Annotated in this window: 48 protein-coding genes, 1 tRNA gene and 1 pseudogene (1 of these 50 running past the window's edge); 23 read left to right on the top strand and 27 right to left on the bottom strand. The window is 42.8% G+C overall.

Annotated elements, in window-relative coordinates:
- On the bottom strand, nucleotides 1–341 hold the start of the coding sequence (gene tssM, locus EI162_RS01345; protein WP_192522634.1) for a type VI secretion system membrane subunit TssM. Its footprint begins 3,712 nt before the window's first position; only the first 341 of its 4,053 coding nucleotides appear in the window; it begins with the start codon at nucleotides 339–341; the stop codon falls past the left edge of the window.
- Between the two features lie 66 nt (nucleotides 342–407).
- Nucleotides 408–2,165, bottom strand: coding sequence for a hypothetical protein (locus tag EI162_RS01340; protein WP_192522633.1), 1,758 nt, complete (start codon nucleotides 2,163–2,165; stop codon nucleotides 408–410).
- A gap of 413 nt (nucleotides 2,166–2,578) precedes the next feature.
- On the opposite strand from EI162_RS01340, the gene EI162_RS01335 reads away from it, so the two are divergent.
- The 4 genes from EI162_RS01335 (at nucleotide 2,579) to icmH (ending at nucleotide 6,613) form a co-directional block, all read left to right on the top strand.
- Complete coding sequence (locus tag EI162_RS01335; RefSeq protein ID WP_225735220.1) at nucleotides 2,579–3,643, top strand: M15 family metallopeptidase; 1,065 nt, start codon at nucleotides 2,579–2,581, stop codon at nucleotides 3,641–3,643.
- A gap of 42 nt (nucleotides 3,644–3,685) precedes the next feature.
- Nucleotides 3,686–4,360: a hypothetical protein gene (locus EI162_RS01330; RefSeq protein WP_192522632.1), complete on the top strand. Its 675-nt coding sequence runs from the start codon at nucleotides 3,686–3,688 to the stop codon at nucleotides 4,358–4,360.
- A gap of 9 nt (nucleotides 4,361–4,369) precedes the next feature.
- A complete protein-coding gene (gene tssK / locus EI162_RS01325) occupies nucleotides 4,370–5,716 on the top strand; it encodes a type VI secretion system baseplate subunit TssK (protein WP_192522631.1) in 1,347 nt (448 codons plus the stop codon).
- Between the two features lie 84 nt (nucleotides 5,717–5,800).
- Nucleotides 5,801–6,613 (top strand): type IVB secretion system protein IcmH/DotU, encoded by an 813-nt coding sequence (icmH, locus tag EI162_RS01320; protein ID WP_192522630.1) that lies wholly within the window; start codon nucleotides 5,801–5,803, stop codon nucleotides 6,611–6,613.
- A gap of 371 nt (nucleotides 6,614–6,984) precedes the next feature.
- On the opposite strand, the gene EI162_RS01315 is transcribed toward icmH, so the two are convergent.
- Both EI162_RS01315 and EI162_RS01310 read right to left on the bottom strand, forming a co-directional pair.
- Nucleotides 6,985–7,060 (bottom strand) — tRNA-Asn (locus EI162_RS01315).
- A 258-nt stretch (nucleotides 7,061–7,318) separates the two neighbouring features.
- Nucleotides 7,319–8,521 carry a pyridoxal phosphate-dependent aminotransferase gene (locus EI162_RS01310; RefSeq protein ID WP_192522629.1) on the bottom strand — a complete coding sequence of 401 codons (1,203 nt, stop codon included), beginning with the start codon at nucleotides 8,519–8,521 and terminating at the stop codon, nucleotides 7,319–7,321.
- A gap of 493 nt (nucleotides 8,522–9,014) precedes the next feature.
- Between EI162_RS01310 and EI162_RS01305 the strand changes: the two genes are divergently transcribed.
- From EI162_RS01305 to EI162_RS01275, 7 genes and pseudogenes are all read left to right on the top strand, one after another.
- Nucleotides 9,015–9,761 (top strand): SDR family NAD(P)-dependent oxidoreductase, encoded by a 747-nt coding sequence (locus EI162_RS01305; protein ID WP_192522628.1) that lies wholly within the window; start codon nucleotides 9,015–9,017, stop codon nucleotides 9,759–9,761.
- A gap of 57 nt (nucleotides 9,762–9,818) precedes the next feature.
- The gene (locus EI162_RS01300) at nucleotides 9,819–11,519 is read left to right on the top strand and encodes an NAD(P)/FAD-dependent oxidoreductase (RefSeq protein WP_192522627.1); all 1,701 of its coding nucleotides are present in this window, start codon (nucleotides 9,819–9,821) and stop codon (nucleotides 11,517–11,519) included.
- A gap of 31 nt (nucleotides 11,520–11,550) precedes the next feature.
- A complete protein-coding gene (locus EI162_RS01295) occupies nucleotides 11,551–12,576 on the top strand; it encodes a DUF1365 domain-containing protein (protein WP_192522626.1) in 1,026 nt (341 codons plus the stop codon).
- A gap of 76 nt (nucleotides 12,577–12,652) precedes the next feature.
- A complete protein-coding gene (locus EI162_RS01290) occupies nucleotides 12,653–14,038 on the top strand; it encodes an SAM-dependent methyltransferase (protein WP_192522625.1) in 1,386 nt (461 codons plus the stop codon).
- Between the two features lie 96 nt (nucleotides 14,039–14,134).
- Nucleotides 14,135–14,545, top strand: coding sequence for a DUF2177 family protein (locus EI162_RS01285; RefSeq protein WP_192522624.1), 411 nt, complete (start codon nucleotides 14,135–14,137; stop codon nucleotides 14,543–14,545).
- 138 nt (nucleotides 14,546–14,683) lie between these two features.
- Nucleotides 14,684–15,187: pseudogene (locus EI162_RS01280) on the top strand (acyl-CoA thioesterase); the annotation flags it as partial.
- 303 nt (nucleotides 15,188–15,490) lie between these two features.
- A complete protein-coding gene (locus EI162_RS01275; protein ID WP_192522623.1) occupies nucleotides 15,491–16,627 on the top strand; it encodes a cation diffusion facilitator family transporter in 1,137 nt (378 codons plus the stop codon).
- Nucleotides 16,628–16,778: 151 nt separating this feature from the next.
- Here the strand turns inward: EI162_RS01275 and dps are convergent, their stop codons facing one another.
- Nucleotides 16,779–17,261: a DNA starvation/stationary phase protection protein Dps gene (dps, locus tag EI162_RS01270; RefSeq protein WP_192522622.1), complete on the bottom strand. Its 483-nt coding sequence runs from the start codon at nucleotides 17,259–17,261 to the stop codon at nucleotides 16,779–16,781.
- Nucleotides 17,262–17,642: 381 nt separating this feature from the next.
- Here dps and uvrB point away from each other — a divergent pair, with 381 nt between their 5' ends.
- Nucleotides 17,643–19,754 (top strand): excinuclease ABC subunit UvrB, encoded by a 2,112-nt coding sequence (gene uvrB, locus EI162_RS01265; protein ID WP_192522621.1) that lies wholly within the window; start codon nucleotides 17,643–17,645, stop codon nucleotides 19,752–19,754.
- A gap of 529 nt (nucleotides 19,755–20,283) precedes the next feature.
- Nucleotides 20,284–20,661: a hypothetical protein gene (locus tag EI162_RS01260; protein ID WP_192522620.1), complete on the top strand. Its 378-nt coding sequence runs from the start codon at nucleotides 20,284–20,286 to the stop codon at nucleotides 20,659–20,661.
- Between the two features lie 162 nt (nucleotides 20,662–20,823).
- Here EI162_RS01260 and EI162_RS01255 read toward each other — a convergent pair whose 3' ends face one another.
- Both EI162_RS01255 and EI162_RS01250 read right to left on the bottom strand, forming a co-directional pair.
- The gene (locus EI162_RS01255) at nucleotides 20,824–21,213 is read right to left on the bottom strand and encodes a hypothetical protein (RefSeq protein ID WP_192522619.1); all 390 of its coding nucleotides are present in this window, start codon (nucleotides 21,211–21,213) and stop codon (nucleotides 20,824–20,826) included.
- Nucleotides 21,214–21,507: 294 nt separating this feature from the next.
- Complete coding sequence (locus tag EI162_RS01250) at nucleotides 21,508–22,023, bottom strand: hypothetical protein (protein ID WP_192522618.1); 516 nt, start codon at nucleotides 22,021–22,023, stop codon at nucleotides 21,508–21,510.
- Nucleotides 22,024–22,317: 294 nt separating this feature from the next.
- On the opposite strand from EI162_RS01250, the gene recJ reads away from it, so the two are divergent.
- Nucleotides 22,318–24,132 (top strand): single-stranded-DNA-specific exonuclease RecJ, encoded by a 1,815-nt coding sequence (gene recJ, locus EI162_RS01245; RefSeq protein ID WP_192522617.1) that lies wholly within the window; start codon nucleotides 22,318–22,320, stop codon nucleotides 24,130–24,132.
- Between the two features lie 135 nt (nucleotides 24,133–24,267).
- Here the strand turns inward: recJ and EI162_RS01240 are convergent, their stop codons facing one another.
- The 7 genes from EI162_RS01240 to EI162_RS01210 form a co-directional block, all read right to left on the bottom strand.
- Entirely contained in the window at nucleotides 24,268–25,116 is an 849-nt protein-coding gene (locus EI162_RS01240) for a trimeric intracellular cation channel family protein (protein ID WP_225736883.1), read from the bottom strand.
- 50 nt (nucleotides 25,117–25,166) lie between these two features.
- Nucleotides 25,167–25,802 (bottom strand): trimeric intracellular cation channel family protein, encoded by a 636-nt coding sequence (locus EI162_RS01235; RefSeq protein WP_192522616.1) that lies wholly within the window; start codon nucleotides 25,800–25,802, stop codon nucleotides 25,167–25,169.
- Between the two features lie 15 nt (nucleotides 25,803–25,817).
- Entirely contained in the window at nucleotides 25,818–26,993 is a 1,176-nt protein-coding gene (locus EI162_RS01230; RefSeq protein WP_192522615.1) for a multidrug resistance efflux transporter family protein, read from the bottom strand.
- Nucleotides 26,994–27,090: 97 nt separating this feature from the next.
- A complete protein-coding gene (queE, locus tag EI162_RS01225; RefSeq protein WP_192522614.1) occupies nucleotides 27,091–27,837 on the bottom strand; it encodes a 7-carboxy-7-deazaguanine synthase QueE in 747 nt (248 codons plus the stop codon).
- 272 nt (nucleotides 27,838–28,109) lie between these two features.
- Entirely contained in the window at nucleotides 28,110–28,931 is an 822-nt protein-coding gene (gene dapD, locus EI162_RS01220) for a 2,3,4,5-tetrahydropyridine-2,6-dicarboxylate N-succinyltransferase (RefSeq protein WP_192522613.1), read from the bottom strand.
- 168 nt (nucleotides 28,932–29,099) lie between these two features.
- Nucleotides 29,100–30,041: an alpha/beta hydrolase gene (locus tag EI162_RS01215; protein ID WP_192522612.1), complete on the bottom strand. Its 942-nt coding sequence runs from the start codon at nucleotides 30,039–30,041 to the stop codon at nucleotides 29,100–29,102.
- Between the two features lie 189 nt (nucleotides 30,042–30,230).
- A complete protein-coding gene (locus tag EI162_RS01210) occupies nucleotides 30,231–31,997 on the bottom strand; it encodes an amidohydrolase (protein ID WP_192522611.1) in 1,767 nt (588 codons plus the stop codon).
- Nucleotides 31,998–32,209: 212 nt separating this feature from the next.
- Here EI162_RS01210 and EI162_RS01205 point away from each other — a divergent pair, with 212 nt between their 5' ends.
- The 4 genes from EI162_RS01205 to EI162_RS01190 all read left to right on the top strand — a co-directional run bounded on the left by EI162_RS01205 (nucleotide 32,210) and on the right by EI162_RS01190 (nucleotide 36,105).
- The gene (locus EI162_RS01205; RefSeq protein WP_192522610.1) at nucleotides 32,210–33,505 is read left to right on the top strand and encodes an FAD-dependent oxidoreductase; all 1,296 of its coding nucleotides are present in this window, start codon (nucleotides 32,210–32,212) and stop codon (nucleotides 33,503–33,505) included.
- A 143-nt stretch (nucleotides 33,506–33,648) separates the two neighbouring features.
- Nucleotides 33,649–34,623 carry an arsenosugar biosynthesis radical SAM (seleno)protein ArsS gene (gene arsS, locus EI162_RS01200; protein WP_192522609.1) on the top strand — a complete coding sequence of 325 codons (975 nt, stop codon included), beginning with the start codon at nucleotides 33,649–33,651 and terminating at the stop codon, nucleotides 34,621–34,623.
- Nucleotide 34,624: 1 nt separating this feature from the next.
- A complete protein-coding gene (locus EI162_RS01195) occupies nucleotides 34,625–35,347 on the top strand; it encodes a TIGR04283 family arsenosugar biosynthesis glycosyltransferase (protein ID WP_192522608.1) in 723 nt (240 codons plus the stop codon).
- 116 nt (nucleotides 35,348–35,463) lie between these two features.
- Nucleotides 35,464–36,105, top strand: coding sequence for a TIGR04282 family arsenosugar biosynthesis glycosyltransferase (locus tag EI162_RS01190; RefSeq protein WP_192522607.1), 642 nt, complete (start codon nucleotides 35,464–35,466; stop codon nucleotides 36,103–36,105).
- A gap of 60 nt (nucleotides 36,106–36,165) precedes the next feature.
- On the opposite strand, the gene mtnP is transcribed toward EI162_RS01190, so the two are convergent.
- From mtnP to EI162_RS01170, 4 genes are all read right to left on the bottom strand, one after another.
- Complete coding sequence (mtnP, locus tag EI162_RS01185) at nucleotides 36,166–37,059, bottom strand: S-methyl-5'-thioadenosine phosphorylase (protein WP_192522606.1); 894 nt, start codon at nucleotides 37,057–37,059, stop codon at nucleotides 36,166–36,168.
- Nucleotides 37,060–37,132: 73 nt separating this feature from the next.
- Nucleotides 37,133–37,606 (bottom strand): GFA family protein, encoded by a 474-nt coding sequence (locus tag EI162_RS01180; protein ID WP_192522605.1) that lies wholly within the window; start codon nucleotides 37,604–37,606, stop codon nucleotides 37,133–37,135.
- A gap of 508 nt (nucleotides 37,607–38,114) precedes the next feature.
- Nucleotides 38,115–39,158 carry a lipoyl synthase gene (lipA, locus tag EI162_RS01175; RefSeq protein WP_192522604.1) on the bottom strand — a complete coding sequence of 348 codons (1,044 nt, stop codon included), beginning with the start codon at nucleotides 39,156–39,158 and terminating at the stop codon, nucleotides 38,115–38,117.
- A gap of 162 nt (nucleotides 39,159–39,320) precedes the next feature.
- Nucleotides 39,321–39,716, bottom strand: coding sequence for a carboxymuconolactone decarboxylase family protein (locus EI162_RS01170; RefSeq protein ID WP_192522603.1), 396 nt, complete (start codon nucleotides 39,714–39,716; stop codon nucleotides 39,321–39,323).
- Nucleotides 39,717–40,139: 423 nt separating this feature from the next.
- On the opposite strand from EI162_RS01170, the gene acnB reads away from it, so the two are divergent.
- The 3 genes from acnB (at nucleotide 40,140) to EI162_RS01155 (ending at nucleotide 45,252) form a co-directional block, all read left to right on the top strand.
- Nucleotides 40,140–42,743 (top strand): bifunctional aconitate hydratase 2/2-methylisocitrate dehydratase, encoded by a 2,604-nt coding sequence (gene acnB / locus EI162_RS01165; RefSeq protein ID WP_192522602.1) that lies wholly within the window; start codon nucleotides 40,140–40,142, stop codon nucleotides 42,741–42,743.
- Between the two features lie 275 nt (nucleotides 42,744–43,018).
- Nucleotides 43,019–44,116 (top strand): hypothetical protein, encoded by a 1,098-nt coding sequence (locus EI162_RS01160; protein WP_192522601.1) that lies wholly within the window; start codon nucleotides 43,019–43,021, stop codon nucleotides 44,114–44,116.
- Nucleotides 44,117–44,220: 104 nt separating this feature from the next.
- Nucleotides 44,221–45,252 carry a sporulation protein gene (locus tag EI162_RS01155; RefSeq protein ID WP_192522600.1) on the top strand — a complete coding sequence of 344 codons (1,032 nt, stop codon included), beginning with the start codon at nucleotides 44,221–44,223 and terminating at the stop codon, nucleotides 45,250–45,252.
- A gap of 49 nt (nucleotides 45,253–45,301) precedes the next feature.
- Here EI162_RS01155 and EI162_RS01150 read toward each other — a convergent pair whose 3' ends face one another.
- Entirely contained in the window at nucleotides 45,302–46,099 is a 798-nt protein-coding gene (locus EI162_RS01150) for an enoyl-CoA hydratase/isomerase family protein (RefSeq protein WP_192522599.1), read from the bottom strand.
- Nucleotides 46,100–46,443: 344 nt separating this feature from the next.
- On the opposite strand from EI162_RS01150, the gene EI162_RS01145 reads away from it, so the two are divergent.
- Nucleotides 46,444–47,256 carry an alpha/beta fold hydrolase gene (locus EI162_RS01145; RefSeq protein WP_192522598.1) on the top strand — a complete coding sequence of 271 codons (813 nt, stop codon included), beginning with the start codon at nucleotides 46,444–46,446 and terminating at the stop codon, nucleotides 47,254–47,256.
- Between the two features lie 122 nt (nucleotides 47,257–47,378).
- Here the strand turns inward: EI162_RS01145 and EI162_RS01140 are convergent, their stop codons facing one another.
- The 5 genes from EI162_RS01140 to EI162_RS01120 form a co-directional block, all read right to left on the bottom strand.
- On the bottom strand, nucleotides 47,379–48,443 hold the full coding sequence (locus EI162_RS01140) for an HpcH/HpaI aldolase/citrate lyase family protein (protein ID WP_192522597.1): 1,065 nt from the start codon (nucleotides 48,441–48,443) through the stop codon (nucleotides 47,379–47,381).
- Between the two features lie 81 nt (nucleotides 48,444–48,524).
- Nucleotides 48,525–49,694, bottom strand: a complete 1,170-nt coding sequence (locus EI162_RS01135) for a cysteine protease StiP domain-containing protein (RefSeq protein WP_192522596.1) — start codon at nucleotides 49,692–49,694, stop codon at nucleotides 48,525–48,527.
- Between the two features lie 95 nt (nucleotides 49,695–49,789).
- A complete protein-coding gene (locus tag EI162_RS01130) occupies nucleotides 49,790–50,611 on the bottom strand; it encodes an HAD hydrolase family protein (protein WP_192522595.1) in 822 nt (273 codons plus the stop codon).
- A 42-nt stretch (nucleotides 50,612–50,653) separates the two neighbouring features.
- Nucleotides 50,654–51,940, bottom strand: coding sequence for a phosphoribosyltransferase domain-containing protein (locus EI162_RS01125; protein WP_192522594.1), 1,287 nt, complete (start codon nucleotides 51,938–51,940; stop codon nucleotides 50,654–50,656).
- 118 nt (nucleotides 51,941–52,058) lie between these two features.
- Nucleotides 52,059–53,204 carry an ATP-grasp domain-containing protein gene (locus EI162_RS01120; protein ID WP_192522593.1) on the bottom strand — a complete coding sequence of 382 codons (1,146 nt, stop codon included), beginning with the start codon at nucleotides 53,202–53,204 and terminating at the stop codon, nucleotides 52,059–52,061.
- Nucleotides 53,205–53,520: 316 nt separating this feature from the next.
- On the opposite strand from EI162_RS01120, the gene EI162_RS01115 reads away from it, so the two are divergent.
- Nucleotides 53,521–54,759, top strand: coding sequence for a TerD family protein (locus EI162_RS01115; RefSeq protein WP_192522592.1), 1,239 nt, complete (start codon nucleotides 53,521–53,523; stop codon nucleotides 54,757–54,759).
- A 271-nt stretch (nucleotides 54,760–55,030) separates the two neighbouring features.
- On the opposite strand, the gene EI162_RS01110 is transcribed toward EI162_RS01115, so the two are convergent.
- The 3 genes from EI162_RS01110 to EI162_RS01100 all read right to left on the bottom strand — a co-directional run bounded on the left by EI162_RS01110 (nucleotide 55,031) and on the right by EI162_RS01100 (nucleotide 57,300).
- Complete coding sequence (locus EI162_RS01110; protein ID WP_192522591.1) at nucleotides 55,031–55,639, bottom strand: TerD family protein; 609 nt, start codon at nucleotides 55,637–55,639, stop codon at nucleotides 55,031–55,033.
- A 91-nt stretch (nucleotides 55,640–55,730) separates the two neighbouring features.
- On the bottom strand, nucleotides 55,731–56,483 hold the full coding sequence (locus tag EI162_RS01105) for a TIGR00266 family protein (RefSeq protein ID WP_192522590.1): 753 nt from the start codon (nucleotides 56,481–56,483) through the stop codon (nucleotides 55,731–55,733).
- Between the two features lie 241 nt (nucleotides 56,484–56,724).
- Nucleotides 56,725–57,300 carry a TerD family protein gene (locus tag EI162_RS01100; protein ID WP_192522589.1) on the bottom strand — a complete coding sequence of 192 codons (576 nt, stop codon included), beginning with the start codon at nucleotides 57,298–57,300 and terminating at the stop codon, nucleotides 56,725–56,727.
- Nucleotides 57,301–57,671 lie beyond the last annotated feature (371 nt).

Here is a 57,671-nt window from a genome sequence, read left to right as displayed (position 1 = left end):
ATCTTTGATTTGCGAATGGTTTTAATGGCATCTTGCATTTGCTGTCGTAGCGCTTGCACCTCTTGGGCGTTTTCATCTTTTGCTAGGTGCGTGCTATCTTCACTTGGGCTCTCATTGTCATTATCTTCGACCAAATTTGCCAGCTCATCTGAAGCAGCCTTGCGTTTTTTCCACAGATAATAGGTCAGCAGCCCCAACACCGTGCATGTGATTAAAATGCCAACAATAATAAAAAAGGTTTTGATGCTCACATAGTCATACAAAAAGACCAGAGCGACTATGATACCCAATGCTAATAATACCCTTGGGTTGTAGATAAGATGAAAAAACCTTGAAAACATGCGTGCTACCTAGTGTGGTCTTAAGATAATAAAGCGAGTATTTACAACGATAAAGAGTTGTCAAAGCTATGATTCAGGCGTCTGAGAAAAGTCTGCTAACCAAAGCATAGAGCAGTGCTTATGTTGGGTAACTAAAAATATCTCATCTGACTCTTGTTGATTTTTTTCTGCCATATTAACAAACAGTGATAAGCTGATAAATGGTGTTAACCAATTATTTAATGGCATATAATGCCCTAAATGATGTTCATTTACTAGAGCGCCTTTTGCTATAAATGCTTCGAGAAAGTTCATATACGTTGATAGGTCATAAGGTTGTTTTAATGGATTAATGTCTGAAATAGTGGTAATACTCATATCTGCTAGAGAGACATTAGTCTTGTTATTAGTTTTGTCTTTGATGTCAGACGATTCTTTTTTTGGTTTTGTTGTCGGTTTATCAGTGGTTTTTAGCGCGGTCGTATCGGTCGGTGACAGTGAGAGGTTATTGTTTATCAATAGATTTTTGATAGCCGTTAGGTGTTGGAAATAGCTGCGTTTATTGTTGTTTTTAACGTCACTATCTTTAGGACTTGGGGCGCAAATCTCAGTCAATAAAATACTGGCACTGGAATCGATATTGAGTACATCTTGAGCCGCTTGATTAGAAAACACCAACAGCGCACCAGCTTCGGTAGGAATGACATTAGAAGCAGAGCTTGAGTACATATGAGCATCTAACCATTCTTCATTTATCTGTGAGTCAGCAATGAGCATTAAGCAAAGCTCAGGGGCGGATGACTGAGACAATGGAATCAGATGTCGGTTAATAAACTTGCTAGGTTCATGAATGCCATGACTACCATCAAGCTCAACGTTATCTTCTATACTATCTTCTACGTTATTTTTTATAGTAGCGTCATCAGTCGAGATGACTTCAATAGAGAGTAGTGCTTCAGGAATACCGTAGGTCGCTAGTTGCTCTTTGATGGCTGCAATAAGTAACGCTGAGTCGGCGCTGGCAGGGAGGCACAAATAAATGGGTAGCTTGGCGAGCGATGTACCTGCAGAGACAGAAAGCGTGTCATCGTTGCTTGAGTCATTGGCTGACTCATTATCTGGTTGGCTGTTTTCTTCACTGGCGCTAGCTAAATAATGCTGCTGCCACTCAGGATGGACATCAATGGCTGAGTTGGGTTGGGTATTGTTATTTTTATGGTACTGATGGAAGTGCTCGGCGAGGATATACAATATCTCATCGCTTGACGCAAGCTGCTCATAAACCAATGAGCATAAGCGTAAAGTTACATCATTTAACGCTGGCATGTGCTCTGTATGCGTATCTTCGTTATCATCAAAATCCGAGTCTGCTAAAGAATCATCATAAAGGTAAGCATAGGGTAAGGAGGCAGCATCGGTGAGTCTGGCGATGGGTTTGGTCAGTATTGGCAGCCCATCCATATCCATCAGATCTTCGCTTAATACTGTCAGGTCTTCATCGTTGTCTACCACATCAGACCAGCTATTCCCCTCGGGCAAACAAACACGGCTATAGATAAACAACTGATAAGTATCAGGCAGTTTGACGGGGGCTTTTTTATCAGATTTTGCCCCAGTGCTATCTAACGCTTCTCTTTCTTGGCTGTTTAATCTTTTTTGCCACCACAACAGCATCATGATAACGCCAACAAATAATAGGGGGATAGCAACAAACCACAGTAACAAACCGGACGAGGTAAGCTGTCGAGCATTGTCTTTAAAGTACATCCAGACCAAAATCAGGTAAGCCACTAAGAGCATCACGACAACAAAGCGGCCATAAGACAGTATTTTTTTTGCGCCCACTTATTTAAACCTCTTGTTTGTTTGGTTTTTTATTGTATTTATGACTATGTTTACAAAATTTATAGGCAGTATTCTATGGCATTTACAAGGTTCTTTCTACTAAATTTAATGACTTTATTTTACTAATATTATTTTACTAAGATCGTATTCAACAATAAGTAGAAATGATAATTTTATATTTTTTTAATAAATAGCTGAACTAATAAGGTCTATCACGTTATTAAGTCAATATTAATAATAAATCGTTCGTATAAAGCCCGTCAGCATTAATAAAACCAAGGCAGGAGAATAAGAAAATAGCATAATTAAGTCGGCTTTATTTCCAACGAAGATGTTTTATCTATATAATACTGACAAAATAGTAATTACCAACGCCTGTTTGTCTTTTTTCGTCGTTTTGGTTTTATCGTCTTATGATGTATGTGATCGTTTCTTTCTTTACGTTGCTATCGATTATGATGATTGTCATGCTCTTTGATCGGCAGCTGTGCGCGCGATTATTGGGCAAGATTGCGATCTATTTTCAACGATTATTCAGCCCCAGAACTAAGCATTCATTACCCAAGCATTCATCAACAGAACCACCTAAGCAGCCATTTAGTTATCGTATCAAGCAGTTTGGGCGGTTTATTGCAAAAATAGATGTTTCGCGACTCCCAGTGATATCGGCATTATCACTGTTGATTATCATGGCGACGGCTGGGCTGTGTTATGCCTTGATTACTAGTCATTCACTTGAGGTGTATCATGCAAAAGATACGCGGCCCAGCACTACAAGCGCACAAATCAGCCAGCTGTTAATAGGAGAGCGCCTGAGACCGCCGCCAGCGCCGCCTGAGGCGTTGTTCGCTGAGTTAGAGGCCGAAGTTGCAAGCTATCAGGCCGATAAAGCGGAGGAAGGCTATTGGCCTGAAAATCAAACGAATGTGCCTCAAGCTGGCAGACCGCTGATGCTGCCTGAGCCTGACTTGTCTGAGCTAAATACGCAAGATCACAGTACGGGTTATTCGGGTGATATGCTGGCCTCACATCTAAATAATGGCCATATCAATATCAAAAATGCTGACCGTAATTGGAAAAAAATGAACTCAGAGTTTGTTCAACGGCTGTTGACTGTGTATAAAGTAATGAGTGATCAGTATGGCTATGACATGGTGCTTTTAGAAGGCTATCGTAGCCCAGCAAGGCAAGCAAGGCTGCTCAGAAAAGGCTCTCACGTAACCAAGGCGGGGTCGTATAAAAGCTATCATCAGTTTGGTTTGGCAGGTGATAGTGCCTTTATTAGAAATGGTAAGATTGTCATCAGTGAAAAGGATCCTTGGGCGATGCGAGGCTATAAATTATATGGTAAAGTAGCCAAATCTGCTGGACTTGTGTGGGGTGGTGATTGGCGTATGATGGATCTTGGCCATGTCGAGCTGCGTAAAAAAGGGGTGCTTGGTCGCCCAGAAATGGCAGAGATTTTGACCAGTCAATAATGACAATAAGATTTAAGGTAAATTTAAAATATGGACAGATGTATGACATTGCCGATGGCATTAATAGCCACTGGTTGTTTGCTAAGCGGTGTGCTCGCTGGATGTAGCACTGATAAATTGAGCAAATCAAATGACAAGGTGTCGGCACTGGCAGGCGAATCTCCTATTGGAAATGCCATGAGTAATATCGTTGGTAGTGGCAAAAACAGTGCCGATTTGCAAAGCTTGAAAGCGCAGTTAGAGCAGCAGCAACAGCAGCTTGCGACCATGAGTGCCGAGCAGCAAGCACTACAAGAAAAACTAACGCGTCAGCAGATAACACTCCATATTAAACCCGCTGCCAACGCTAATGCTGGACGTGCCAAACTAGGGACAGCAAGCACCGCTTATATTGCGTTCTTAGAAGAAGAAAGTGAGTTCAGTGATATTGAAGAATTGGCTGCCAAAGAAGTCAGTGTGATTCCAAATCGTGATTCCAGTCTGACGGTAAATATTCCGCAAGATGCACGTTTTATCGCCATTAAAGTGGGATTAAGATATACCAAAAAGCGCTCACAGTTTCTTATTCCACTTGCCAGTCTCAATTTTGATACGCCATTTACGCTGAATATAGGTGCATGCGATGTCAGTATTACTGAGGGTATCGACCCGGCGCTGGTGCCTACATTTAGTACCAAACTTAAATATTATCAGCAGCCACTAGTCAGCTGTTCGTAGGAGATTGTCTTGAGCAAACATAGAGTATTGTGGGGCGAAGGGCTGTTTTTGCGTCCTCAGCATTTTCAGATTCAAGACACTTATCATGACTCGCAGCGAGCATTAAGTATGATGCTGGCGCACCCTTATGCTTATGGGGTATCTGAGGTTCAGATCGATGAGCAATTATTAGAAAGTCATTTATTAAGTTTTCAGAGTATTTATGCAGTATTGCCCGATGGTACAATATACCAAGCACCTCGCACCGATGCATTGCCAAAAGCAGTTACCTTAGATACTCAAGATAATGGTGATGAGATTTTTGTATTTTTAAGCTTAGAAATTGTTCATGGTGGTGGCAGTAATATTCAGACGGATCACAGTGATAATCCAGCGCGCTATGTCAAAGGTGCTGTTGAGGCGCAAGACCTATATAGTCAAGCCGCTGAAGCGGTCATCGATGTGATTAAGCTGTCGCCAAGTCTGCAATTAAGCCATTCTGCGCAAGTGCCCAGTCAAGATACGGTGTCTTTATTGATCGCTAAGCTCGTGCGTACCACCCAAGGCGTTTATCAAGTCGATAATGATTATATCGTCCCGAGTGTGCATATTACCAGTAACGCTGCGCTCGTTGGGCAAGTCTATCGTTTGATGACCATGATTAATACCAAGTCCACCTCATTGTATGACCATCATCGTCAATCTAACAATGACTTGTTAGAGTTTCGCTCTTCAGATATTGCGTCTTTTTGGCTGCTGCATACGCTGAATACCGCATACTCTCAGATCAGCCATTTATATAATAATGCCAAACTACACCCAGAACGGCTTTATGAGGCGCTATTAAATGTTGCCAGTCAGTTGGCTACTTTTAGCTCATTATATAAAGTAGGGGATTTGCCTTCTTATCATCATGACAATGCCAACGAATCGTTTGTCGGTATTATCTCGATCATACGTGAGCTGCTCAATACGGTGATTGCCAGCAACTTTATCTCAATTCCATTACGTCAGACCAAACCGTCTTACTACACAGGTGATCTCAGTAGTGACAAAATCACGCGCGGCTCACAGCTGTATCTGTCTGTTAGCTCATCGCTACCGATGCACGAGTTAATCGACATCGTGCCACGGCGCTTCAAGGTTGCGACCCCTGACTCAGTAGAAAAACGTGTTCTCTCTGCGCTGCCAGGCTCTCCTGTTTCGCACGTCACCCAAGTACCTAGCGCGATACCGGTAAGACCAGGCTTTAGCTACTTTACCATCGAGCCAGTAGGTGAGCTGTATGACGAGATGCTAAAGTCTGAATCTATTTGTATTTATGTGCCAAATGGCTTTGATGATTTAAAAATTGAGCTGATGGCCATCGTACAGTAGTTATGCCGCGTCTCTAGTGGTGCTAAGGTTGAAAGATCAATAGACACTAAATAGTATTTGAAACAATAAGCATTAGGAACAATCATGTCAGGGAATAATTCAGTGGGCTCTGCGCCCTCACTATTGGATTCGGGTGAGGTAGCATCAAAAGTCTCAGCAGCGGGACTGGATAAACGTATCAGCAGCCAGTCGCTGGTCGATATTATGTATGACGGCTTTTATTTGGTATTCCTGCTGCGTAATCATTATTTTAGTAGTGAGCCGCGTAGTTTTCGGCAAAAGATATACGCATTTTTGGACAAGTTCGAAGTTGATGCTCGCAAAAAAGGTTTTTTGTCAGAAGACATTCATGAGGCAAAATACGCTTACTGTGCGCTGATTGATGAGACCATCATGACCACGCAGGACCCAGAGTTTCAAACCCTAAAAGATGCTTGGGAGATGAATCCTTTGCAACTGGATTTGTTTGGTTCGCAAATCGCGGGCAATGAGTTCTTTGAGCGTTTAGATGGTTTGCGTGAGCAAGGAGAGAAGCGCCTACCTGCTTTAGAGGTGTATCATTATGCGATGCTGCTCGGCTTTCAAGGTAAGTATCGTTTAGAAGCACCAGAGAAAATTCGCTATCTTATCTCGCGTTTGGGCGATGAGATTGAGCATCTACGCGGCAATAAAAACGCGTTCTCACCGTTTTGGGCAATTCCTGACCAAATCAAGCACACGCTTACTAGCGAGACGCCATTATGGGTTATCCTTGCCGTCATGGCAGTGTTATTGACCGTGATATTTACCACCATGTGGCAGTTTACCAATAGCTTTTCAAATGAGCAGCTCTCGGCATACGACAATGTTATTCAGGAAAACAAAGAGCAAGCGCATATTTCAATATTTTTACCCTAGCGTTTGCTGATAACCATACCGCGAATCCACTTGCAAAAGAATACCGTGCTGCTGGGATGCTTGTTTTTAAACATATAATTAAAATACTTTAAAAACGCTACGATACTGCTGGTATAGTTTTTTTGTAGCCTCTGTCTGCGTAGGCACAGCAAGCTAGAAAAAACGGTACCTGCAGTGCGTGATGTATCGATTTTACTTTTCACTGACTATAGGTTCCGCAGCTTCTGTTTGCATAGACACCGCCAGCCAAAAAAATCCATTCCAAACGAAAAAAAACAGCAGCCATAAAAAAACCCCCATCAAAGTGATGAGGGTCTTGGCAAATGCCATAATTGAATTAAATATAATTCAAAAAATTTACAACTAAAATGTGGCTCTCCAACCTGGGCTCGAACCAGGGACACACGGATTAACAGTCCGTTGCTCTACCAACTGAGCTATTGGAGAATAAGCTATAAGCGTTTAAAACCTTATAACGAGCCTTAGAAGTCTCTAACGAGTTCTTGCTAAGTGGGGCGTATTCTAGCAAAGATAAAAAATACGTCAAGCCTTTTTTGCATAATTAGTAAAGATTATTGTATTAATAGCACAATCCGAGGTTTTTCACCAAAATTTAGCAATGGCGAGGTGAATAAAAAAACGCCCACATAAATATTATGGAGCGTCTTGTTATAGAGAGGTTGTTTAGAATGATTTTTTAAAGACTTATTCAGCCACGTCCAAATCAGCAACCGCCTTTTCGATACGTGACAAAGCATCTTTTAGTGTGGCTTCATCAGTAGCGTAAGAGATACGCATATAGCCGCCAAGACCGAATGCATCACCCGGTACAACAGCCACGCCAACCTTATCGAGCAACCATTCCGAGAACTCAGTACAGGATGATAAACCCGCCGCTTTAATTAAAGGTTTGATGTCAGGATAAACATAAAACGCGCCATCAGGACGCAGGCAAGTAATCCCTTTAATCGCATTTAAACCATCAACGACCAAATCACAACGCTTTTCAAAAGCTTCTACCATAGGCTCGAGTACGCTTTGGTCGCCATCGATAGCGGCTTCTGCTGCGACTTGGCTGATAGACGTGGGGCATGAAGTGGACTGCGATTGTATTTTTTTCATCGCTCCGATCAATTTGGCAGGGCCACCCGCATAACCGATACGCCAACCGGTCATCGCGTAGGCCTTAGAGACGCCATTCAAAATAATGGCGCGGTCTTTCAGCTCAGGCGCTGCATTCAAGATATTATAGAATTTATCACCTGTCCAGCGAATGTGCTCGTACATATCATCTGAGGCAACATAGATTTTTGGATGTTTTTTCAACACTTCAGCGATAGCTGTTAGCTCATCTAAGGTATAGATCATGCCAGTTGGATTCGATGGGCTATTCAGTACCAACATTTTGGTTTTATCGGTGATAGCGGCTTCTAATTGCTCGGCAGTGATTTTGAAGTCTTGCTCAGCTGGGCATTTGACGATGACTGGCACGCCTTCTGCGATTTTGACCATGTCAGGGTAGCTGACCCAATAAGGTGCTGGAATGATAACTTCATCACCTGAGTTGATAAAGGCTTGGGCAAGGTTAAAGAATGATTGTTTACCGCCGACCGATACTAAAACCTCATTTGGCTCATAGCTGATGTCATTGTCGCGTTTGAACTTTTTAATGATGGCTTTTTTGAGTTCTGGTGTGCCATCGACAGCGGTGTATTTGGTAAAACCATCATTAATGGCATCAATAGCCGCTTTTTTGATGTGTTCTGGTGTATCAAAATCAGGTTCGCCAGCGCCCAAACCGATGATATCTTTACCTGCTGCTTTTAGCTCTGTGGCTTTATTGGTAATCGCTAGCGTAGGAGATGGTTTGATGTTATTGACGCGGTCAGACAGTTGCAGTTCGCTCATGAGAAATCCTTTCTTATGGAGTGGGGTGGGTAAAATATAATATTCGCTATATAGCGTTTAGATGTTATCAGAATGTGTATCAGACAGTTTAAAAACAGTTCAGGCAGATTGAAAACCTGCCACTTTAAACTTTTTTAGAGATAATTGACGCTCAACCAAAAGCGCTTTTGGCTTTATTGTAGCATGCAGCTATTACGCTGTCTTATAGGGCTCGTAAATTATAGAGCTCGTAATTTAAAATAACGAGAGAAACAGCCGTTCTATGCGCGCTATGACCAAATATTGAGCAGTTTGAAACACTGGCTGATTGCGAAACCACAACAATAGGCTGATAATCTTGCGCTATGATTGTTTAGATTTTATAAATAAAACGGATGCTACGTTAATTAAATGCAGTCAATGCAAATAGTTAAATAAAAACAATAATCAAGATTTAAATATGAGATAAATTGTAAATTCAATAAAATTAAAAATAACTAAAAGGACGTTTATCATGACAGATTCTACCAGAAAATTAAACATTCTCATTACTGGAGCGACGTCTGGTATTGGCAAGCAGTTAGCAAAAGACTATCTCCTCGAAGGCCAGCATGTTTATGTCGTTGGCCGTGATGATGATGCATTGGCTGAACTTAAATCATTGGGCGCAGAAACCATTGACTTAGACCTCATGGATCGAGATAAAGTCATTGAGGCTTTTGATAAGATAAATGACGTTGATTTGGCGATTTGCGGTGCTGGCATGTGTGAGTATCTGGATATGCCAAACTTTGATAGTGCGGCATTTATGAAAGTCATGTCAGTAAATATGGGCACGTTATCGCACGCTATCGAAGGAGTATTACCAAAGCTCATCGTCTCGAAGGGTCGCTTGGTCGGTATCGGCTCGGCGTCTGCTTATGTGCCGTTTGCTCGTGCCGAAGCCTATGGCAGCTCAAAAGCCGCCATTCATTATTTAATGAAAACCCTACAGATTAGCCTTGCACCGCACGGTGTATCGGTCAGCTTAGTCGTTCCTGGTTTTGTTGAAACGCCAATGACCAAACAAAACGACTTTCCGATGCCGTTTTTACAAACCCCAGAACAGGCAAGTCAAGCCATTCGTCATGGTATTGAACACGGTCATGAGGTGATTGAATTTCCCAAAAAACTGACCTTACCATTAAAAGCGCTAGGGACGTTACCAGATTTAATCTGGCAACAGGTCAGTGAAAAAATAAATAAAAATAGCCAATCGTGATAGTTCCGAAAATAGAGTAAAGAATAGCGCTTTAAAAAAACAATAAGGAACGCCTTTATGTCGTTTATCCGCCGTAAACGTAAAAATGCAAAAACCGCCTCTACTGAGGCTAGTAGTGTGTCAAGAAAGCCTAGCGTTGTCCAAGAGAAAAAGCGTATTGCCATTATCGGTTCAGGCGTTTCGGGTTTAACTTGTGCGCATTATTTGGTCAAGCAACATGAGGTGACGGTGTTTGAAGCCAATGATTATATTGGCGGTCATGTAAACACCATCGACGTGACATTACAAGATGGTAAAAAGGCGAAACCTAGTAAAGTAGAGAGAAGTGCGATAGATACTGGCTTTATCGTCTTCAATGAGCGCACCTATCCCAACTTTTTTCGTCTGCTTTATGAGCTGCAAGTACCTTTTCAAGCAACAGACATGAGTTTTTCGGTAAAAAATACCGCGCGTCATTTTGAATACAATGGTCATACGCTCAATACTTTATTGTCGCAGCGAAAGAATGTGCTCAACCCAAAGTTTTGGCAATTTATCAAAGATATCCTACAGTTCAATAAGCATATCAAGCAGCTACGCCAGGATTATGAAGAGACTCGTGCGCAAGGACAAGATATCAGCAAATTCACTGAGCAAACACTGGGTAGTTATCTCAGCAAACAAAGCTACAGTACGCTTTTTATGGATAACTATCTGCTGCCAATGGTTTCTGCTATTTGGTCAACCAGCCTACGCGAGGTAGAAGATTTTCCATTGGTATTTTTTGCCCAGTTCTTTGATAACCATGGCTTGCTCGATGTGGTCAATCGCCCGCAATGGTTCACGATTCAGGGCGGCTCAAAACAGTATGTGAATAAACTGGTCACTCGATTTGTTAAAGCTGGCGGCAAGATAAAGGTAAATTGCCCAGTGCAGTCGGTTACTCGTAACGCCGCACAGGATAAAGACAAAGTGATACTAACGCTTCAGGATACAAACAATATCAACGGTGAGGTTGAAAGCCTTATATTTGATGAAGTTGTTTTTGCTTGCCATGCAGATACCGCGTTGAAGATTTTACAAGATGCCGGTTATGATGAAACTGAGGTGCTAAGTCATTTCCGCTTTACCAAAAATACCGCATTATTGCATACCGATAGCAGCGTTTTGCCCAAAAAGCCATTGGCATGGGCCAGTTGGAATTACCTGATAGAGGATAAAGGTTCTATTAAGAGCTCTACTAAAAATGCTAAAGAGCAGCAAACCGCAGTAAAGCCAGTATTGACCTATCATATGAATATCTTGCAACGCTTGACCAAAAAGCATAACTATTTGGTGACGCTTAATCACAAGGTGGATGAGAATCAAATTATTAAGCAGATTGATTATAGCCACCCTGTTTTTGATAAGGCAATGATCGATGCCCAAAGTAAATGGTCAAATATTTTGGGTAATGGTCTGCACACCCATTTTTGCGGCGCGTATTGGTTCAATGGCTTTCATGAAGATGGTGTACGCAGCGGCCTACGTGTTTGTCAGGCATTAGGCCATGACATTGATATAAAAGATGAGGTTGAACCAAGCCATCTGCCTGATGTCGATAGTACACATACGCCATTTCGCTATAGAGATTTGCCAGTTAAAGCAGATACCAAGCCGCGCAAAATCAATAAACGCAAGGTCACGACGGCCACTACTAATCAGGAGCTGGTTGAGTACGTTGAGAATTTACAGTCTGCTGTTAACGATAACGAAACATATAAGGATTACGAACCATAGAAAAAGCGCGGTTTATTTGGGTGTAAAACCAATGAGCACTAAAGTAAATAATGAGGAGAAAGCTGTGTCTACTGAAGACGGTTTATCTGACAGTTGCTTACCCCATCAGCTATTTCATGGGACAACATGGCACAGTCGCCTGCTACCAAGTGTGCATAAATTTGCTTATCCATATCGTTATTGGGGCATCAGTATCAGCGCGTTGGCAGCGGGGCAGGTACTTCCTGAGGTAGGTATAGCCATTTTTGGTAAGGCTAATTTTGTTAAAAATAGATGGTTAAAAGAGCTACCGTTATTCTCAGCGAAGAAAAAAGCTTTGCAGCAATTCTGTCCTGATGATTATTTACAAGGACTAAATTCACAAGGGTTAAATTCACAAAGGCGAAATGTACAACAACCAAATAGCCTAAGTAATAATGAAAACGACGATAGCCGTTTAAATCCTATCCAAGCACTTAGTCATCGTTTGAACCAAGCATTTACTGAACAAACAGGTAGTGAGCCAACAGGCGATATCATTGGCATGGTTGTGTGCCGCAATGCAGGTATTTATTTTAGCCCCGTTAATTTTTATTTGGGTTTTGATAAGCAGCAGACGCCGACTCATTTATTGGCTGAGGTGTCTAATACGCCATGGGATAAGCGGCATTATTATGGGTTTTTATTAGCAGGGGAGAGCACTGAGTTCTGTCACGATAAAGACTTCCATGTCTCACCCTTTAATCCGATTGACCAGCTATATCGTTGGCAAGTTAAGATAAAAAGCCAGCCAGATAACGGCTTGCAAGTTCGTATTGCTATCGATATCAGTGATGAGCGCGGTAAGGTGTTAAAAACAGGGGTAAAAATGTCAGGCGTCCCAATGACTGCGACTATGATTCGCAACAGCCTACGTAAAAACCCATTGATGAATGTGACTTCGTTAACGCGTATTTATTGGCATGCTTTTAAGCTTTATGCGATTAAAAAAGTACCCTACATTAATTATGATGAAAAGCTAGCCGATAGCCAGCAGCAAGCTGATAAAAAACCTGATGTTGAAAAAACTGAACACTAAATCACAAAAATTTAAGCACCTAAGTTTAAGCACCTAAGATTGAAATACATGCCATTTAAACAAGGATAAGAAGACGATGTCAGTACGACCGACCGATAGAGCGCCCGCTTCAACACTAGCCAAGGTGACTACTAGCATCAGCCAAACGATCAATGAAAGCGCTATCTTACAACCTGTCAGTGATGGGATCAATCAAGTCGCAAGAAAGCTGATATTTCGTGCTTTAAACCATATTCAGTTTGGTAGCCTGACTATAATCGAAGCGTTTGGCGAGCAAGTGCCTAAAACAAATAGCTTTGGAAGCGTGTCTACTACTAGCACCGCAAGCAGTTCAGCAGTAGGCCGCCATTCGTTAAATGTCACTTTGATGATTCATGATAGTGCTGTTTATCGTCAGTTGCTACTTGGGGGCTCTATTGCTCTGGCAGACAGCTATATCAGTGGTGAATGGGATACGGATGATTTGACTGGCTTGATTCGGTTGGCGGCGCGTAACTTGGCGGTACTTAATAAGCTTGAGAGCCGTTTTGCGGGGGTGAGTAAGGCGTTTGAAAAAGCCAAGCACCAACTGCGTAAAAATGATAAATCTGGATCTAAGTCCAATATCTTAGCGCATTATGATTTGGGCAATGATATGTATCAGCGTTTTTTAGACGATACCATGATGTACTCATCAGCAGTTTATAAAAATACTGAAGCAACATTGGCTGAAGCGCAGCAGCATAAATTGGCGCTCATTTGTCAGCGGTTGCAACTCTCTGCTGATGATCATGTCATCGAAATCGGTACAGGTTGGGGTGGTTTTGCGATTTATGCCGCCACACATTATGGCTGTCAAATAACGACAACAACTATCTCGGATGCCCAATACGAAGAGGCGCAGAGTCGTGTTAAAGCGGCAGGTTTATCAGATAAAATAACCTTGCTGAAACAAGATTATCGCGAGCTGACAGGACAGTATGACAAATTGGTCAGTATCGAGATGATTGAGGCGGTTGGGCATGAGTATTTGCCGACTTTTTTTGCTAAATGTAATAGTCTCCTAAAGCCCACGGGGTTGATGGTATTGCAAGCGATTACTTTTAATGACCAAAACTACCAAGATTATATAAATTCGGTTGATTTTATTCAAACGCACATCTTTCCTGGTGGTTGCTTACTGTCCAATCAAGAACTAAACAATCAGTTTACTGAGCAGACCGATATGGTTATTAAGCAGCTACATGATTACGGTTTTGACTACGCGCATACGCTGCGGGATTGGCGTGCTGCCTTTATGGGGCAGCGCGAAGAGATAGTCGCGCTTGGTTATGATGAGACGTTTATCCGCTTGTGGGATTTTTACTTCTGTTACTGCGAAGGTGGGTTTTTGGAGCGGACGATTGGTGTGGTGCAATTGACAGCGGTGAAGCCAGATAATATTGATATCATGCATTTCTCTGACTTGCCATTGGCAATTTAATTATTGTAGATAACCACTTCATTGAGTCGTTAAATTGAGCCAAACATCTACATCGCTGTGCCGAATGTTTAGCGACCATTATAAAAGGATATTATTATGGGTTATGTATTTATTTATATTGCAGCCGTTGCCATATTTTTAGGTATTGATGCAGTTTGGCTCAAGACTATGACCGGTCTTTTTTATGAAAAACGTATCGGACATTTGCTTGCCGATGAGCCTAACATGATTGCCGCTGGCGTGTTTTATATGTTTTATCTACTGGTGCTGTGTATCATTATTCTCTATCCACAAATCAAAGCCAACGCTTCACTGGGTCATATTTTCTTGTTGGGTGGTTTGATAGGACTGATGGCTTATGGTACTTATGACTTTACCAGTTTGGCGTTGTATAAAGGCTATACCTTAGATACAGCCTTGGTTGATTTTGTCTGGGGTGGGTTATTAACGGGAACGGTCAGTACAATTGTGGCTTGGCTTGCATACCGTTTTCACTGGTTAAGTTGAGGGTCTGTCGTCTGATAGAACACTCTATATTTACCCCATAAAAACTATTTTTATCGGCTACTTATTTGCGCTATCTCAAAAGCTACTGTATAAATAAGATTCTGAATAAATAGGTTTTTGATAACGGTAAGGAATATTATGTCGCAATACAACACCAGCTCCACAGCTAAAAAAGCACCTTTAAACCATGAGCTATATATGTCGGTGCTAATGACGCCCGATATGGCCAACTTCATTGGTAATGTGCATGGCGGTGATTTGCTAAAGATGCTGGATCAGGTCGCCTATGCTTGTGCCAGCCGGTATAGCGGTAGTTATGTGGTGACGTTATCAGTCGATCAAGTGATGTTTCGTGAGCCAGTTTACGTTGGCGAATTAGTCACTTTTGCGGCAAGTGTCAATTATGTTGGTAAAACCTCGATGGAAGTGGGTATACGTGTCGAGGCAGAAGACGTCCGCGCTCGTACTGTGCGCCATACCAACAGCTGCTATTTTACCATGGTGGCCATTGATGATAACGGCAAACCAACACCAATACCTGAGCTTGAGATTAAAAACCCCATGCAGCAATGCCGCTTTGATGCAGGCCTAGAGCGTAAAAAAATGCGCATGGAAGACTCACATCGCCCCAGTTGTGGCATCGACGAAATGATTAGTGAAGACCTAGGCGGCAAAAATAAAACTGACCATGACACAGCTGACGGATATATGGTTGGAGAGCTGACAACTCATCAATCTAATAGTAAAAAAGATACACTTTAAGAAGAAATTTTGTAATAGTTAAAGCAACCAAAACTTAAACAAAGTCTCACGAAAACCTTACTGATAATAAACGGGTTTTCGACTAAATTTAATGGTTATTAAGATGGGTAAAGACAGTTAACGCTTAAAGTTAAAAAGTTAAATTGTGTTTATCCATTCTATACACTATGGATTGAGACTTACATGAGTTTAAAAAAACCAAAACCCGATTCAAAACCTCAACCCATACCGCGTGGTAGCTATACTCGCGGTACGGGTGGTTCTCAATCTGATATTAGCCTCAGTGCTGTAGTCGATACATCTACTAAAACTCCCCCTCATACGGATCCTACGCCTAACAATAATAGTAAAAAATCTGGTTCACTAATCACTGTGCTGATTGCAGTGGGTGCCAATCTTCTTATTGCCATCGCCAAAACAGTGGCTGCATTTATGACCGGCTCTGCTTCTATGATTGCGGAATCAGCACACTCGTGGGCAGATGCAGGCAACGGCACTTTACTCATTGTGGCAGAAAAGAAAGCCGTCAAACCCGTCAAACCCGCCGATAAAAGCCATCCATTAGGCTATGGCAAAGAGTCGTATGTGTGGTCGATGATTGCCGCCTTTGGTGTCTTTATGGCAGGCTCAGTTGTCTCTATTTATACCGGTATTACTGAATGGAATGCGCCTGAAGCCGAGACTAATTATACCATTGGCTTTATTGTTTTAGCGGTTGCATTTTTGCTTGAAGGCTTCTCTTTGGTGCAAGCTTATCGACAGAGTAAAAAGCAAGGTGAGGCGCTTAATGTCAGTGCTATCGGTTATGTCATTGATACGTCCAATCCAACCTTACGCGGCGTATTTTTTGAGGATTTGGCAGCAGTGATTGGCTTGGTAATAGCGGCAGCAGCGATGGGGATGCATGCTTATACTGGACAGCCGTTTTGGGATGCACTTGGGTCGATTATTGTAGGAATATTGCTAGGTGTGGTTGCAATATTCTTAATCAGTCGTAACCGTGACTTTCTGGTAGGACATAGAGTCTCAGACAAAATGCATTGTTATGTATTAACCGAACTGCTCGATCATCCGGATATCGATAGTGTCTCTTATCTACACTTAGAGTGGGTTGGGCCTAAAAAGATATTTATGGTGGCAGCAGTTGATATTGCTGGTAACCAACAAGAGCAAACGATCGCACAAAAAATCGAAGATATCGAAAACCAGTTCCGTGACAATCCAATATTTCAAGAAGCTATTTTGACGCTGTCAGTGCCCAATGCCGAAGTTCTGCATTTGCCTAATAGCCAAGCCAGTAACACTAATATGATTGGTTAAAAGTAAAAGAGACGCGCTTGTTATAAAGTGCCGCTTCTACCCGCGTAAAAAAAACGGTCGTCTAATTAGACGACCATTTTTTTACTAAACTTTTTTATTTCAAGGCTTTATTGTTTCAAGACTTTTTTATTTCAAGCGATGAGTCATCGTCTTATTTCTTTGGCGCATTGGCACCGATGAACCAAGCATCTTTATCAATAGTGCGGCTCACTTCTGTCAATAGGTCCGCAGTATCTTCGTCACCGGCGTCACCAGCAGTATCGATTCCTTCACGCAATGAAGCTGCAATGGTTTTATAACGATTGGTAAGCTCACGAACGTGCTCATCTACTTTAGTGATATCAGTAGGGTAGGTCTCTAAAATAGAGTCTTCAACGACACGTTTTGAGATACCATTGGCTTTACCGCCGAGGATAACAATGCGTTCAGCGACCGTGTCAAAAGCCTCAGTCAAACGATCATAGGTCTCATCTAATAATTGATGAACGCCAATGAAACCAGTACCTTGTAGATTCCAATGGCATTGTTTACTGTCCATACTTAAATCAATCAGATTGGCTAAATTAGAGTTTAACAAATCTACCATTTTTTTTGCAGTTTCATTATCTATTCCACTCGCGTAACGTTCTCTCATATTTTGCTCCGTTATTTATTAAGTTTATTTTATTGATTTGAATGTTTAACGTGTTGTTATTGGTTTCTTGCTTATGTACTACTTGTTAATTCATGATCAATAATAGCAGCTTAAATCGATGTTGGTAGCATTGAGTGTTAGGCTTTATTGGGTGCTCGTGTAATGACTTTGTTAACCGTGAAAGACTTTGTAATTTTAGCGGATGCTGTGTGCATTTTTTATAACTATTTTAATGTTTTTTATCAAAAGTAAAGTAGGCGTTAGCATATTTAAGAATGCATGTTTCGCCAGTGGTAGGCTAGATAATAACGCTTGATTGTCCTTTAAAAATAGATGGTTAGACCCCACATTGTTATAAACCTTAATAAGAAGAAAGCCATTATGCGAATGCCTGAACCGCGCTCGTCGCGTCAGTTAAACCAATTGGCCACTCAGCTACAGGGTGAAGCTGAAATTAGTGGTGTCAATGCGTCTGGGACGCAAATATCAAGTCGTGCCTTTGAGATGGTCACTGATTTTGAGCCCGCTGGTGATCAGCCGCAAGCAATCGAAAAGCTGGTCAAGGGTATCAACACTGGTATGGACGAGCAGTTGCTATTGGGGGTGACGGGTTCTGGTAAGACCTATACGATGGCAAAGGTCATCTCTGAGTGCCAACGTCCGACTATTATTATGGCGCATAATAAAACCCTAGCTGCCCAGCTATATGGTGAGTTTAAGTCGTTTTTCCCTAATAATGCGGTGGAATACTTCGTCAGTTATTATGATTATTATCAGCCGGAAGCTTATGTGGCTGCTAGTGATACCTTTATTGAAAAAGACAGCGCCATTAACGATCATATTGATCAGATGCGCTTGTCAGCGACGCGTGCACTCCTTGAGCGTCGTGATGCGATTATCGTCGCGTCGGTATCGTGTATCTATGGTTTGGGCGATCCAGAAAGCTATCTTAAAATGCTACTGCATGTCGTCGTTGGTGACAAAATAGACCGTACCGCGACGATTAAGCGTTTGGTCGAAATGCAATATACTCGTAATGAGCTGGACTTTGGGCGCGGTACGTATCGATTACGCGGCGAGCTATTGGATATTTATCCTGCTGAGTCTGAACAGTTGGCGGTACGTGTGCATCTGTTTGATAATGAAGTTGAAAAAATTACGTGGTTTGATCCTTTAACAGGAAAAACGGTGCGTAGCGTGCCGCGTATTACCATTTATCCAAAATCGCATTACGTAACACCGCGTAATAAATTAGAAGCTGCTAGCCATACCATTCGCGCTGAGCTTGAGCCACGCTTGGAGTATTTCCGCGATAATAATAAATTGGTTGAAGCCCAGCGTCTCAAAGAACGTACGCAGTATGACCTTGAGATGATTCAACAGCTCGGCTACTGTAACGGTATCGAAAACTACTCACAGCATCTCTCTGGACGTCCATCGGGGGAAGCGCCGCCGACTTTGTTTGATTATATTCCAGAAGATGCTTTATTGTTCCTCGATGAATCACATGTGACCGTTTCGCAAATTGGGGCGATGTATAAAGGCGATAGATCGCGTAAAGAAAACTTGGTCAATTATGGCTTTCGTCTGCCGAGTGCGATGAATAATCGGCCAATGAAGTTTGAAGAGTGGGAGCGTATCAAGCCAAAGACTATTTATGTTAGTGCCACGCCTGCATTATATGAGCTTGAACACAGCGAGCAAGTGGTCGAGCAAGTGGTGCGTCCAACCGGACTGATTGACCCTGAGATTGAGATTCGTCCAGTATTAACGCAGGTCGATGATGTGCTATCGGAGATTACCAAACGCCGTGAAAAAGATGAGCGCGTATTGATTACCACCTTGACCAAGCGTATGTCAGAAGATTTGACCAGTTATTTGAAAGAGTACGATGTCAAAGTTGCGTACTTGCATTCAGACATTGACACCGTTGAACGCACGCAAATTATCCATGAATTGCGTACTGGCGTGCATGATGTGTTAGTCGGTATTAATCTGTTGCGTGAAGGCTTGGATATGCCTGAGGTGTCATTGGTGGCGATATTTGATGCCGATAAAGAGGGCTTTTTGCGTTCTGAGCGTGCGTTGATTCAGACCATTGGTCGTGCTGCGCGTCACTTGAATGGTAAAGCCATCCTTTATGCCGATCGCATCACCAACAGTATGCAAAAAGCGATTGATGAGACCGATCGCCGCCGCGAAAAGCAAATTGCCTTTAATATCGAGCATAACATCACCCCAAAAGGCGCGCGCCGTAGTATCACTGATAAAATTGATACAGGCGATGACCTTGATGCCAATGATAATCAAGCGATTCCGGTCAAAAGTAATCTGCCCGATGTAGATATCAATATCCTACGTAGTCCTGATTTACTTGCCAAAGAAATCAAGCGTTTAGAAAAGCAAATGCAACAGATGTCACGTGATCTTAAGTTTGAAGAAGCCGCGAAGACTCGTGATAAAGTGTTGGAGTTAAAAGCACATTTGATTTAATGGATAAAGCTAAAGTTTGAAAAAATGAGGACGGGTTACGAGGGTGACTCGTTTTTTTCGTTTAGGGGCTGTATAGAATTCATCTATTAGGACTGCTGATCGCTAAAATAATTCCAGACTAGGCGTAAATCGAAGGTAATGTCGAGACCTTAGCTAGATTTACAACAACGTCTGGGGCGATTTTAGCATCAGTCCGAAGGAACAGGACTATTTTTTGCCACTTCATAGCCAAAACTATCGCGCTTAGAATAACTAAACTTACTATTTTTGGCGTCGAATTGCCTAAAAAATAGTCTCTGTCAGTTCCTTAGCTGAATTCTATACAGCCCCTAGTCTGATGTATAAGGTTGATATAGGCTTTTACCAACCTCAAACGTAGTTTTACATATTCCATCTTAAAAACCAGTTATACATCTTATAGGATAAGCTAATAAAGTAGGCTCTATTAAGTAGGTAAACAAGGCTGAGTAATGGTCGTAGAGTCAGGCATGCTAACGTATTTTATAATTTTAAGGTTGTGACTATAGTTATGTTTGATATCAAATCATTTTTTAAACGAGAAGTAGAAAAAAAGCTCATCAATGTGGATGACTACATTTTTATGCCTGAGCGTGTAGAGATGGAGCTAGAAGGCGGTCTATTAAATTGTGTACTCAATAGCGATGGTCGAGTTGATATTTTTTATACCAAGCAAGGGGTGACAGAGGTCAGCTCAGCATCGCGTAAGCATCCATTTACGGCGTTCGAAACTGAGCTATATCATGGCGTTTATGATGATATTATTCATGATTTAGTCAAAGAGGTAAGTAAAATACTTGATGGTAAATCAACGTACTTTCGCCATAACAAAACATTAGCGCCTACCGCATCTTTAATGTCTAAGCCGCATACTACAAATAAACTGTAAACCAGTTTAGATTAATGCGATTGTAGAAAATACTGCAAGAAATCAATAATAAAGAAGGGTGCGTTATATATAACGCACCCTTCTTTTTTTATTTTACAACTATATTAAATTCAATCAAACCTAAGCGCCACTTAATGAGCCTAATTTTTTACCCCGACTGCTTTATTTAGCGAAATTTGCATAGCAGCTTTGTAGGGATTTGGCGACGACTCTGGTGACCAGCTGTGTGCGATATTGTGCATCTATTGCGGCATTGCCCAGTTCAACGATAGTGACTTGCTGCGGCGCTTGCTCACTAACGCAGCCACAAACATTGTTTTTCACAGCTTCTTGTTGCGTTTCAGTCATCGCCACGCTCGCAACACGCCAAGCATTTTGTTTTTCAATTTGGCTACGGCACTGATTGTCGATGGCAGATTTAAAAACATTCATGCCAATCTCATTTGCAGTACCTATCGCATTGTCTGCATTATTATTCATACCGCCAGTGGTTGTGCATCCAGCTAAAGCAAAAGTGGCAAGCATTATGGTTGAAGCCAAGCGTTTTTTCATAAGTTAGTCCTTTAACGTCTTTATTTATTTTTGAAGTTTATGTTTGGCTATTATTTATCTCATTTTTATCACTATTTTCAAAATGAGAACAGGCTCTAGTCGACAGGTGTTTTTGCCAAACAAGTGGTATATTATCAGTAAAGCCTATCAATGACACCATTAACCATGATTGGCTCAGACTGTATCAGTAAACATAAAAAACCAGCTAAGACAAATATGTTTAGCTGGCTAGTAATAGACGACTGTCTCGAATAAATGGCATTATCTAATATTGAACTCTAATATTGAATGGTTTTAAACATTTTTACCATGCTGTTTGGTTTGAATGTCTTTGGCCAATTTATAGCACTCGTTGATATGGTCAGTGGCGATTTTCTTAAAAATCATATAACCCATAGTTGCCGCGACCAATTGCCCGCCAAGTGGAATAAATTTAGTGACCTGCTTGGCCGCGATACGACCACCGAATCCTTGAACCGTTTTTTTAACGATACCACGTGTCGCCATTAAACCGGCAAAATCAACAGTACGGTCTTTTAGCGCACCCCAATGTACTTCACGTGACTCTAAATCAACAGCGCCTTGACGATCTTTCAACAGCCCAAAGCGTTCACTGATTTCAGGTAACAGCATGGTTAGCATACCGGCATCAACGGCCACATCGAAAAATGGCACAGGAACGATAGCAACACCAGCTGAGAGCTTGGCGCGCTTTTTAACCAGACCCAGACATTCTTTTTTGACTTTTTCGAGGTCTAGATTAGGATCAATAGTGTTGGGTAGTTTTTCAGCGACTGGCGTGGTTTTCATAAAGTTTCCTTATAAGTTAACAAATTTATTAAAAACGATATAACGTCTCAAATATAAATAGGCCAATAGATAGCGAATATCTCAGTTGTTATCTATTTTATGGATTTATAAGCGGCATACAATCATTGCTTTGTAGCAAAATGCAGAAAAATACAGTCGCTATGCACCGTTTTTGTAAATAGCCCGCCTGAATATAAATTATGTCATGCTGAGCCCGTAAGCAATCGATAACCTTATACGGCAGTATTAAAAATTACCATTGTGACCGCTTACCAAAGTCAGTAGAATACTGGCATGCTAAAATTAACCTCCCGTTATACCAGCACTCGCATCGACGAGTTGCCCGCCGCGTTGCAACCGCTTGCCGCCCAATCCTTAACCCTTGCTCGCCTATATGCGGGTCGAGGAATCGTGCAGCCTGATGAGCTTGAAACTCAGCTGTCCGGTTTATTGCCTGCTGAGATGCTACAGGGTGTCACTGAAGCGGTGCGTTTATTGGACGTCGCTATTGATGAAGGGCAACGTATTCTTATCGTTGGTGACTTTGATTGTGATGGGGCGACCAGCACGGCGCTGATGATGCGTGCACTGACAGCGATGGGCGCGGTGGTCGATTTCTTGGTGCCTGACCGCTTTAAATATGGTTATGGTTTGACGCCAGAAATCGTCGAATTGGGTATCGAAACCTATCGACCTGACTTGATTGTCACGGTAGACAATGGCATTTCAAGCCATGAAGGTGTGGCACGCGCGCAAGCCGATGGTATCACCGTCATTATTACAGACCATCACCTCACGACTAAAGAAACGCCACCTGCTGAAGCTGTGGTCAATCCCAATCAGCTTGGTTGCCACTTTACTAGTAAGGCTTTAGTAGGGGTTGGAGTAGCGTTTTATGTCCTCGGTCGATTGGCAAAATTACGCCGTGAAGCAAGCAAGTCTACCGTCCAAGTCAGCCAGTATTTGGATTTGGTGGCACTTGGTACGATTGCTGATGTGGGTGTACTCGATAAAAACAATCGTATTCTCGTACATCATGGACTGGCAGCTATTCGTCAAGGGCGCTGCTCGCTAGGAATATTAGCGTTACTTGAGCAGGCAGGACGCGACCCCAAGCAGTTACATGCGCAAGACTTTGGTTTTGTCTTAGGACCGCGTATCAATGCCGCTGGGCGTATGGATAACATGCGTATAGGTATCGAGTGCTTATTAACGGATGATTGGCCAACCGCACAACGACTGGCGCAAGAGCTTGAGCAGCTTAATCGTACTCGTCGTCATGTCGAAGGCGAGATGCGTACGCAAGCGGATAGTATTGTGCAAGCGCTAGCTACTACTAATACAGATAGTGATAGTGATGAAAGTAGTGAGCTTATTGTCCAGAATAAGCCTGAAAAAAAGATAATTGACGATCGCAATCGTAGCATCGTTTTATATCAAGATGATTGGCATCAAGGCGTTATCGGTATCGTCGCAGGACGTTTAAAAGAAAGCCATTATCTGCCGAGTATCGTCTTTGCCCCAGCAGATACAGAGCGTACTGGTGACGACGATGCGATTAAAGGCTCAGCTCGCTCTATCGCTGGCGTGCATATTCGTGATGCGATTGAACAAGTTGCCGAACAGCACCCTGATTTAATCAGCCATTTTGGTGGTCATGCCATGGCAGCTGGCTTGACTATTAAACGCCGTAACTTTGAGGGTTTTGTGTCAGCATTTAACGAAGTCATGGCACAAATGGATGATGAAGTGTTTGCTGAGCAAAAATTTACCGATGGAGCATTACAAGCGAGTGACTTTAGCTTATGGTTCGCTGAGCATTTAGCCGATGCCAGTATCTGGGGTCATGGCTTTGCGCCACCGATATTTGATGGCGTATTTGAAGTGCTAAGCTTTAAGATATTAAAAGACAAGCACCTTAAGCTGTCGCTGCGTTATCCTGAGGTCCAGTATCCGATTGAGGCCATTCAATTTAATTTTGATAGCAACGCTTGGGACTATCGCGCCGAAAACGTACATATTCTATTTGAGTTAGATATTAATGAATGGAATGGCAAACAAAGTCTGCAATTAATGGTTAAGGATTTGGCGGTTATTACTGAGACCTAAAAGTATTGCTCATGATTATTGATTTAAAAGGGCGTTAATCTTGATGATTGACGCCCTTTTTTTTGATTTTACACGTTGTGTTTACTATCGATTGTAGTACCAATTCAATATAAAAATGCACGCTTACATTCGATCTTAAATATGATTTTTCTTCATCAAACTAATATCTGGAAAATGCCAATCATAGCGTACTGCTAACATGCGGATGACGAAAATAGTAATCATCGTCACGGATTCTTTTATCCAAGGCGTAAAACCCATACCTTCCATGACAAAATATAATATCCCGCCAAGAATCGCTGCGGTCACATAAATCTCGCGCTGCAATACCAATGGAATCTCATTACATAGCATGTCACGAATGACTGTTCCAAACAAAATATTCAACACCCCAAGTAGGATACAAACAGGAATATTTGCGCCCATTTCTTGTGCGACTTGGATGCCGATTAAGGTGAAAATAGCCAGCGCCAAGCCATCAAACAGCTTTAATAAGCCGTCCACATGTCGTGCTTTTGGATTACAAAACATCTGAAAGCCAACTGAAGTGATCGTAATAATAAGTAAGTAGTTCATATTCACCATCCAAAATAGTGGATAGCGATCAAGAATAATATCACGCGCGGTAGGGCCACTGATAGCGGCAATCATTGCCACTAAAATACAGCCAAACACATCAAAGTTCTTATGTTTGGCTAAAATGGTTCCTGAGACACTACAGGCAAAAATACCAAACATCTCAAGCCAAAACATAAACGAGGTTGGCTCAAATCGCGTCACAAACTCGGGCGTTAGAACGAGTGGACTCTGCACCACAGTATCAACAGCTGGACTCACAGAGACAGCAACGCTAGAGGAGGCCATAACGTTTAAAGGTGAGGCGAATAACATGTCAAAAGATTGGCCAAATAAAGTCACACAACAGGCATTTAGCCAGGCATAGACACTGACGCTAATAACATCGACGCTAATAAAACTGATCATAAAGATTCACATAGAAAATGTGCTCAGGCAGCTAAGAGGTTAGGCACCTGTTAATCCACTAAGCGTATGGAGGGAAGATGCCAGTCAAATTTGAGTGCCAACATGCGCACGGTAAAAATGACAAACAGCATTATAAATTCATTAATAACAGTATCAACACCCCAGTGATCGAGCACTAGGTAAGTCAACGATCCTACAATACTGGCGGTAATATAAATCTCACGCTGGAGCAATAAAGGTATTTCATTGCAGATGATATCACGTAGTAACCCACCAATAATGGCAGTCCAAACGGCCATCATCATAGCAATGACTGGTGACATATCTTGTGCCAGCGCGACGTTAAATCCAATAACACTGAAAGCCGCAAGTCCAATGGCATCAAAGAGTTTGAGCGCATTATCAATCTTATGGTACAGATGAAAGAATATCTGTAAAACAAGCGAGGTGACAGTAATCACGATAATATAGTTGAGATCGGTCATCCAAAATAGCGGATGGCGATCAAGTGCCATGTCACGTAGTGTACCGCCACCAATGGCGTTGACCATTGATACCAATATACAGCCTGCAATATCAAAGCCTTTGTGCTGCGCCAGCAAAGTGCCGGCGATAGCGCAAGCAATGACGCCAACCATATCTAAGAGATATAGCAAAATATCAGGAAAGATAAAATTGTTCATCATTGCTATCTGCTAGCCTCAACCATCTTTCGCAAATAATATCAGCCCGAGCATAATCAGCCCGATACCGACCAATCCCAAGGCAGAAGGTACGGCATTATTAAGCAATAATATGCCACCGATTAACGCAAATATCACCTCACTGGCTTGGGTAGAGTCGACCCCAGCCACCTCACTAGAAGTAACCGCTTTTTCACGCGCATATAAGAATATACTCGTCGCTGCCACCCCTGCCAGTATAGCCACTAGCAAGGTGTTAAAGATTTGGGCAGTATCGGGTTGCTCAGGGCGCACTATCACGCCTAAAATAAGCCAAAATGGCAAACTACCGAGGGTCATGAGCCATACTTTATTAAAGGCATTTTGCAGTAGTGTGGTTTCGATAGCAGGAATGCGAGCGATGAGGTTTTGTAAGGCGGATGTCGGCTCAGCTATAGCTGCATTGGTTTCACTGTTAACGTCGTTAGCATTGGTGTTAGCTGTATCATAGCTGGCGGCAGGTAAATCGTAAGCTTCTGATATGAGCGGTTGGCTATGATCGTCGATACTGTTTTTATGAGCAGCATTTTTATGAGCCGCATTTTCTCTCGCCTGTTGTTGCTCGGCGCTATGCTTACGGGAGTTGTGAGACACTTGCCAAACCAGCTGATTACCGATTGGATAACTAAAAGCAGCAACCAGCGCAGGCAGTGCACCATATAGTATCATATCTCTCATTGGTACAGTATTGGCATCAGCTAGAGCAGAAGCACGTAAACCCTCGCTGAGGTTGACCAATACCACCCCAATAAAGACTAGAAAAGCATAAATAATGAACTTTTTGTCGAAGCGTTGCCCAAATGCCAGTAATACCAATAAACTGGTAACCACGGTAAACATAAAGGTCGCGGCGACTACCCAGCCTGCAACATGGTCACCAGCATAACAAATTCCGGTATAAAATACCCCAAAACCGATACTGCCGGTGACACACCAAAAGCCCCAGTGTTGCCGAAAAATAGTCGTCAACTCTTTGATACGACCAAAGCCATGCTGCATGGTGATAATGACGGTAATGATGAGCCACATAAAAATGTAGCGCAGGCTCGCTGACCAAAACCAATGACCACCGGCGTCACTCATGAGCTCATTTAAAATAAAGGTGGAGCTAAAAAATGCGCCCGCCAATAAGCCCAATAAAATTAATTTGACCATCCCTGTGTCCTTACCGTCAGCTTGCGATTTGTTTGTTTCGTTTTTTCAAATGGTTGGTGCAGACTATCTGATTTTTTTATTTTAGAGTTTTGATTGTTTATTTACCCTTGGCATCCGCCCAAATGATTTTGTGCAGTTGCAACTGAAAACGTACCGGTAGGGCATCGGCCAGTATCCATTCAGCCAGTTCACGCGCCAGTACGGGTACATCGGAGATGCTCATCTCTTTACTAGCATCTGCATCGATATCGTCCGCGACATTGAACATCGGTGAAAACCAAACTGTACCGACCAATTCATTGAGATTATGCTCAATCAGTTTTGTCTTCGACCAGTCATAATCTTCGCGGTTCATAATGACAAATTTAATTTGGTCATGTTGAGTCAAATAATCCAAATTCGACCAAAGATTTTTATCGGCTTCACCTGAGCTTGGGGTTTTAAGATCCATGACTTTACTGACCGCTGTCGGTACGTTTTCGACCGTGAGCGCGCCTGCCGTTTCAAGCGAAATCTCATAACCATCGTTTAGTAGACGCTTCATCAACTCGATAGCATTTGGCTGTGCTAAAGGTTCGCCACCTGTGAGGCAGATGCGCTTACAGGGAAAACTTGCGATGGTTGCCATGATGGTCTCAAGCGACTGCCGCTCGCCACCGCTAAAAGCATATTCAGTATCGCAGTAGACACAGCGTAGCGGACAACCAGTCAAGCGCACAAATATCGTCGGCAAGCCTGAGGTAAGCGCTTCGCCTTGTAGGGAATAAAAGATCTCAGTCAAACGTAACCCTGCTTCAGGGTCAGTGACAGGAATGGCCGCGCTGCGTAAAGATAACTCACTCATAATATTTCAAATACAGTTAGAAGATTGATAATGCGAACAAGCATATATCAAATAAAAGACAGTGTGATGGTATGAATAGCGCGAAGGCTAAGCGATACGAAAAGATGCGAAAATAAAAAAGTGAATTATAACGTAATGTCTGTTATTAAGCTGCTATTAAGCGACAAAAAAGACGCTGGAATAAACCCCAGCATCTTATTTTCTTACCATGATTAGGGGGCGTCCCCAATGTTTTCAAAATGAAGACACGCCCTCGCGTCACTATGAAGTGTTTAGTCTAAACGTAGTAGCTCATTAACTGCAGTTTTCGCACGCGTTTGCGCATCAACTTTTTTCACAATAATAGCAGCATACAAGCTATGGGTGCCATCTTTTGAAGGTAAAGTACCAGGAACGACGACTGAACCAGCTGGTACACGGCCGCGATGAATTTCGCCTGTTTCGCGGTCATAAATACGGGTTGATTGGCCGATATAGACACCCATGGAGATGACTGCACCTTCTTCGACGATAACGCCTTCAACGATTTCAGAGCGCGCGCCGATGAAGCAGTTGTCTTCGATAATCGTCGGGTTGGCTTGTAGCGGCTCTAAAACACCGCCGATACCAACACCACCTGATAAATGGACGTTTTTACCGATTTGAGCGCACGAACCAACCGTTGCCCACGTATCTACCATGGCACCTTGATCAATATAAGCACCGATATTGACATACGACGGCATCAATACTGCGCCTGCTGCAATGTATGAGCCTTTACGAGCCACAGCTGGTGGTACAACACGTACGCCGGCTTCTTTAAATTGCGCTTCAGTCCAGTCAGCAAACTTAGTCGGTACTTTGTCATAAAATTGCAGGTGTTCGCCAGCTGCTTGTACGTAATTGTCGTTTAAACGGAACGATAGTAATACCGCTTTTTTTGCCCACTGGTTGACGACCCATTCGCCATCCTTTTTTTCCGCAACACGTAAGCGACCGTTATCGAGTTGCTCAAGCACTTGCTCGATGGCATCACGAATATCTGGCGGCATGGTAGAGGGGCTATATTCATTGCGGCTTTCAAAGGCTTGTTCGATGATTTGTTGTAATGACATAAAACCTCCTAAAATTGATGAAAAAAATAAATAAATGAGAGGTAAGTAAATATAAATATTATAATTAATTAACTGATATCGTCTAAACTAAAAAATGGCCTGCCGTATTATTGTCGCTAATTTAGCGGTTTTTAGCAAACAAGTTCAGTACGAACATCAGTGCAGGTGTTAATGGTCAGAGGTATTACTATCAAGCCACTCTAAGATATCTTGATAAACTACCTTGTTGTTTTTTTCATGCAGCGGTTCATGGCGCATATGAGGGTAGAGCTGTACAGATACTTGATTAAAATGTTGTTTGTCTAAACGGCTGGCAATTTTGCGAATGCCACGGCCCATATCACCAATGGGGTCATTTTCGCCACTGAGCAATAACATTGGAAAGTCTTTAGCAATCGTCGTCGCCCAGTTTTTATTCAACCCCGCTTCCATTAGAGTGAACAAGGTCATAAAGCCGTTATTGGTAAAATCAAAACCGGTCAATGGATCGGCTTCATAGGCTTCGATAGCAGCAGGGTTTTCATTAATCCAAGCAAACGGTGAGGAAGAAATACGATTATCAAGTTTGCTGTTAAGTACTTTATTCATCACATTAGCAAATAAAGCATTTGGCTTTTTAGGCGCAGCTTTTGCCAATAGTTTATTAACGGGCAGCAATACTTTGGTCAATGGATTGGCGTCTGCCGTACCCATTAGGATGGCACCTGTAAAGTTGCGTGCATGGTGTTTGAGTACGTTGCGTACAATAAACGAGCCCATAGAATGGCCCATCACAAAATGCGGCACATTTGGATGGCGCTCCTTTAAACTGTCTGCCATCACGATGACGTCTTTTAATAACGACTGTACCGGATGCTCTTCGCCAAAAAATCCAAAGTCATCTTCTGATTTAATGGTCTTTCCATGACCCAGCTGATCATAAGTGGCTACGGCGATACCATTATCAGCTAAAAACTGCGCAAAGTCTGCATAGCGGCCGCTGTGCTCCGCCATACCATGTACGATGAGTAAGGTAGCCGTAATAGCTGTTTCATTGTCACTTGGTTCAAAAAAAGTATGATGTAGATAATGGGTATTGTCAGATGAGGTGATTTGTTCAGCAGTGCTCATAAGCGATTCCTAGTAATATTAGTGATAATGTTGATTTTTATAAAAAAGTGCGAAAAAACGGTTTTGAAAAAACCATTTCAAAAAGATTAAAGACAACTAACATTAAAGACAACTATAGTCGAACTCAGGTGAATTCGACTATAGAGTTTATAATTTATCTGTCATATGACTCTACATAGAGTCCGTTATTTATTTTGCTGGACGCTGATAAATCGTTTTGCCTTCTTTGATGGTCGTTACCACGTTAATATCCTTTAGCTTATTCGGTGCTATGGTCAATGGATTGGCGTCTAATATCACCAAGTCAGCCAATTTACCTTGGGTTAAGGTGCCTTTGCTGTCCTCTTCATAATACTCATAAGCGGCGTTGGTGGTAATGGCTTTTAACGCTTGATAGGGGCTGGCACGTTGGTCTTTACCAATGATTTTGCCAGAACGCGACGTACGATTGACCGCTGACCAAACGGTAAATAAAGGGTCAACTGGCGTCACCGTATCATCAGAATGATTGGTGTATTTCAGGCCCATTTTATCAGCAGTGGCTATCGGGCTTGAGAAGTTAGCGCGTTTTTCGCCTAAATTTTCGACATGGACGTCACCCCAAAAATACGTATGATTGGTAAAGAACGAAGGCATCATATTATATTTTTTGAAAGCTTGTAGCTGATCGGGACGCGCAAATTGGGCATGGATAGGCACAGTGCGGCGATCCTTATCAGCGGCTTGACCGGTTTTCTTCACCGCGTATTCGTGCGCTTTGATAATCATATCGGTCGCGCCATCGCCGTTATTATGAATAAATAATTGATTGTCGCGGGCGTAAGCTTTGACAAACATCTCATTGAGCGCATCTTGGCTGACACTAGGTAGACCGCGGCAGTCCTTTTCACAGTCTGGCACTGGGGTAATATAAGGTTGACTAAAATAAGCGGTTTTACCTTGCGGCGAGCCATCGGCAACGATTTTAGTGCCTTGCACTTTAAAGCCGTTTTGATAGGTCTTCCACACAAAATCTTTATCGGCTAAGTTTTCATCTAAATCACTGACGCCCGCAAGCGCGACCAAATCTATTTTAAGCTTACCTGCATCGGATTGCTTTTGGAAAAACTCAATAGTGTTACGTGCTGTGGAGCCATTATGAGCAGTTGTTAAACCATTTTCGGCATAATAATCTTGCGTTTTTTCAAAGAATTTGGCTTGATTGGGCTCTAATACCTCGAGCATATGGCGCACAAAAGGATACATGGCGGTTTCTTGTACCAGACCATTGAGTTCGCTAGAGCCTTTGACGCGTGCAATATTACCGCCCTCTGGGTTTTTACTGTCGGCAGTGACCTCCATTGCTGCTAGGCCTTTACTGTTCGCCACGCCCATATGGCCACTGGTATGCTGTAGGTAAACAGGGTTATTAGGCAAGGCTTTATCGATTTCACCCTTGGTTGGATGGCGCTGTTCTGTTAATTGGCTTTCGTCATAACCCCAACCGTATATCCACTCGCCATCAGCGATATTATTGTCTTTTTTATAGGCTTTTAGTGCGGCTAGCATTTTATCGATGCTATCGACTTTGCCAACGGGAGGCGGGTTTAAATTGACTTGTCCCATGGTATTCGACACCATATCAAAATGGCTGTGCGGATCGATAAAGCCTGGTAGCAATGTCTTGTCGTTCAAATTGACTTGTGCGGCGTTGTTATATTTTGATTGAGCAGTATCTAGAGTACCAACGTAAGCGATTTTACCCGCTTGAGTGACCAATGCTTCTGCCATTTGTGGATTATCACCCTCCATGGTGATGATATTGCCATTGTAATAAACTGTCGCTGAGGAATCGCCGGTTTGTGAGGTTGGTTGATTGACTGTGGCTGAGGTGGCAGTTGGTGAAGTGGCGCAGCCCATAATGCTCGCTAGTCCAAGGCTTAGTAAAGTTGGCTTGATTATTGTGCTTATCGTCATCGTGCTATCCTCAAAGATCATTTAATAAATTTATATATTCAAATAGATATTATGACCAATTTAACGGCAAAGCCCTATACGGTCAAACGTATTTGTGTAGTTGTCTGCTTTGTGTAAGCGGCTCTATAACAAAATCGTTACCTAATGCTCAAATAATAGGCTTATAGGAATGGATAACCCAGCTATGAAAAACCAGCTATGAAAAACCAGCTATGAAAAAACTGTTATTAGCAGGAGCGGGGCATGCTCATATTGGCTTGTTACGCCGCCTTAGTAATGAGCGCGCAGACGATGCAATATTTATCAATACTGATGTTACTTTGATAACAGAGCAGCCACAGACGATTTATTCAGGTATGTTGCCTGGTTGGATGGCGGGACATTATCAACTCGATGATATCTGTATTGATGTAAAGTCGCTTTGTTTGCGAGCAGGTGTGCGCTTTGTTCAACGTCCGATAGTGAAAGTGGATGCTACTTCTCGCACAGTCATCACCAGTGGCAACAAACCATGCGGTGCTGGCTATGGTTGTTATTATAACTATGATTATGACGTGCTGTCCTTAAATACGGGCGCTGACACCAATCTAGACTGGTTAGAGACCAACAAGCGTCATCGTTTTGACAAAGAAATCGCTGATAAAGAGGGCATTGATAAAGAAAGCACTGATAAAGAGAATATTTATAAACAGACCTCCGATACAAAAGGTGTTATTGCTATCAGGCCGTTACATTACTTTGCGCGGCAGTGGCAACAAATCATTGCGGCGGCAAAGCAAACAACCCATTACCGACTGGCTATCGTTGGTGCTGGCGCTGCGGCGATGGAATTAGTGATGGCAGCGCAGGTTATATTGCAGCAGATTCACCCCAGTCACCAAGCCTATTTGGTCTGCGGTGAGCATTTATTGTCTGGATTTGATAATCGTTTTAGAAAGCGTGTCATTGGTCAGCTTAAACGCCATGATATTGAAGTCGTTTTTGCAAGAGCCATCGGCTTTGCTGAAGGGCGGTTGCTGCTGTCAGACTCATCATCAACTTCCTCGTTTGAGCATTCTTCACAGCAATCATCACAGACGTCTTTGCCAGTTGATGCTGTCATTGCTGCTACTGGTGTCACAGGATCAGCATGGACAGCGCATACCGATATTGCAACCATAGACAATGGGTTTATAGCGGTCAATCGTGTGCAGCAGAGTACCTCGCACCCTAACGTATTTGCCGTTGGCGATGTATGTACGCGTGTTGATCAAGATATGGCGCACTCTGGCGTGCATGCCGTGTTTGGCGGTATTGTAGAAGCTGATAATCTATTGGCATATTTGGCAGATGAGCCCCTGCAAAGCTATGAGCCATTGCAAAGCTATGAGCCAAAAAAGCGTACGTTATATTTACTCTCTTGCGGCGATAAGTACGCCATCGGCAGTTGGGGTAAGTATAGTTTACAAGGTCGATGGGTTTGGACTCTCAAACGATACATTGATAAGCGCTTTATCAATGCCAAATAAAAGCGATATAATCAAATATTATTGATTAGATAAACTTTAATATGGTTATATATTAATAAGACAGCAGGTATAAAGTCATCCTTCTTATCTTTTAAGACGTACTATAAAAATTGGCTCTTAAACCAACTGGGTTCTATACTTTTATGAAATCTACCATTGAATTACTCGAGTTCACCGATTTTCCTGCGATCAAACGTCGCGAATTGACGGTATTACAAGTTAATATGGGCTACTTATGTAATATGTCCTGCGTGCATTGTCACGTGGCGGCTAGCCCTTATCGCACAGAGATGATGTCGCGTGAATTGGTTGAGCTGATACCAAAAGTGCTACAGGCACAAGGTATTCATACGCTGGATTTGACTGGCGGCGCACCTGAGATGCACGAAGATTTTAAGTATTTGGTTAAAGCGGCGCGGGCATTAGGTGTCAAAGTGATCGATCGCTGCAATTTAACGATTTTAATGGAAGATGGGTTTGAGGGTTTGGCCCAGTTCTTAGCAGATAACCAAGTAGAAATTATTGCTTCTTTGCCGTGTTATTCGCTCAAAAACGTGGATAAGCAGCGCGGCAAAGGTGCCTTTGATGACAGTATTTTAGGGCTACATAAGCTCAATGCGCTGGGTTATGGTAAGTCTGGCTCAAATCTCACTCTAAACCTCGTCTATAACCCACAAGGCGCTACGTTACCACCTGATCAGCAGCAATTAGAAGCAGATTATAAGCACGAGCTAAAACAACATTTCGATATTGAGTTCAATCAATTGTTTGCATTAACTAATATGCCCATTCAGCGTTTTGGCGCGGTACTATTAGCCAAAAATGAGTTTCATCCGTACATGGATTTGCTCAAAGCGAGCTATGAGGCTGAGAATTTAAAAGAGGTGATGTGCCGTGAGACGATAAGTGTCAATTGGTTGGGTGAATTGTTCGATTGCGATTTTAATCAGCAACTAGAGATGCCAGTGCCCAATAAGTCGCGCCGTCATTTACGAGACTTACTGACTCAGCATCCTAGTGGTGACGATATCGCTATCGGTGATCATTGCTATGGTTGTACAGCGGGCCAAGGTAGCAGTTGTGGTGGCTCCTTAGAAGAAAAAGATAGCGTTATTTAAGATGAAGGTTATTTCTACTATTTCGATCATTATTCCCATACTTAATGAGGCAGATAACCTACCTCGTTTGTTTGAAAATATTGCCAGCCTAACCCCGTTACCAACGCAAATATTATTAGTAGATGGTGGCTCGGCAGACGGCTCAATGGGAGTTGCTCAGGCGCTGATGGATACCGTGTCTAACAGTAAACAGTCAACCATTAGCGGGCAAGTTATCGAGTCGACTGCTGGTCGAGCTACCCAGATGAATGCGGGCGCAGTGTTGGCGACTGGCGATATATTATTATTCTTGCATGCCGATACGCAACTACCAAAAACTGCTATCTATGAGATTGTCCAATCCGCATCAAAAGCAGAGTGGGGTCGTTTCGATGTTCGGTTAGACAGCGATGACCCGATGCTATGGCTAGTCAGTCAGATGATGAATGGGCGCTCAAGAGTGACAGGTATTGCTACTGGTGATCAAGCAATTTTTGTAAAAAAGTCTCTATTTGAACAGATCGGTGGTTACCCTAATCAGCCGTTGATGGAGGATATTGAGCTGTGCAAACACCTTAAAAGTATCGCAAAACCGCTTTGCTTAAAGCACAAAGTAAGCACTTCGCCGCGACGATGGCAGCGGCATGGCACATGGCGGACAATACGGTTGATGTGGCATCTGCGTTTTGACTATTGGCGCGGGGTATCGGCTGAAAGCATTAAGCAGCGTTATGATAAAAGTTAAGATCACTTCAATCATTTAAATATAGGCAGTTCTAAATAGAATCGATACGATTGTAATAAAATAAATAGCACTCGTATCGGTTTTAAAGTGAATCAGCTATATCAAAAAGAACCATTATGCCTGTAGATAAGCAACTTAAAAGTAATGACTCAACGCTAATTATCATCTTTGCCAAATTCCCAGCTGAGGGCATGGCAAAAACACGTTTGCAGCCGGCTCTTGGTATTGCAGGGGCGGCGATGATGGCGCGCAAGTTACTAATACATAGCATTGAGCAAGCGATAGCGACTGGCTATAACGTTGAGCTATGTGTCAGTCCAGCACCGTCTGATCCTTGCTGGCAGACGCTTGAGCTATCCGAGTCATTGCGATGGTCAGCGCAGGTTGGAGGCGAATTGGGTATTCGTATGTTTACTGCCAGTCAGCAAGCGTTAGTTAAGTTTGATAATGTACTGTTGATGGGGGCTGATTGCCCTAGTCTGAGTGCCACCAAACTAAAACAAGCCGCGCAGCAATTAGAGCCGCACGATGCTGTGATGATTCCCGCTTTAGATGGGGGGTATGTGCTGTTTGGGTTTAAACGAGAGCAGGCGAGTTTGTTTTCAGATATTGAATGGAGCACCGCGAGCGTCGCATCGATCACTCAGCAGCGCATCGCTGCCTTAAACTGGTCGTTAGCTTTATTAGAGCCGCTACCCGACATCGATGAACCAGCGGATTTGGCGCATTTACCAGTGGGTTGGCTTGATTGCTTATAGCAAAAGTAATAAAAAAACTGTAGCAAACGAACGATTATACCAAACCACTTTAGCAGTAAATTACGGCAATAAAGCTGCCAGTCTGGTTTTAACCTCATCACTCATGGCATCAATAGGTGTAACCAGCGCTTGAGCTAGGGCATTATGAGCGATTGATTTAGGCTGCTCAACAGCGAGTAGAGTGACAGCGTGTTTAATTACCTGCTGCGCGTTTTTCGCATTTTTCATCAAATTCTGAATCGCATAATCGGCGCTAACTGCTTCCTCAGTAGGATGCCAACAATCGAAATCTGTCACTAGCGCTAGCGTGGCATAAGCAATACTAGCTTCACGCGCCAGCTTGGCCTCTGGCATATTAGTCATACCGATGATATCCGCTTGCATTTGACGATACCAATGCGACTCAGCACGCGTGGAGAACTGAGGCCCTTCTATACAAATATAAGTCGCTGTGGCATGACAGTTTCCCTCATTAATAGTCGCTTTATCATAAGCGCGCTGTAATATCTTGCCAACCGCAGGGCACAACGGATCAGCCATAGAAACATGAGCCACTGCGCCATCACCGAAGAACGTAGTAGCTCTATGTTTGGTCATATCTATCATTTGATCGGGGACGACCATATCTAACGGCTTAAGTTGCTCTCGTAGAGAGCCAACCGCCGATACCGAGATAATATAGCGCACTCCCAAATTTTTAAGCGCATAAATATTGGCACGGTAAGGCACCTCTGATGGCGTAAGTTTATGACCTTGACCGTGACGCGTTAGAAAGGCGACGCTCACGCCATCGAGATCTCCTAATACGATATCATCGGACGGCATCCCATAAGGCGTCGATACTTTCACATTACGCTTGTTGGTTAGTGCTTCCATCTGATAGAGACCGCTACCACCAATAATAGCGATGTCAGCAGATAAGTGCTCGGTATCTTCTACTACTGTTGAGATCATAGTGATTTCCAAATGAGTGTGTGAAGGAAAGATTAGTCTGTTGAATACTAAATTTGGAGTTCAAACATAGCCATTAGCGTTTACTGACTCTCTTATACAATCCTTGAGCCAGCGCTTTAACCATCATCGCCTGACTTTGCACAAAGCCATTATATTTAGGCAAATCATCGTCGATGTCTTCGACGCGGCGATTATAAAACAGATGCATGGACGGCTCAGGTAGTGCGGTGACGTCAGGGTAATTCGATGTCGGTACTAACATGAGAGTACCACCAACTGCCATTTCTATACTGGGTTTATTACAGCGAGTACAAAGCCCACGACTGATATTGGGCGGCAGTTTCCAACGGCGAAATTTGGTTCTAATCAGGTTTAATTGACTCACATCAGACTTTAGCAATACCGTCACATCGTTATAAGCTTGGCCTGTATATTCTTGGCAAATCGTGCAGTGACAGATAAAGCGGCCGACAGGCTTAGCATTAATAGTATAAGTATTGCTATAACAGGAGCAAGAGCCTTCCTGTGGGGTAAATTCGCTGCTCATTGGTCAATCCTTATGTGATAAAAAAAGGGTGCGAGAGTTATTGCTATTTTTATTTTTAAACTAAGGCTTAAAAATATAGCATTATCTTAACTTCATAGTGTAACCGTTTTACGTAGAAAAAATAATGAGTTAAGGTTTAGAGAAAAAAGCTTATGAAAGCTAGGGGCTGTATAGAATTCAGCTAAGGAACTGACAGAGACTATTTTTTAGGCAATTCGACGCCAAAAATAGTAAGTTTAGTTATTCTAAGCGCGATATTTTTGGCTATGAAGTGGCAAAAAATAGTCCTGTTCCTTCGGACTGATGCTAAAATCGCCCCAGACGTTGTTGTAAATCTAGCTAAGGTCTCGACATTACCTTCGATTTACGCCTAGTCTGGAATTATTTTAGCGATCAGCAGTCCTAATAGATGAATTCTATACAGCCCCTAATAATAAATAAAAAGGAGACCTATTTAGGTCTCCTTTTTGTTTACTATTAGCAATAAACTGACGTAATCAATTCGATACTAACAGCCCAATTTACCTTCAGCCTCAAGCGCTTTTTTACTACGAATAGGCGCTGGGCAATCCTCACCGTAGTATTGACGATCGGCAAAGTAGCTTGAACGTACCATAGGGCCGGCCCAAACGTTAAAGAAACCAATCTTTTTACCATAATCCATATAGCGCTGAAACTCGTCTGGATGCACATAACGGTCAACTGGGGCATGGTTCTTACTTGGCTGCAGATATTGTCCAATCGTAATCATATCTACATTATGCGCTTTTAAGTCATCGAGCAATGCATAAATCTCTTCTTCAGTTTCGCCCAGTCCGACCATAAAGCCGCATTTGGTAGCGATATCAGGACGACGCTCTTTATACAGCTTTAGCAGGTCTAACGAATGCTGATAATCAGAACCGGGGCGGAAGGCTTTATAAAGACGCGGCACCGTCTCGATATTGTGGTTAAACACATCCGGTGCGGTTTCAGTCAATAAGTCCAAGGCAACATCCATACGACCGCGGAAATCGGGCACTAGGATTTCGATCAAGCAATTAGGACTAAGCGCGCGTGATTCGTTAAGGACTTCAACGAAGTGATTGGCACCACCGTCTTTTAGGTCGTCACGGTCAACCGAGGTAATAACCGCATATTTTAATTCTAACCCTAAGATGGTCTCAGCGGTATGGCGCGGCTCATCCTTATCTAACTCATTGGGGCGACCATGACCGACATCACAGAACGGACAGCGACGGGTACAGATATCGCCCATAATCATAAAGGTGGCGGTGCCATCGCTAAAGCACTGCGCTAGGTTAGGGCAAGCGGCCTCTTCACAGACGGTATAGAGTTTTTGCTCGCGTAGTTTGGCTTTGATGCGTGCCACTTCAGCAGGTGAGGACAGCTTAACCCGAATCCAATCTGGCTTTTTCTTCGCCTCGACTGTCGGGATCACTTTAATTGGGATACGGGCAACTTTGTCATAGCCACGTAGTTTTTCACCTTGAATGGCTTTTTTAGGTCTTACTCTAGCAGCAGGAGTATGTGTTTGTACGGCAGTTGTCATAATTATATTGTCTCTTAGCTCTTTGTATTATAAGGGTTTACGGGATTGTTAGAATGTTTTAGAAGTGGCGTTATTATAGCAGATATTGATTTGTTGGTTGCTTAGGCGTTTGTTTTAACTCGTATGCTTAAGACTACTACGATTCGTCTATTTACCATAGTTTTAAATATCTATATCGATATTCAATTCATTCAGGATTTCTATGGCGGCACGAAACGCTTCTTGGGTGGCAGGTGCGCCGCAGTATGGCAGGCTATGCATCAATACTTCTCGAATCTCAGCGACACTTGCGCCATTATTGATCGCGCCTCGGATATGACCTTTTAGCTCGTTCGGGCTTTTTTGAGCAATTAAAAAAGCAATGGTGATTAATGAGCGGTATTTGCGCGGCAATACCGAGTCATCTTGCCAGGTGCTGCCCCAAGCATGTTCAATGATCCACTCTTGTAATGGCTGGGTGAATCCGGTCGCCCCATCGAGCGAGCGTGTTACGTGTTGTTCGCCCATGACCTCGGTGCGCACCTTTAGGCCATTGTCGTAATTGGCGTTATTCTTCATATTTCTGTCATCCTTGTTGTATCGTCATCCTTGGTATTTACACCTTTAGCGTTTGCTGATAGCTGATAAAAGCTATCTTATACAGCCGAATCATCAAGATGATATTTTCTAAAATAATATCTTACAAAAGAGTATAGCAGTCACGCGGCATTTATTTAACCATAAATCAGATAATACTTGACCACAACGACAAGTTAAGTATCGATGGTTAAAAGGCGTTCAATGGTATTATTGATGGGACCATTTTTATAATAAATGTCCAATATGGCCTTATTATGCGTCTTTTAAGGGCTGAGCCATTAACATTTAGAGTGATTTAAGCTATGATTGCATGGATAATTATTCCATCTAGCACATAGGCGCAGGCTGTCATGCTGACTACCCACGTAATGTGCTAAACCCCAACTGACGAGGACGACTATTGTGTTAGAAGCTTATCGTAAACATGTCGAAGAACGTGCTGAGCTAGGAACTGTACCGCTACCACTGAATGAAAAACAAGTAGCAGAGTTGGTTGAACTATTAAAAACCCCACCAGCAGGCGAAGATGAGTTCTTGATGAACTTACTAGAAAACCGTATTCCTGCTGGCGTTGACCAAGCAGCTTACGTTAAAGCAGCATTTTTAGCGGCTATCCTAAAAGGTGAGGCATCATCGCCGCTTATCAATAAGAAAAAAGCGGTTGAAATCCTAGGCACCATGCAAGGTGGCTATAACGTTCAGCCATTGGTTGCCGCTCTTGATGATGCAGATGTCGCACAAGACGCCGCTGAAGCATTGAAAAAGACCTTGCTGGTATTTGACGCGTTCAATGACGTGACTGAAAAAGCCGAAGCCGGTAACGACATCGCTAAAGAAGTGGTGCAATCTTGGGCAGATGCTGAATGGTTCTTAAACCGTAAAGAGGTTCCTAAAAAGTCAACTTATACTACTTTTAAAGTCACTGGCGAAACCAATACCGATGACTTGTCTCCTGCGCAAGACGCGTGGAGCCGCCCAGATATCCCATTGCATTCATTGGCCATGCACAAAAACTCTCGCGACGGTATCACTGCTGATGATGAGGGTGTTGTCGGTCCAATGAAGCAGATCGAAGAGCTTAAGAAAAAAGGCCATCAATTGGCTTATGTTGGTGACGTCGTAGGGACTGGCTCTAGCCGTAAGTCTGCGACCAACTCAGTGTTGTGGTTAATGGGCGAAGATATCCCTAACGTGCCAAACAAACGTGGCGGTGGTCTAGTATTAGGTAATAACATCGCTCCTATTTTCTTCAATACCATGGAAGACTCTGGCGCCTTACCAATCGAAAAAGTCGCGGTTGATAACCTAAACATGGGTGATGTGTTTGACATCTATCCGTATGAAGGCAAAATCACTAAGCATGACTCTGACGAAGTTATCTCTGAGTTTAAACTGAACTCACCAACCTTGCTTGATGAAGTTCGTGCAGGCGGCCGTATTCCACTAATTGTGGGTCGTGGCCTAACCAACCGTGCTCGTGAGTATATGGGTCTTGGTCATTCAGATATCTTTGCTAAACCAGAAGAGCCAGTCGATACCGGCAAAGGCTTTACCTTAGCACAAAAAATGGTCGGTAAAGCTTGTGGTCTAGACGGCGTCCGTGCTGGCATGTACTGCGAACCAAAAATGACCACAGTCGGCTCGCAAGATACTACAGGTCCGATGACTCGTGATGAGCTAAAAGACTTGGCCTGCCTAGGTTTCCAAGCTGATCTAGTGATGCAGTCATTCTGTCATACCGCCGCTTATCCAAAGCCAGTTGACGTTGAGACTCAGCATACGCTACCTGACTTTATCATGAACCGTGGCGGTGTGAGCTTACGTCCAGGTGACGGAATCATTCACTCATGGTTGAACCGTATGCTCCTTCCAGATACCGTTGGTACTGGTGGTGACTCACATACGCGTTTCCCAATGGGTATTTCGTTCCCAGCCGGTTCTGGTTTGGTCGCATTCGCAGCAGCAACTGGTGTGATGCCACTGGATATGCCTGAGTCTGTCCGTGTGCGCTTCGTTGGCGAACGCCAAGCGGGTATTACTTTACGTGACCTTGTACACGCTATTCCTTATCAAGCGATCAAAGATGGCCTATTAACTGTTGATAAGAAAGGCAAAATCAACGAATTCAATGGTCGTATTCTTGAAATCGAAGGTCTAGAAGACTTAACCGCTGAGCAAGCGTTTGAATTGTCTGATGCGTCAGCTGAGCGTAGTGCTGCTGGTTGTACCATCACGCTATCTGAAGCATCAGTGACTGAGTACTTAAACTCAAACATCACGCTACTTAAATGGATGATCTCAGAAGGCTATGGCGATGCACGTACGATCAGCCGTCGTATCGAGCAGATGCAAGAGTGGTTGGCGAATCCAAGCCTCATGCGTGCTGACGAAGATGCAGAATATGCAATCGATATGACCATCGATATGTCAGAGATCAAAGAGCCGATCCTTTGCTGCCCGAACGATCCAGATGATGCTAAAACATTGGCTGACGTCGCTGGTGATACCATTGATGAAGTATTCATTGGTTCGTGCATGACCAACATCGGTCATTTCCGTGCCGCTGGTAAATTGCTACAAGACGTCCCAGCAGGAAGCCTAAAAACTCGTCTATGGATTGCGCCACCAACGAAAATGGATGCGCGTCAGTTGATGGAAGAAGGTTATTACAACATTTATGCGCAAGCCGGTGCTCGTACTGAGATGCCAGGTTGTTCATTATGTATGGGTAACCAAGCGCGTATCGCACCGAACTCTACTGCGGTATCGACGTCTACGCGTAACTTCCCGAACCGTCTTGGTCAAGGCGCTAACGTATACTTGGCTTCTGCAGAGCTTGCAGCAGTCGCAGCGGTACTAGGTAAATTGCCTACCAATGACGAATATCAGCAGTACGCTGGTATGCTCAATAGCATGGGTGATGAAGTCTATCAATACATGAACTTTGACCGTATGGAAGAGTATACGGAAGAAGCAGATAAAATTAACGTGGCTCAGTTGACCTAGTTTTTATTCTCAACAACGTTTAATGAATTAAGAAAACAGAAAACCCCGTATCGTTATGATGCGGGGTTTTTTTAAATAACTAACTTCAATACGCCCTAGTTCTAAATAAAATTGATACGTTAATAATCCCGTGCTACTGATGCTGATTTTTCTTGCTTGAGGATCGCCAGCGTGACAGAGGCTGCGAAAAATTTACTCCAGTAGCGCTTGTATTGGTTTTAAAGTAAATCAACTATAGCTGGCTTTATACTACCTATTTAATCATGTAAAAATCCATGGGTTTATTAATGAAAGCACCATCAACTCAGTCTAAGATATCAGCACAATCTATAGAAAAAGAGCATGATTTAATAACAGGCTCAGACTTACCCCCGATTTATCAGATAAAAGTAGAGTTGGATCCAACCAATCAACAGCAGATAGAAGTAGGCGACGACATAAAAGGTAGCCTTTGTATCAATACATCTCATCCTATTGACACTCAAGGGGTTTATATTGATTTAAGCTATGATATCGAAAACCATAAGCGGCTAGAAAGTAGAAGAATTAATAGCGTTCATATTCCAACTAATGGACTCAGTGCAGGTAATCATTCCATGGAGTTTTCTATCGCTTTAATGGATAAAGAAAGCAATAGCGATATAATACCGATTAGCTACCACGGTGAGTTATTTGATATAAACTGGTCGATCAATGTGAGAGTCGATATTGCTCATGGCTTAGATATAAAAACTAAGCAGCCTTTGGTAGTGATCAGTAGAAAAGCACGTGAGCTTAGACAAACGGAGCCAAGCGCCAATCTTAACCCATCTAATTTTATAGAGGCTTTTATATTCGCTATTGTTTTTTTTATCATCCTTGGAACTATGTCATTACTTGTGAGTAGTAACAAAAATACGCCATGGCCGTTTTATGTGTTTATCGCTGTATTTACCTTACTAGCGGCACGAATACTAAAAAATGCAGTACCAAGAATTTGGCAACGTCGAAAGTTGGGTCAAGTTTTCATCGAAGTCAGTGATGATCAACAAAAAGAGCAGATAAAAGGCCAGATAAATATCATACCTGAGAAAAGTTTGGTATTAGATCAAGTAGAAGTTATTCTACAGCGTATAGAGGAAGTTGAAGTATTTATCAATGAAAAAAGTAAATTACTATATTTTGCCAAAGATATAGCGCCATATAAGATAGATGAAGCGATACCCTTGAATAAACTACAAACCACATCATTGTCTTTTTCTTTGCCACGAGCCACTGATATGACACCCACATTTAAATTAAAAAACCATCAGCTTTCTTGGTCTATTAAGGTTAAAGTAAAAAACCATGATATTGCTTTTGAGGGTCAGCAGGCTATAGAGATTACGCTATAGTCGATCCATTATAAAAAACCGTGCTGCTGGGATAAGAGTTGCACCGCATCACAACATCTACTTTATAGAAAAAATAATAGGAGAGGAACATCTCATCACTATCTTTGGCTACAAATCCGGCGCTTTGCGAGATACATATTGAGCTGAGTGAGTCCAGCCTGCGAGTACGACCAGGAGATAAGGTAGCTGGTGAAGTCATTATTCAAGCCCATACTGCGATAGACTCTCGAAATATTTATGTCGATTTGTCCTATCATACCGAAGGTCGTGGTTCAGTAGACAGCAAAGTTATTCAGGAGATTAAGGTTCATAGTGGCAAGCTTGAAGCAGGTACATATTGCTTCGAGTTTTCTTTGGTATTAGCAGATGATGGGGCAGACGATACAATTCCACTGAGTTATGAAGGTCGATATACCACTGTTGTTTGGGCTATAAGTACACGACTAGATATGAAGTGGGCTACAGATATCGGTAATCAACAAAAAATTACCGTTATTTCTCCGCAGCAATCTGCTGTTTGGGTAAATACACTAGACGAAAATATCAATAAAGTGACGCTTTGGCTGCCTATTGTATTTGTGGTTGTTTTCTCAATAGTGCTTATCATAATGTTATCGATTCTGATCTTTGGTGAAGATGTCGAGTGGATTCTCTATGTCCTTACCCTTGTGCCAGCGATAGTAGTTGCTATGGTTGTGTTGGTATTTATACCAGTGATGTGGCAGCAGCGTAAACTTGGTCAAATTCAGCTTAAAATCAAAAACTACCAACCGTCTAGTGGAAAGATAACAGGCGAGCTGAACATAACTCCCCGTAAAGTCTTAACGATAGAACGAGCTCGTATTTCTTTAAGACTTCTAGAGGGTGCTGAAAAAGGTTCGGGGAAAAAAAGCACTTATTCGTACTATAGTAAGGGCATAGATACTTATAAGGTTGATACAAAAATATCTTTAAAGCCATCTCAGACAGAAACGATACCTTTTACGTTGATGTTACCAGAAGATGCGCCGTTACCTTTTACATTTGATCATAACTGGCTTAAGTGGGGGATTAGGGTAAAGATGAAGGGTAATCAGCTTGATTTTGAAAGTGAACGAGGAATTGAAATGGTGCCAAATGCTAATATCAAACCTTGATAAGGTGATATTAGCATTTGGCAGTGCTTCCCAAAATAGTTAAGAAGGGCTATTTACCCTGATAAACTGGCTTACGTTTTTCCATAAATGCGGTAATGCCTTCTTTAAAGTCATCAGTTTTGGCAAGCATCGTTTGCTGATCTACTTCCATATCGAGCGCTTCATTCAGGCCCATATAGGCATGGGTATTAATCATGTGTTTCATTGATGCCAATGCTTTGCCGGGCAGATTGCTTAGGCGAGTAGCCAGCGCCAGTACGCTTGCCTCTAATTCTTCGTTGCTGACCACTTGATTCACCAAGTTTAAGCGTGCCATATCATCCGCTTTTAGCTTATCACCCAGCATCACCATCTCGGTGGTTTTTGCCACACCAATTAGCTGATTAAGCAGATAAATACCACCCGCATCTGGAATCAGCCCAATATTGACAAAGGCTTGCACAAACTTAGCATTATCCGCGGCAATCCGAAAGTCGCAAGTTAGCGCCAAATTCATCCCAGCGCCTGCGACCGCACCCTCTAGTTTGGCAATGATAGGCTTATGAATATTACGCAACTTTAGGCTGATCTCAGCCACTTCGCCGACCATAAAGTTCAGCTTGTTCGATAGCGCCTCGCTTTCCATGCCATTCTCTAACATCTCACCGATATGACCACCGCTTGAGAAGTGGCCACCTGCACCTTGTAATATAATGACGCGAACCTGCTCATCAGTGTCTGCTTTATCAAGCGCATCTACCATGGCGTTCTTGAGTGCGGTGCTAAAGGCGTTAAGCGTTTTTGGGTCGTTCATCGTGATGGTGGCGATATGGTTTTCTGCTTGGTATTCGACGAGAGATTGTGACATAGTTGATATCCTTATTTAGGAGTTAGACGGGATTTCTATATAAAGGTTATTTGTGGAAACTGGCTATTGGTAGGAAATATAACAAATAATGCAATGCCGATTACTATAGCAGTTTAGGTTTATTATAAAAGCGGGTTTTGTGGGCGCTAAAGACACATCTAAACGCTGGCAAGGTTTCTAAATTGCAGTAAGAACCTATATAGTTGATTAACTTATAAAACTTACTATTCAAAATAAGGCTACTAAATAAGGCTGTCAACGGTAAGACAGTTGAATTATGCTAGGACATATCTTATGGGTAGGCTTTAAAAGGTTTATTTTTTTGTAAAAACAAGGAAGTGGTTATGCCAATTATTAATGTGAATAATATCGATATTTATTACGAAGACAGTGCGCCTCATGATAAGCAAAAGCCGGTTATGGTGTTTGCTCATGGTCTGCTATGGAATACGCGGATGTATGACAAGCAAGTTGAGCGCTTTCAGGCAGACTACCGTTGCATCGCTTTTGATTTCCGCGGGCAAGGTCAGTCAGAAATCGCTAAGTCTGGTTATGATATGGAGACACTAACGGAAGATACGCTTGCGCTACTGGATGCCCTTAATGTCACTAAGTGTCACTTTTTTGGGTTGTCGATGGGCGGTTTTGTCGCCCAGCGCATAGCCCTTAAGCGCCCCGAACTATTATTATCACTCATTTTATTAGAGACCTCTGCCGACCCTGAAGATCCTAAAAACGTACCGCAGTATCGTAAACTTATCAAAGCCATTCGCTGGCTAGGTATTAGGCGTGTGAGCAATAAAGTCATGCCGATTATGTTTGGCAGTACTTTTTTGGCAGACAAGCTGCGCAAATCTGATCGTAAACAATGGCTGACGATGCTACAAGGCAATCGTAAGGGTGGCGTCATAAAAGCGACAATGGGGGTCATTGAGCGCACAGGAACTTATGAACAGCTTGGTGATATTATCACGCCGACATTGATTATCGTTGGTGATGAAGATGCGGCAACACCTTATCCCAAAGCTGAGCGCATGCACTTTGCGATTGCAGGCTCTAAACTTGCCGTTATCAAAGGCGCTGGTCATACCTCAACTGTAGAAGAGCCGGAGCAAGTGAATAAAGCCATTAATAAATTCTTGGTAAATTGTGCTTAGTGCTTAGTGCTTAGTGCTTAGTGATGCACTGGATGATTGCATTAAAAAGCCGCTATCATGATTTGATAGCGGCTTTCTCATTTTAGTTATTCATGGTCTTAAGGTACGTTTAGCATTTGACTTTAAAGTAGCGGTTTATAGTCACTATGACCGTCATTAATGGTGCCGAACACTGCTGCTCGATTGACCACTTCTTGTGCCCATGCGCGGTGAGTGGCTGGCTCTAACATGGCATTGTTATATTTAAATACCGCTTTGGCCTCGCTATGGAGTATCGCTTGCGCTTCGTCCAAAGTACTTAATGGTACACAATACGCTTGTTGTACCAATGCGATTTGGCTGGGGTGAATGACGGTTTTCCCGACCAGCCCCAAATTGACATCACGGTTAAGCTCTTGCATAAATAGCATGGGCTGATCCAGATATTCAAATACGGGCGCTGAAAGATAAAAACCGTGTGGTACAAAACAGCCAAGCAGTTGATAAGCGAGCGTGCCAATGGGCGTGTCATAGACGATACTGTTTTTTGGACGGCGCAAACGCAACGCTGCAAACAAATCATTGCCACCGATACGCAGCGCAAAAATTGGTTGGCTAAAGGCTTCTTTAAAGCCAATGGCCAGCTCTTGATTGTGATGTGGATTGAATAATGCAGCAGTCTCAAGTGTTGGCATTAATAGCGTCTCGCTACTGAGGTTTTGACAGGCCATGCGCCAATTAGATAGGCTATACATATCTACTTTGGGCATGACGAACCCATCAATCAAATCAATATGCGCAAAATCTGATAGCAGCTCTAACATGGCTGGATGACGTGGTCGTACAAATACTAGCGGACGCGTTGGCTGCTCGGTCTGAATATCTATCGGTTGGGATGGGTTATTGATGCTATCAACATGAGCGGCCCAAGTATCCAGCAGCGTCTGCAAACGCTCGAGCGCCAGCTCGACGTCATGATGACTGACGGCATCTTCTAAACAAATAATAATACTATTAATCGTTGGCAGTTTATCGCGCTTGATCACCTGCCAGATATCTTGGCGAGTCGCTGGCATGTATAGACTTGCCCCTAATTGATATGGGTGATGCGTTAGAGGCTTGAGCATGGCATGACGCTCAGTAATTAGATGCGCGTAAGACTGGGTATTATTATAAAAGCTGGACTCGTTGTTTGGCATGTCTGACATAATAGGCATCGTAAATAGAGTGAAAGAAAATGATAGTAGCGAAAATGGCGTATGGTAAAAATGCAATTACGAGACTAGTAATTAATAGTCCGTGGTACGCTGCTTAATAAGTGTAATCGCTTGATAGGGAAGTATTTTATCACCTAATACACTGACAGTGATATCTCGCTGTGCACATAAATGTCGCAATAATAGGGTATCAGGATGCTCAGCACTCGCTAATAAAATGCGCTCAGGATCACGGCGAAGTATCGCTCGTGTGGCTTCTGCGATGGTCGGCTTGATACGATTACGATTGTTAATACTATACTCTGCTGCCAGCGTGTCAATTAAATCAGCCGTCTGATAACGTGGCTGCTTAAACGTTTGTAAGGGTTGTAATTCTAAAGTTAAGGCGCGCCTTGCTGCGTCAATATGATCGATAAATGCTAAGCTATGATCTACTTCAATCAAGTTATCATAAAAAACACTGCGATGTAGCCCCAATTGAGGCTCAGTATATAAGCTGCGTGATATGAGCCCAGAAACGGTGCTGTTTAATAAACCTGATGGTATTAGCCAATCTTCCTCACTAGCAGCCAGCCAAGAAACACCAGCAGGGTCAGCAAGCGTTAGCAATGGAATGACGTCTGCGCCTTGATGGAATATATTGGCAAAATTTGGGTGGTTAGGGTCGCTAAACGCTTCTAAACTATGCGCTAACTCTTGATAGATGGCTCCTTTGCCTGTCCAGCCATCGACAAATACAATAGGACTGTCTGGATGAGCATCCAATATCATCTGTAGCGCATTGGGATCAAGGCCACGATCTCGGATGATGCTGACGCCGTAATGCACACTTGGTAATGTGTAAGCGCAACTTGTGTCCGCTAACGCCCGCTGCAACAACACACCAATTGGTAAACCCGCGCGTACCAAGCTGATTAATATTAACGGATGTTCATTGTTAACGGTTTGTTGAAATCTATCCTGCAATGTATAGGCTAAATTGGCAATATCAGTCGCGGTTCTATTGGAGCCTTGCTCTAGCGCCTGTATATAGAGCTGCTCATGCATGGCGCTTGGCGCGCTCTCTAAGGTCAGCATATCAGAATAATGGCGCTGCCCACTTTGAATCAGTGCTTCTTTTTGACTGACTGGCACATCAGCAACGGCGTCTTTATCAACGATATCTAGCAACACGGTCACATCGCTGGCAAGGTAGCTGCCTGAGCCGTATTTATCTGGTTCTTGAATGTTAGAGTGAATCATAAGGTGCTTTCTACTTTTATAAGCTGCTGTGGTTATTATAATTATTATGGATAGTTTAGAGTTATGGATAGCTGGAAATTGTTAAAAGTCTGAAGTCATCGAAAGCTAAGGCGTTCATGCAGCTGACCATGATTGGGCATACCGTACCAGTCTAATAATTGTAGAAAAGGTAAGTCTGCCAAGCTGTCACCAAAGCCAAAACTTGGACGTTGATGGTTTAAATGGTGGTCTAATAAAAACTGTACCGCGTGCCGTTTATGCACTACATGGGGCAATATCGCTAAATTATTAGCATTAACATGTACATAAAAATGTTCATCAAAATCACGTATTAATTTAGGTAATTGTGCGGCTAGCTCTATTAACGCTTGATGGTCTTTTTGCGCATGTTTGATAGCCAGATAAATGATTAACTCTTCATCAGCATCACCATTGTTAAAGCTATCGATATGCGGGGTAAATACCAGCTGATTGCTATCATTTTGACTGTAACTGGCGAACAATTGACTCAGTTGATTCAATTTACCCTGCAATGGTGCCAGCTCACTATACATATGCTGTTGCCACGTGCTTAGCAGTTCACCATTGGGCGTCAAAATAATTGCGCCATGGGTCAAAACCTGCCAACTAGCAAAAGGCAGTTTAACCCGCTTGATTTCATCACGGTCGCGGGCAGTAACTATGATCAGTTCAGTGCTAGCAAGTAGCCAGTTAAATAAAGACGCTTGCCGCTGACTCATAAAGCTAAGCGGCTTACCTTGTTTATTTATGCTCGCGCACACTAAGTTATTAGCTTCGGCAGTCGGCAAATTCCAAGCATCTATTTTGCGTTGGGTTTGGAATAGCGTATCGTCCAAATCCATCAGGGCATAGGGTTTAATAATGTTTGAGTCTGCTTGAAAAAATGGAATGGTCATTAAGTTATCCGTGAATAATAGAGTTGAACGTCATAGGGTGATTTAAAGCGTCGGACTCACTACCAACACATTATCCAAATCCTGCCACAGCTTATCTACGCTATCAGCAGCGGTTTCCACACACAATACAATCAAATCCCACTCACTCAGTTCCACGTTATATGCAAAGTTGGTCATACCAAGCCCGTAATTATCATTAAAGCTTAACATTGTGGTAATACCGCCACCCAGTGCAATCGGCGAGCGGGTCAACGCACTAAATTTGACGGTGTGACTGCTGTGCTCTACATTAGTGTTTTGTTCAAGCCATTCCGCCAATAGAAACGGCAACCAGACAAATTCATTACTGCCCAATACTAAAATCCGCTGTGGTAATTGCTCTTTATCAAACTGGGTTTGCTTACTAAATTCTGCAAATGCGCTTTGAAAGCTCAAAAGATAGTTATCAAAGCCATCTGTGCTATCTAGCGTTGGGAAACGTCCCCAATTACCCGTATTCATTAACACCTGGCTGCCTGCCTCAGTGGTATCGACCGATGGCATAATAATTGGCTCAGGGTTGGGCGCATCCGTCCATGTCCAAGCGCCAGATAACAGGTGATGACGATGAAAGTCAATATTTGGCAAGCGTTTAGCAATCGTATCATCGGCATCAGAAGAACCCTGATTCGGATTCTGATTTTTATCTAATGACCAATCAACCAAAGTGGTGAGATGTGCTTGCTCTAAGTGCTCAATCCCGGCGTTACGAAGGGCGGTGACGACATTGACGCAAGTATTGCCTGTAGAAGCTTCGTCATCGACCATGATTAGCGTTTTGCTAGCGAGCAGCTGCTTTTGTACGCTTTCGTCTTTACTTTTATAAATTAAATGCTGGCTGGCATGACTATGATCTTCGCTAAAAGTGGTGAAGATAGCGTCAGTATCTAGTCCTTTATGTTGAGCATGACGAGTAGAGTTTAATAGTAGTGCTTGCGGATAGCGCGTTTGCAGCGCTTGATGCACACCAGCAGATAAGCCAACGGCAGTCTCTGCCATGCCAATGACCAAAATTGGCTCAGGCAAGTGATTGGGTACTAAATTTGCCAAATCAGTAAAAGCACTTCGCATGGTCTTAGGAGCCACTGGAATATGCCGACCTAAGATTTTTGAGACAAATAGAAATGCACGTTTTGGGTTAATGCGCTGGGCGAAATCAAGCAAGTCTTCTAATTCGTAGCTATTACTTTTTTCTGAATTACTGCTATCTGTAACTGTATTAGTTTGATAGGTTAAATCCAGCGTACCGCGAGGTAGGGTGATGGTCGTGCTGTATTGCTTGTTTGGCATTCAAGTTCCTCTGGATGTTCTATTTTATAATTTTAGAGTTATTTTTTAAACCAATAATCGACTAGTCATAACTTATTCCCACGGTTTATATGTCAAATAAGGTGAGAGGTTTTAACCGTTATTGCTCGATAGGATCTTCTTCAATCTTAACACTCACCATAATTGAACGTACTTGGCACGGCGTGATCTGCTGCACAATATCCGTAAGTTTTGGTTTATCACTTAGACCGAGCCAATAGGCAAAACCAACTTGGGTCAAGTCCACGCCGCTATGAGTGGTGTAATCAATCCCGCCAGAGGGACGGCTATTAATTTCAAGTACTCGGTGCTGACCGTCATTATCGGCTTTAGTTTGGACGCTAACGATACCATCACAGCCAAACGCTTTAATCAATGGAATGACCACATCCATGACCGCTTGTTCATAACCGATATGCTGGATCTTCCCTGTTTTATAGCGCGTGATGGCGGCCAATACTTCACCATATTCACAGACGACATCGATAGAGTACTCTTGCCCTGATAAATAAGGCATCAGCAGCATGGGAATAGGGCGCTCATGCACCATCAAACTGTTGCTATAAGCATTTATAAACTGCGCCGTATTGATTTTTTTCTCTTCGGTAAAGTATAAATGCTCAAAACTGTCGTATTGCGTGTCTTTTTCTTTACCCATATCCAGCCGCCAAAACCCTTGGGCAAAAATACCCGTCACGGGTTTGACGCATAACGGCTGATGACCGTGTTTGACAAGTAATGCTTCAAGCTCTGCTACAGTATCAAATCGCCACGCATCAGCAACAGGAATGTCATGCTCATGGCACTGCTGCATAAAAGCAAACTTATCATCGATGGATTCTAATGCTGCAACGTTGGTCGCGCCAGTCAATAAGCGAATACCAGCGGCGTCAAACTCTTCCCGCTGGGCTTCATAATCAATGCCATTTCGCCCGGTTAATAATACTTTTACATTATTCTTTCTGGCTTGTTCTAAAACGAATTGCCAACGAGGGAGAGCAGGTTCAAGAGTGGTTTGCTCATCATTATTTGCACCAGTTTTAGAGGGTTCGCGATAAAAGTTATCAGCAAATTCGAAAATTTCAGGTCTATTGTCACGGTGTGAGGCGATGATATGAAAGGGCGTACTAGATTGAGCTTTTAGTGCCTGCAGGCTGGCAAGCATATCGCGTTGGCTTGATTGACCTTCAGCCAACCAAGCCGCAGTTTTGGTTATATGATGACTATCATTAGCAGGGTTATCCATAATTTTCTCAGCATTCTCTTAAATAATAGGGTTTTAGATCACTCGGTAGCGTCATCACAACCTTGTTCGCAGCCTAATGCATGGCTGAAAAAGCCCATAAATTGCATTACTATAACAAGCTCTATTATATACAAATGCTAGGGGTTATAAATGCTTGTGGTTAGATAGTATTAGGTATTTGTAAAAATTTTATAAAGTGTCTCTGATGAATCCTACAACGTCAGTTCTCATTAAGGTTTAAGGGCATTCATGGTACTATATGGCGATAGCTATTCTAATAATATAACGACATTATTTATCATTGAAAGGACATATCATGAGCCAACCTCAAGCCTTAATTGCTGGTGCCAATGCGCCACTGCCAACGGACAATATTAGCATTCGTATTTTAAGCCAAAACGCCATCGACTGTGCTGCTTATCGCCTGACTAACGATGGCAAAGTACGCGGTGATGGCGACATGATATTTTATGGCCAGACACGTAGTGATGACGGTAGCGTGAGCTTTCGTGGTCATGATAGTGATGGGTTTTTTGATATCAATTTACCTACGCAGCCTGCAAGTATTGAAAAAATTGCATTAGCGTTTTCTAGCGCACAAACGCTCGCGCAAGTTGGCGATGTCGATATCCAAGTATTACAAGGCAGCCAAGTATTGATGACTTGTCAATTGGCTGCTGCTGGACGTAATGAAAAGGCCCTCATTTTAGCAGAATGCTATCGTCGGCAAGGCAGTTGGAAGTTTCGTTTTATTGCTCAAGGTTTTGAAGGCGGCCTTAAACCTTTATCTGAGCATTTCGGTGTTGAAATTGCTGATGAAGCGCCTGTTCCACCCATTAATACTCAACGTCCAATCAATACGCAAAAAGCGGGTAGTGCCAATCAAACAAGCACGCCACCACCCATTCCTGCTAGTCCTTCGATTAATTTAAGCAAAGTTACCTTAACCAAAAACCAATCCAGCATCAATCTAAAGAAGCGAGATGATTTTGGTAAAATTGGGGTTAATTTAGACTGGAATCAGCGCCCAAATGCCGATAAATCCGCACCAAAAAAAGGCATATTAGGCGATTTGTTTAAGCAGCATAAAGCTGGTGGTGTTGACCTTGATGTTGGGGCCATGATTCACCTGAAAAATGGTGAAAAAACCCTCATTCAGGCTCTGGGTGATCGCTTTGGTAGCTTACAAACTGCGCCGTATGTTTGCTTGCGTGCCGATGACAGAACGGGACAAGTCAGTGGTGGCGAATGGCTCGATATCAATGGCCAACAGTGGTCGCAAATTGAGGAAGTGTTTATTTTTGCTTTCATCTACGAAGGCGCGCCAAATTGGGCGCAGACAGATGGGGTAGTCACCATTCATGTGCCAGACCAGCCACCGATTGAAACCCGTTTAACAGAAGGTACGGGGAATCTGCCAATGTGTGCGATTGCGCGTTTGGTCAACCAACAAGGCAGTATCAATGTTGAGCGTATCAACCAATATTTCAAAGGTCACCAAGAAATGGATAAAGCCTTTAACTGGGGCTTTAGTTGGAAACGTGGGCGTAAATAAAGGTCTTAACGCTATCGCTTCATAAGCAATCAGCCCGTCTATTAATTTATAGACGGGCTGATTTTTTTATAGTATTCAAAACTTTAAAAACAATACTAGGGCGTGTCCTCATTTTTAGCCCATTTAAAGCTTAATGCTCAGATTGAGGATGCGCCCTAATACCATTCATAAAAATTAGAGTAGCAAGGAAAGCGAGTGCAAGTACTACGCACTGTAGACTAAACAAGTTTGGTACAGCTAATCGTACTTTTTGGGTTTGGTATTAAATCAATTAAGCATGCGGTGTAATAGCAGGCATTAGATCATGGAAGGTGCGACCAGAAGCGATTTCACCAATGGCATGCATCTTCCATTCGTTATTATGGCGATAAATTTTTGCCATAATCATCGCCGTATGACCGCCTTGCGCTGACAAATTGTAGCGCGCTACCTCAGCGTTATTACTGGCGTTTACGAGGCGACAAAATGCATTTTCTACGGTCTCAAATGTCTGTCCAGTAAAGCTATTGACGGTAAAGACCAGCGATACGACGTTAGTAGGGACTTTAGATAAATCAACATTGATGACTTCATCGTCACCATCGCCGTCACCAGTGCGATTATCGCCAGTATGAACGATACTGCCATCTTTTGATTTAAGTTGACTGAACCAAATCGCATCGACGGCTTGTTTGTTGTTATCGAACATAATGCATGAGGCATCTAAATCAATGGAGTCGCCGCCGCTACCACCGCCGAATAACTTGCCCAAGAAGCCACCTTTTTTCTCTTGCTGTCCTTGAAACACGTCCCAGCCCAAACCCAGTTTCACTTGGGTAAGATCGCCACCAGCTTCTTTGCTTAGGGATATTTTTTGACCCTTTTGTAAACTAACTGCCATGGTAAAATCCTTATAATAATTGTGAGTGAAACACTTAAGTTTCTAATAGTAATTTTCAGCTAAGTGTTTTCAGTTAAGTGATAGCTTTTAGTTATAAAATATTATCTAAAAAACCACCGCTACCGCCGCGACCACCTGAGCTAGTACCTAAGACGCTTTGCAACCAGCCTTGATAACTGTCACGATTACGCGAGCAGATAATTACTTTTCCGCTACCTGAGAAGTTTAAGACCATACCTTCACCACTGGTGACCGAGTTGATAATGTTACTCATAATGCCTTTTTTCTTGCTGGTCGAGACCGACAGTTTATAATCCAGATTTGAATCCCAGCAGACTACATGACCGTTATCGATGATAACGTCTTTATCAGGGGTGACATCAATCTCAAACAAGGAGCCAAAACCCGATACCACCACCTGACCTTGACCTTGGGTCTGCATGACCATGAAGCCACCAGTATCACCGAACACTGCACCGCCAAGGTTACGCTGAATATTGGCTCTGATATCGACGCCAGTCTGTGCTGCAACGAATGCGCCATCACTCAAGGTATATTGCTGCGTGCCGCAATCAATGATTTGCATATCACCGTCTAGCGTTGGTGCAAGTAGACAATCACCTTCGCCATTTACGGCTTCTATTTGCTGTTGAAATAGCGATTCATCATTAGCGAAGCGGCGCATTAAAGATTGCATCAACCCACCTTGTAGCTTACCTTTAAGCTCAAGGTTGGACTCCATCATCACCATCGCATTGGCTTCACAGTAGATTGAGTCGCCTTTTTTAAGGTTGCAATGGAGGAAAGGTTCGATGGTACCGATTAAGCTGAATGTCGCGGCCATGGGATACAAATCCTTATTCTATTGTCTTTAAAGTCTACTTTTAATATATGTGTCTCTACACTCTGTGTCTTTATAAACTATACTATTTTTAACTACGCTATATTTTGAGTGTTTTCAGCTAACCCATTAAGTTTAAAGCCATCAAATGCGTTAAAAGGGCACACTTGATGGCTTTTTTGTATCGCCATCAAATGTCTGATGGTGATATTTGTCCTGTGGAACGATTAAGTGATAGCTAACTTTACACGTTCACACCGTAAGAACCCGCTAATGGACCAAGACCACCACTGAAGCCTTGACCAACCGCGCGGAATTTCCAATCACCACTATGGCGATATAGTTCACCAAAAATCATTGCAGTTTCAGTGCTGCCATCTTCTGATAAGTCGTAACGGGCAATTTCAGAGTCGCCATTGTCATTGACGACACGGATGTAAGCTTCACCCACTTGGCCGAAGTTTTGATTGCGAGCTTGACCTTCATAGATAATCGCACAGATTGCGACTTTGCTTACATCAGCTGGGATATTAGCAAGATTGATTTTGATTTTTTCATCATCGCCATCGCCTTCGCCAGTACGGTTATCGCCGGTATGCTCAACCGCGCCATTATCTGATTTTAGGTTGTTAAAAAAGATAAAGTCTTGATCGTTACGGACTTTACCTGCTTCATTGACCAAAAAACCAATCGCATCTAAGTCAAACTCTTGACCGTCGGTCGCGCGCGGATCCCAGCCTAGACCGACTGTGATATTGGTTAAACCAGGCGCTTCTTTTGATAAGTTTACGTTGCCGCCTTTCGTTAAGCTAATAGCCATATAAATATCCTTTGAATTAATAATTAGGTAGATTTGGTTTTATAAAATGAATTAAAAATAATGCAGAGATTGATAATTATGTATATACCGTCAATAAAACAACCTGTACGCCACGTCCTGCATATCATTACGTTTTACTATACTAAGCGTGTGCTAAGTACGCAAGGCGTATTTTGTGTGATTGCGATATGTTTACTAATGAATATATTAATTGTGCAAATCTGATACTTTTTAACGGTTTTAGCAATAGTGGTTAAGGTATTGTTATCAAAACCTAAATCCTTTGGTGGTGTGTCAGAAAGTATGCTGAAGAAATAAAGGAGGGTGACAGCCAAAGCAAGATGATATATTTGAGGTTATGAAGACACAAA

Origin of the sequence: Psychrobacter sp. FME6 (assembly GCF_014861365.1) — a bacterium.
In the GTDB taxonomy this organism is placed as follows: domain Bacteria; phylum Pseudomonadota; class Gammaproteobacteria; order Pseudomonadales; family Moraxellaceae; genus Psychrobacter.
Note: the sequence above shows the minus strand (reverse complement) of the source record. Positions and strands in the feature narration are given on the sequence as shown.

Bases quoted from the DNA above. Each gene is read 5' to 3' on its own strand.
- icmH (WP_192522630.1), top strand. From the start codon at position 5,801: ATGTCAGGGAATAATTCAGTGGGCTCTGCGCCCTCACTATTGGATTCG.
- EI162_RS01195 (WP_192522608.1), top strand. From the start codon at position 34,625: ATGAAGGTTATTTCTACTATTTCGATCATTATTCCCATACTTAATGAG.
- lipA (WP_192522604.1), bottom strand. From the start codon at position 39,158: ATGACAACTGCCGTACAAACACATACTCCTGCTGCTAGAGTAAGACCT.
- EI162_RS01150 (WP_192522599.1), bottom strand. From the start codon at position 46,099: ATGTCACAATCTCTCGTCGAATACCAAGCAGAAAACCATATCGCCACC.
- EI162_RS01285 (WP_192522624.1), top strand. From the start codon at position 14,135: ATGGGTTATGTATTTATTTATATTGCAGCCGTTGCCATATTTTTAGGT.
- queE (WP_192522614.1), bottom strand. From the start codon at position 27,837: ATGAGTGAGTTATCTTTACGCAGCGCGGCCATTCCTGTCACTGACCCT.
- recJ (WP_192522617.1), top strand. From the start codon at position 22,318: ATGCTAAAATTAACCTCCCGTTATACCAGCACTCGCATCGACGAGTTG.
- EI162_RS01140 (WP_192522597.1), bottom strand. From the start codon at position 48,443: ATGTCAGACATGCCAAACAACGAGTCCAGCTTTTATAATAATACCCAG.
- EI162_RS01130 (WP_192522595.1), bottom strand. From the start codon at position 50,611: ATGACCATTCCATTTTTTCAAGCAGACTCAAACATTATTAAACCCTAT.
- EI162_RS01330 (WP_192522632.1), top strand. From the start codon at position 3,686: ATGACATTGCCGATGGCATTAATAGCCACTGGTTGTTTGCTAAGCGGT.
- EI162_RS01135 (WP_192522596.1), bottom strand. From the start codon at position 49,694: ATGATTCACTCTAACATTCAAGAACCAGATAAATACGGCTCAGGCAGC.
- EI162_RS01120 (WP_192522593.1), bottom strand. From the start codon at position 53,204: ATGGATAACCCTGCTAATGATAGTCATCATATAACCAAAACTGCGGCT.
- EI162_RS01295 (WP_192522626.1), top strand. From the start codon at position 11,551: ATGAGCACTAAAGTAAATAATGAGGAGAAAGCTGTGTCTACTGAAGAC.
- EI162_RS01100 (WP_192522589.1), bottom strand. From the start codon at position 57,300: ATGGCTATTAGCTTAACGAAAGGCGGCAACGTAAACTTATCAAAAGAA.
- EI162_RS01310 (WP_192522629.1), bottom strand. From the start codon at position 8,521: ATGAGCGAACTGCAACTGTCTGACCGCGTCAATAACATCAAACCATCT.
- uvrB (WP_192522621.1), top strand. From the start codon at position 17,643: ATGCGAATGCCTGAACCGCGCTCGTCGCGTCAGTTAAACCAATTGGCC.
- mtnP (WP_192522606.1), bottom strand. From the start codon at position 37,059: ATGATCTCAACAGTAGTAGAAGATACCGAGCACTTATCTGCTGACATC.
- EI162_RS01190 (WP_192522607.1), top strand. From the start codon at position 35,464: ATGCCTGTAGATAAGCAACTTAAAAGTAATGACTCAACGCTAATTATC.
- EI162_RS01335 (WP_225735220.1), top strand. From the start codon at position 2,579: ATGATGTATGTGATCGTTTCTTTCTTTACGTTGCTATCGATTATGATG.
- EI162_RS01205 (WP_192522610.1), top strand. From the start codon at position 32,210: ATGAAAAAACTGTTATTAGCAGGAGCGGGGCATGCTCATATTGGCTTG.
- EI162_RS01105 (WP_192522590.1), bottom strand. From the start codon at position 56,483: ATGGCCGCGACATTCAGCTTAATCGGTACCATCGAACCTTTCCTCCAT.
- EI162_RS01305 (WP_192522628.1), top strand. From the start codon at position 9,015: ATGACAGATTCTACCAGAAAATTAAACATTCTCATTACTGGAGCGACG.
- EI162_RS01230 (WP_192522615.1), bottom strand. From the start codon at position 26,993: ATGGTCAAATTAATTTTATTGGGCTTATTGGCGGGCGCATTTTTTAGC.
- EI162_RS01300 (WP_192522627.1), top strand. From the start codon at position 9,819: ATGTCGTTTATCCGCCGTAAACGTAAAAATGCAAAAACCGCCTCTACT.
- arsS (WP_192522609.1), top strand. From the start codon at position 33,649: ATGAAATCTACCATTGAATTACTCGAGTTCACCGATTTTCCTGCGATC.
- dps (WP_192522622.1), bottom strand. From the start codon at position 17,261: ATGAGAGAACGTTACGCGAGTGGAATAGATAATGAAACTGCAAAAAAA.
- EI162_RS01145 (WP_192522598.1), top strand. From the start codon at position 46,444: ATGCCAATTATTAATGTGAATAATATCGATATTTATTACGAAGACAGT.
- dapD (WP_192522613.1), bottom strand. From the start codon at position 28,931: ATGTCATTACAACAAATCATCGAACAAGCCTTTGAAAGCCGCAATGAA.
- EI162_RS01110 (WP_192522591.1), bottom strand. From the start codon at position 55,639: ATGGCAGTTAGTTTACAAAAGGGTCAAAAAATATCCCTAAGCAAAGAA.
- EI162_RS01160 (WP_192522601.1), top strand. From the start codon at position 43,019: ATGGGTTTATTAATGAAAGCACCATCAACTCAGTCTAAGATATCAGCA.
- EI162_RS01250 (WP_192522618.1), bottom strand. From the start codon at position 22,023: ATGAAAACCACGCCAGTCGCTGAAAAACTACCCAACACTATTGATCCT.
- EI162_RS01210 (WP_192522611.1), bottom strand. From the start codon at position 31,997: ATGACGATAAGCACAATAATCAAGCCAACTTTACTAAGCCTTGGACTA.
- EI162_RS01235 (WP_192522616.1), bottom strand. From the start codon at position 25,802: ATGATGAACAATTTTATCTTTCCTGATATTTTGCTATATCTCTTAGAT.
- EI162_RS01125 (WP_192522594.1), bottom strand. From the start codon at position 51,940: ATGCCAAACAAGCAATACAGCACGACCATCACCCTACCTCGCGGTACG.
- EI162_RS01115 (WP_192522592.1), top strand. From the start codon at position 53,521: ATGAGCCAACCTCAAGCCTTAATTGCTGGTGCCAATGCGCCACTGCCA.
- EI162_RS01240 (WP_225736883.1), bottom strand. From the start codon at position 25,116: ATGATCAGTTTTATTAGCGTCGATGTTATTAGCGTCAGTGTCTATGCC.
- EI162_RS01170 (WP_192522603.1), bottom strand. From the start codon at position 39,716: ATGAAGAATAACGCCAATTACGACAATGGCCTAAAGGTGCGCACCGAG.
- EI162_RS01290 (WP_192522625.1), top strand. From the start codon at position 12,653: ATGTCAGTACGACCGACCGATAGAGCGCCCGCTTCAACACTAGCCAAG.
- EI162_RS01260 (WP_192522620.1), top strand. From the start codon at position 20,284: ATGTTTGATATCAAATCATTTTTTAAACGAGAAGTAGAAAAAAAGCTC.
- EI162_RS01255 (WP_192522619.1), bottom strand. From the start codon at position 21,213: ATGAAAAAACGCTTGGCTTCAACCATAATGCTTGCCACTTTTGCTTTA.
- EI162_RS01275 (WP_192522623.1), top strand. From the start codon at position 15,491: ATGAGTTTAAAAAAACCAAAACCCGATTCAAAACCTCAACCCATACCG.
- EI162_RS01215 (WP_192522612.1), bottom strand. From the start codon at position 30,041: ATGAGCACTGCTGAACAAATCACCTCATCTGACAATACCCATTATCTA.
- EI162_RS01180 (WP_192522605.1), bottom strand. From the start codon at position 37,606: ATGAGCAGCGAATTTACCCCACAGGAAGGCTCTTGCTCCTGTTATAGC.